Annotated in this window: 35 protein-coding genes and 2 tRNA genes; 15 read left to right on the plus strand and 22 right to left on the minus strand. The window is 35.7% G+C overall.

All coding sequences use genetic code 11. The features are described 5' to 3' along the window. Window positions 1-110 precede the first annotated feature (110 nt). Together atpD and ABIQ27_RS13510 are read left to right on the plus strand one after the other, a co-directional pair. Window positions 111-1,622, plus strand: a complete 1,512-nt coding sequence (gene atpD, locus ABIQ27_RS13505) for a F0F1 ATP synthase subunit beta (RefSeq protein WP_348034444.1) — start codon at window positions 111-113, stop codon at window positions 1,620-1,622. Between the two features lie 75 nt (window positions 1,623-1,697). Next, window positions 1,698-1,979: a F0F1 ATP synthase subunit epsilon gene (locus tag ABIQ27_RS13510; protein ID WP_348034445.1), complete on the plus strand. Its 282-nt coding sequence runs from the start codon at window positions 1,698-1,700 to the stop codon at window positions 1,977-1,979. Window positions 1,980-2,038: 59 nt separating this feature from the next. Here the strand turns inward: ABIQ27_RS13510 and ABIQ27_RS13515 are convergent, their stop codons facing one another. Genes ABIQ27_RS13515 through ABIQ27_RS13525 form a run of 3 tightly spaced genes read right to left on the minus strand, consistent with a single transcriptional unit; the run spans window position 2,039 to window position 2,934 of the window. Next, window positions 2,039-2,209 (minus strand): hypothetical protein, encoded by a 171-nt coding sequence (locus ABIQ27_RS13515; protein WP_348034446.1) that lies wholly within the window; start codon window positions 2,207-2,209, stop codon window positions 2,039-2,041. Between the two features lie 6 nt (window positions 2,210-2,215). Then, entirely contained in the window at window positions 2,216-2,428 is a 213-nt protein-coding gene (locus ABIQ27_RS13520) for a helix-turn-helix transcriptional regulator (protein WP_348034447.1), read from the minus strand. Window positions 2,429-2,430: 2 nt separating this feature from the next. Further along, the gene (locus tag ABIQ27_RS13525) at window positions 2,431-2,934 is read right to left on the minus strand and encodes a DUF2975 domain-containing protein (protein WP_348034448.1); all 504 of its coding nucleotides are present in this window, start codon (window positions 2,932-2,934) and stop codon (window positions 2,431-2,433) included. A gap of 222 nt (window positions 2,935-3,156) precedes the next feature. Between ABIQ27_RS13525 and ABIQ27_RS13530 the strand changes: the two genes are divergently transcribed. The 5 genes from ABIQ27_RS13530 to ABIQ27_RS13550 all read left to right on the plus strand — a co-directional run bounded on the left by ABIQ27_RS13530 (window position 3,157) and on the right by ABIQ27_RS13550 (window position 8,042). Then, window positions 3,157-4,329, plus strand: a complete 1,173-nt coding sequence (locus tag ABIQ27_RS13530) for a pyridoxal phosphate-dependent aminotransferase family protein (RefSeq protein ID WP_348034449.1) — start codon at window positions 3,157-3,159, stop codon at window positions 4,327-4,329. Window positions 4,330-4,477: 148 nt separating this feature from the next. Then, entirely contained in the window at window positions 4,478-4,882 is a 405-nt protein-coding gene (locus ABIQ27_RS13535) for a DUF2007 domain-containing protein (protein WP_348034450.1), read from the plus strand. Continuing rightward, on the plus strand, window positions 4,882-5,499 hold the full coding sequence (gene bioD / locus ABIQ27_RS13540; RefSeq protein WP_348034451.1) for a dethiobiotin synthase: 618 nt from the start codon (window positions 4,882-4,884) through the stop codon (window positions 5,497-5,499). The genes ABIQ27_RS13535 and bioD overlap by 1 nt, the downstream gene beginning before the upstream one ends. An 87-nt stretch (window positions 5,500-5,586) precedes the next feature. Further along, window positions 5,587-6,858: an adenosylmethionine--8-amino-7-oxononanoate transaminase gene (gene bioA / locus ABIQ27_RS13545; protein WP_348034452.1), complete on the plus strand. Its 1,272-nt coding sequence runs from the start codon at window positions 5,587-5,589 to the stop codon at window positions 6,856-6,858. 32 nt (window positions 6,859-6,890) lie between these two features. Then, window positions 6,891-8,042, plus strand: a complete 1,152-nt coding sequence (locus ABIQ27_RS13550) for a beta-ketoacyl synthase N-terminal-like domain-containing protein (RefSeq protein ID WP_348034453.1) — start codon at window positions 6,891-6,893, stop codon at window positions 8,040-8,042. Between the two features lie 83 nt (window positions 8,043-8,125). Here ABIQ27_RS13550 and ABIQ27_RS13555 read toward each other — a convergent pair whose 3' ends face one another. Together ABIQ27_RS13555 and ABIQ27_RS13560 are read right to left on the minus strand one after the other, a co-directional pair. Next, window positions 8,126-8,440: a GIY-YIG nuclease family protein gene (locus ABIQ27_RS13555; RefSeq protein WP_348034454.1), complete on the minus strand. Its 315-nt coding sequence runs from the start codon at window positions 8,438-8,440 to the stop codon at window positions 8,126-8,128. A gap of 149 nt (window positions 8,441-8,589) precedes the next feature. Beyond that, window positions 8,590-9,057: a regulatory protein RecX gene (locus ABIQ27_RS13560; RefSeq protein WP_348034455.1), complete on the minus strand. Its 468-nt coding sequence runs from the start codon at window positions 9,055-9,057 to the stop codon at window positions 8,590-8,592. A gap of 338 nt (window positions 9,058-9,395) precedes the next feature. On the opposite strand from ABIQ27_RS13560, the gene ABIQ27_RS13565 reads away from it, so the two are divergent. Then, window positions 9,396-12,551: a lamin tail domain-containing protein gene (locus ABIQ27_RS13565; protein WP_348034456.1), complete on the plus strand. Its 3,156-nt coding sequence runs from the start codon at window positions 9,396-9,398 to the stop codon at window positions 12,549-12,551. 281 nt (window positions 12,552-12,832) lie between these two features. Then, window positions 12,833-19,063, plus strand: coding sequence for a T9SS sorting signal type C domain-containing protein (locus ABIQ27_RS13570; protein ID WP_348034457.1), 6,231 nt, complete (start codon window positions 12,833-12,835; stop codon window positions 19,061-19,063). A gap of 77 nt (window positions 19,064-19,140) precedes the next feature. Here the strand turns inward: ABIQ27_RS13570 and bioB are convergent, their stop codons facing one another. The 3 genes from bioB to ABIQ27_RS13585 form a co-directional block, all read right to left on the minus strand. Beyond that, complete coding sequence (gene bioB, locus ABIQ27_RS13575) at window positions 19,141-20,226, minus strand: biotin synthase BioB (protein WP_348034458.1); 1,086 nt, start codon at window positions 20,224-20,226, stop codon at window positions 19,141-19,143. An 82-nt stretch (window positions 20,227-20,308) separates the two neighbouring features. Beyond that, window positions 20,309-20,746: a hypothetical protein gene (locus tag ABIQ27_RS13580; RefSeq protein WP_348034459.1), complete on the minus strand. Its 438-nt coding sequence runs from the start codon at window positions 20,744-20,746 to the stop codon at window positions 20,309-20,311. 120 nt (window positions 20,747-20,866) lie between these two features. Beyond that, window positions 20,867-21,799, minus strand: a complete 933-nt coding sequence (locus ABIQ27_RS13585; protein ID WP_348034460.1) for a bifunctional riboflavin kinase/FAD synthetase — start codon at window positions 21,797-21,799, stop codon at window positions 20,867-20,869. Window positions 21,800-21,985: 186 nt separating this feature from the next. Here ABIQ27_RS13585 and ABIQ27_RS13590 point away from each other — a divergent pair, with 186 nt between their 5' ends. Next, complete coding sequence (locus ABIQ27_RS13590; RefSeq protein WP_348034461.1) at window positions 21,986-24,310, plus strand: reprolysin-like metallopeptidase; 2,325 nt, start codon at window positions 21,986-21,988, stop codon at window positions 24,308-24,310. A gap of 224 nt (window positions 24,311-24,534) precedes the next feature. After that, window positions 24,535-25,821: a zinc-dependent metalloprotease gene (locus ABIQ27_RS13595; RefSeq protein ID WP_348034462.1), complete on the plus strand. Its 1,287-nt coding sequence runs from the start codon at window positions 24,535-24,537 to the stop codon at window positions 25,819-25,821. Between the two features lie 47 nt (window positions 25,822-25,868). Here ABIQ27_RS13595 and pth read toward each other — a convergent pair whose 3' ends face one another. The 3 genes from pth to ABIQ27_RS13610 all read right to left on the minus strand — a co-directional run bounded on the left by pth (window position 25,869) and on the right by ABIQ27_RS13610 (window position 28,308). Beyond that, a complete protein-coding gene (gene pth, locus ABIQ27_RS13600; protein WP_348034463.1) occupies window positions 25,869-26,435 on the minus strand; it encodes an aminoacyl-tRNA hydrolase in 567 nt (188 codons plus the stop codon). A 138-nt stretch (window positions 26,436-26,573) separates the two neighbouring features. Further along, window positions 26,574-27,179: a 50S ribosomal protein L25/general stress protein Ctc gene (locus ABIQ27_RS13605; protein ID WP_348034464.1), complete on the minus strand. Its 606-nt coding sequence runs from the start codon at window positions 27,177-27,179 to the stop codon at window positions 26,574-26,576. 187 nt (window positions 27,180-27,366) lie between these two features. Further along, the gene (locus ABIQ27_RS13610) at window positions 27,367-28,308 is read right to left on the minus strand and encodes a ribose-phosphate pyrophosphokinase (protein WP_348034465.1); all 942 of its coding nucleotides are present in this window, start codon (window positions 28,306-28,308) and stop codon (window positions 27,367-27,369) included. A gap of 363 nt (window positions 28,309-28,671) precedes the next feature. On the opposite strand from ABIQ27_RS13610, the gene ABIQ27_RS13615 reads away from it, so the two are divergent. After that, window positions 28,672-28,751: transfer RNA gene (locus ABIQ27_RS13615), tRNA-Leu, on the plus strand. Between the two features lie 53 nt (window positions 28,752-28,804). Here the strand turns inward: ABIQ27_RS13615 and mgtE are convergent. From mgtE to serS, 6 genes are all read right to left on the minus strand, one after another. Beyond that, a complete protein-coding gene (mgtE, locus tag ABIQ27_RS13620) occupies window positions 28,805-30,154 on the minus strand; it encodes a magnesium transporter (RefSeq protein ID WP_348034466.1) in 1,350 nt (449 codons plus the stop codon). Next, window positions 30,144-30,923, minus strand: a complete 780-nt coding sequence (rsmA, locus tag ABIQ27_RS13625) for a 16S rRNA (adenine(1518)-N(6)/adenine(1519)-N(6))-dimethyltransferase RsmA (RefSeq protein WP_348034467.1) — start codon at window positions 30,921-30,923, stop codon at window positions 30,144-30,146. Before rsmA ends, mgtE begins: the two co-directional genes overlap by 11 nt. Window positions 30,924-31,021: 98 nt before the next feature. Continuing rightward, on the minus strand, window positions 31,022-31,321 hold the full coding sequence (locus ABIQ27_RS13630) for a GIY-YIG nuclease family protein (protein ID WP_348034468.1): 300 nt from the start codon (window positions 31,319-31,321) through the stop codon (window positions 31,022-31,024). Between the two features lie 51 nt (window positions 31,322-31,372). Continuing rightward, entirely contained in the window at window positions 31,373-31,684 is a 312-nt protein-coding gene (locus ABIQ27_RS13635) for a DUF4286 family protein (protein WP_348034469.1), read from the minus strand. Window positions 31,685-31,754: 70 nt separating this feature from the next. Beyond that, window positions 31,755-33,533, minus strand: a complete 1,779-nt coding sequence (locus tag ABIQ27_RS13640) for a tetratricopeptide repeat protein (protein WP_348034470.1) — start codon at window positions 33,531-33,533, stop codon at window positions 31,755-31,757. Window positions 33,534-33,614: 81 nt separating this feature from the next. Continuing rightward, window positions 33,615-34,886, minus strand: a complete 1,272-nt coding sequence (serS, locus tag ABIQ27_RS13645; RefSeq protein ID WP_348034471.1) for a serine--tRNA ligase — start codon at window positions 34,884-34,886, stop codon at window positions 33,615-33,617. A gap of 178 nt (window positions 34,887-35,064) precedes the next feature. Here serS and ABIQ27_RS13650 point away from each other — a divergent pair, with 178 nt between their 5' ends. The 3 genes from ABIQ27_RS13650 (at window position 35,065) to ABIQ27_RS13660 (ending at window position 38,718) form a co-directional block, all read left to right on the plus strand. After that, window positions 35,065-36,984 (plus strand): M1 family aminopeptidase, encoded by a 1,920-nt coding sequence (locus tag ABIQ27_RS13650; protein WP_348034472.1) that lies wholly within the window; start codon window positions 35,065-35,067, stop codon window positions 36,982-36,984. Window positions 36,985-37,062: 78 nt separating this feature from the next. After that, window positions 37,063-38,409, plus strand: coding sequence for an RIP metalloprotease RseP (rseP, locus tag ABIQ27_RS13655; protein WP_348034473.1), 1,347 nt, complete (start codon window positions 37,063-37,065; stop codon window positions 38,407-38,409). Between the two features lie 235 nt (window positions 38,410-38,644). Further along, a tRNA-Asn gene (locus ABIQ27_RS13660) sits at window positions 38,645-38,718 on the plus strand. A gap of 148 nt (window positions 38,719-38,866) precedes the next feature. Here ABIQ27_RS13660 and ABIQ27_RS13665 read toward each other — a convergent pair. The 5 genes from ABIQ27_RS13665 to ABIQ27_RS13685 are packed head-to-tail and all read right to left on the minus strand — an operon-like array spanning window position 38,867 to window position 45,210. Next, a complete protein-coding gene (locus ABIQ27_RS13665; protein ID WP_348034474.1) occupies window positions 38,867-39,991 on the minus strand; it encodes a DNA methyltransferase in 1,125 nt (374 codons plus the stop codon). Further along, the gene (locus ABIQ27_RS13670; protein ID WP_348034475.1) at window positions 39,991-41,355 is read right to left on the minus strand and encodes a DNA double-strand break repair nuclease NurA; all 1,365 of its coding nucleotides are present in this window, start codon (window positions 41,353-41,355) and stop codon (window positions 39,991-39,993) included. Before ABIQ27_RS13670 ends, ABIQ27_RS13665 begins: the two co-directional genes overlap by 1 nt. Before the next feature lie 11 nt (window positions 41,356-41,366). Next, a complete protein-coding gene (locus ABIQ27_RS13675) occupies window positions 41,367-43,610 on the minus strand; it encodes a DUF87 domain-containing protein (protein ID WP_348034476.1) in 2,244 nt (747 codons plus the stop codon). Between the two features lie 8 nt (window positions 43,611-43,618). Continuing rightward, the gene (locus ABIQ27_RS13680; protein ID WP_348034477.1) at window positions 43,619-44,242 is read right to left on the minus strand and encodes a hypothetical protein; all 624 of its coding nucleotides are present in this window, start codon (window positions 44,240-44,242) and stop codon (window positions 43,619-43,621) included. Beyond that, window positions 44,239-45,210, minus strand: a complete 972-nt coding sequence (locus tag ABIQ27_RS13685) for a hypothetical protein (protein ID WP_348034478.1) — start codon at window positions 45,208-45,210, stop codon at window positions 44,239-44,241. Before ABIQ27_RS13685 ends, ABIQ27_RS13680 begins: the two co-directional genes overlap by 4 nt. Between the last annotated feature and the right edge of the window lie 324 nt (window positions 45,211-45,534).

Raw genomic sequence — 45,534 nt, forward strand, 5'->3', positions numbered from 1 at the left:
TTTTTTTATAAAATAATTATTGATTATTCGATTTATAAAAATTATCTTTGCGCTCTGAAAAAAGAATGTTTTATTCAAACCTAAATAGCTATTTAATAAATACATAAACAATGTCAAAAGCAATAGGAAAAGTTTCCCAAATCATTGGACCAGTAGTAGACGTAGTATTTGATACTAAAGATGTTGAACTGCCAAAAATCTATGACTCACTAGAAATCATTAACAAAAATGGTTCAATATTAGTACTTGAAGTGCAATCACATATTGGTGAAAACACAGTTCGTACAATCTCTATGGACTCAACAGATGGTTTGAGTAGAGGAACTGCTGTAAACGCTACAGGTGCTCCAATACAAATGCCAATCGGTGCCGATATCTACGGACGTCTGTTCAACGTAATTGGTGATGCCATTGATGGTTTAGGAAATTTACCAAAAGACGGAGCAAACGGAGTTTCTATTCACCGTCAGGCACCAAAATTTGAAGATCTGTCAACTTCTACAGAAGTTTTATTCACCGGAATTAAAGTAATCGATTTGATTGAGCCTTACTCAAAAGGTGGTAAAATTGGATTGTTCGGTGGAGCTGGAGTTGGTAAAACAGTATTGATTCAGGAATTGATTAACAATATCGCTAAAGGTCACGGTGGACTTTCTGTATTCGCAGGAGTTGGTGAAAGAACACGTGAAGGAAACGATTTGCTTCGTGAGATGTTGGAATCAGGAATTATAAAATATGGTGATGATTTCATGCACTCTATGGAAAATGGAGGATGGGATTTGTCTAAAGTTGATAAACCAGGAATGAGAGAGTCTAAAGCTACTTTCGTTTTCGGACAAATGAATGAGCCACCTGGAGCTAGAGCACGTGTGGCACTGTCAGGATTGTCTATCGCTGAGTATTTCCGTGATGGAGCTGGTTCAGATCAAGGTAAAGACGTACTTTTCTTCGTTGACAATATCTTCCGTTTTACACAAGCAGGTTCAGAGGTTTCGGCGCTTTTAGGTCGTATGCCATCTGCGGTAGGTTACCAACCAACATTGGCAACAGAAATGGGTGCGATGCAGGAAAGAATTACATCTACAAACAAAGGTTCTATTACATCTGTACAAGCAGTTTACGTTCCTGCGGATGATTTAACTGACCCGGCACCGGCAACAACGTTTGCTCACTTAGATGCAACAACCGTATTGTCTCGTAAAATTGCTGAGCTTGGTATTTATCCTGCGGTGGATCCATTGGATTCAACTTCAAGAATTCTTACTGCTCAAATCTTAGGTGATGATCACTATAACTGTGCTCAAAGAGTAAAAGAGATACTTCAAAAATACAAACAACTTCAGGATATCATCGCAATCCTTGGATTGGAAGAGTTATCAGAAGATGATAAATTATCAGTATCAAGAGCACGTAGAGTACAACGTTTCCTATCTCAACCTTTCCACGTTGCTGAGCAATTTACAGGTATTCCTGGAGTATTGGTTGATATCAAAGAAACAATCAAAGGATTCAACATGATTATTGATGGTGAATTAGACCACTTGCCAGAAGCTGCTTTCAACCTTAAAGGTACAATCGAAGAAGCAATCGAAGCAGGACAAAAAATGTTAGCAGAAGCTTAATTCTATTATAAATTTTGAATTTTGAATTATAAATTAATTTAAAATTTAAAATTTAGAATTTAAAATAATAAAAAAATGATTTTAGAAATAGTATCACCAGAAGCTACATTATTCAAAGGAGAAGTTACTTCGGTTTCTTTACCAGGTGTGACAGGTTCGTTCCAAATTTTGAATAACCACGCACCAATAGTTTCTATTTTAAAGCACGGCGTCGTAAAAATCGAAGCAGCAAGTTTTAAATTTGATAAAGAAGTAGCAGGAAAGTTTACCAAAGTAAACGATCAAAACTACCTTCTGGAAATCAATTCAGGAACTATTGAAATGAAAGACAATAAAGTAATTGTATTAGCCGACTAATACGATTCGATATAAAAGAGAAAAGCCCAATCTAGTTGAAAAACGAGATTGGGCTTTTTTTATTTCATTTTTCGGAGTGATTGAATAACAATCGAACCTAATACAAAAGCTTCTATAGCTAAACCAGCTATTAATAAGTATTGAGATAATTCGTTTTTGTTAATTTTTAGTAAGGCACCAATAATTACCAATACCATTCCCAGTACTAAAAGAATTAGATTTTTTTTCATGAGTTTTTATTTTACATCGTTTACAAATTCTAAAATATCTCCCGGTTGGCATTCCAATATTTCACATATAGCTTCCAATGTAGAGAAGCGCACAGCCTTAGCTTTTCCAGTTTTTAAAATGGAAAGGTTAGCTGTGGTGATGCCAATTTTCTCCGCCAGTTCATTAGAACGCATCTTGCGTTTGGCCAACATTACATCGAGATTTAATATGATAGGCATAATCAAATTGTTAGTTCGTTTTCTTCTTTCATCTTTCTGCCAATAGTAAAAACCTCTGATAGCACTTTGAAAAATAAACCTAAAGCAAGTAAATAAAGGAATGGACCATATCCAAATTCAATACCGACTTTATCATAAGAAAGTTTTCCGGTAAAGTCAGCAAACAATTGAACTATAGAAGCCAGAATTATTAATCGACCAATCTTATCCAATAAAAAGCAGATTTCTGTTTCAAAAATCATACGTTTCTTAAATTGAGTTAAAAGCTTTCTGAAAAAATAGAGCGAATATAAAAGTAAACTAAAATTTAAGACATTTATAACTAAAGCTATTTTACCAAAGCCGTTTGTTAAATCAATTGTACCTGTAGCAAAAGTTAGCGGAATATCGATGATTTCTTTATTAATTATAATCATAATCGAAAGTATGATTATTAACGGTAAAAAGATTAAAGACATAATCCAAATAAAATCAACAATCGTTTTAAGCAAGTTTAGTTTTTTCATGATAATGGTTTTAATAGTTGCTACAAATATATAAAAATTATCGATAAACAATAATTAATGTGTAAAAAACAATAATATTTTTTCAGCTGATAAAAAAATGAATTCAAAAAATAGGATTGGTTTTTTTGTTTAGGAGCTATTTCCGGCTGTTCGCTATATCTTTTTCTTCCAAAAAAGAAAAAGGATACCGCTGCCATCCGGGCTATTTACTATCTTTGAAATATGAAGCGTTTTCCTTTATCCTTATTCCACAAATTAAAAGAAAGAGAAGCATCAAATAGCTTGCGTAGCTTTAAATACTTTCATTCACCGCAAATAGATTTTTCATCAAATGACTATTTGGGTTATGCGGGCAGCCTTGCTATTTTTGAAGAAACCCATCAATCGTTATGTGCTAAAGGAGAAAGGAAAAATGGAGCAACAGGTTCCAGACTTTTAACTGGGAATTCAACATTATATGATCAAACAGAATCATTTCTTTCCAAATTCCATAAAGCAGAAGCGACACTAATTTTCAATTCCGGTTATGATGCCAATGTTGGTTTTTTCAGCGCTGTGCCGCAACGAAATGATGTGATTTTGTATGACGAATTATGCCACGCTTCGATTCGAGACGGAATACAAATGAGCAATGCCAAAGCCTATAAATTTGGACACAACAGCTATGATGAATTAGAAAAATTAATTCTAAGACAGCAACCGATAACCGATAACCGACAACCGACAACAATTTATATCGTAACAGAATCCGTCTTCTCCATGGATGGCGATTGCCCTAACATGGAAGAGCTCACAAATCTTTCTGAAAAATATGGTGCTTATTTAGTTGTTGATGAAGCGCATGCTCTTGGAGTTTTTGGCGACCAAGGCGAAGGATTGATTCAAAGTCTGGGTTTGGAAGACAAAGTGTTTGCCCGCATTATGACCTTCGGAAAAGGATTGGGGTGTCATGGCGCAGCCGTTTTAGGAAGTCAGGAATTGAAAAGTTATTTAATCAACTTTGCCCGAAGTTTTATTTATACCACTGGACTTTCGCCTCATAGTGTGGCTACTATTTTGCAATCGTATAAACATCTGACGAAAGAAAAAGAATCATTACAAAAACTGAAAGCAAACATCATATTTTTCAATCAGGAAAAAATGAGATTGGGTTTAAAACCAATGTTTGTCTATAGCAAATCAGCGATTCAATGCGCTATCATTCCGGGAAATGAAACCGTAAAAAAGATTGCAACCCAACTCCAGCAAAAAGGCTTTGATGTCAGGCCAATATTGTCACCAACCGTTCCCGAAGGACAAGAGCGTTTGCGATTCTGTTTGCATAGTTATAATTCGGAGAAAGAAATCTCGGAAGTATTGCAGTTGTTGAGTACTTTTGTGTTCGAAATTAAATAAGAATAAAAAATTACACGGAGACACACAGAGAGAAAAAAGAGAAACACTAAGCAATAAATTAACTCTGTGAATCTCAAAAAGCTCTGAGAATCTCTGTGAATTCACTATCATCCGTGGTCAAATCATTATATGTCAAAGGCCTTTATTTATGGAAGAAGAAAAATTTACATTACTCCGCCGATTTCAATATTCAAGCGAAGCTATCATTTACCAGGGTAAATTAGAAAGTCAGGGCATTGATGTGTTTTTGAGAGACAACAATATTGTCGATTCCAATCCGTTGTACAGCAATGCTGTTGGCGGCGTGAAAATGTTTGTCAAAACAGAAGATTTTGATAAGGCAAATGAAATACTTGGAGATGTAAGCCTGTATTCTGTAGATGATGAAAACCAACCTTTAAAATGCCCGGAATGTGGCGCCGAACAAGTAGACATGGAGCAATCAATCGATGGTGTCAGATCGTTCTTCAGGGTTTTGTTTTTAGGTGCTTTTGCTCTTTTATTTTCAAAGTACAAACACAAATGTCAAAATTGTAAATTCGAATTCGAATAATGAAAATCTTTATCACAGGAATTGGTACTGATGTTGGCAAAACTATTGCCTCGTCTATTGTAGTCGAAGCTTTAGAAGCCGATTATTGGAAACCGATTCAGGCCGGAGATTTAGATTGTTCTGATACTCAGAAAGTCAAATCCCAAATCTCAAATCCCAAATCCCAATTTCACGAAAACAGTTATAAACTCAATACACCGGCAAGTCCACATTTGGCAGCACAACTCGACGGAATTATAATTGATTTAAAAAAAATCAAAGAACCAAAAACTGCGAATCATCTTGTGATTGAAGGCGCTGGCGGAATTCTTGTTCCGCTAAATGACACTGATTGTGTGGTTGATTTAATCCAGAAAGACTATAAAGTTATTGTGGTTTCCCGGCATTATTTGGGAAGCATTAATCATACTCTATTAACGATTGAAGCTTTGAAAAATAGAAAAATCAGCGTGGCCGGAATCATCTTTTCTGGGGATGAAAATAAAGCGACAGAAGACATTATTCTAAAGAAAACCAAAGCAAAATTTATTGGCAGAATTGATAACGAACCTTATTTTGATGCGAATGTTATTGGGTATTATGCTGATAAGTTTAGGGACAATCTTTTAAAACTTTAAGAATATAGAACATAGAACATAGAAAATAGAGCAAAGAGTTTAGTTAAGTCTATTCTCTATATTCTATTCTCTTTTATCTTTATAAAAATGAACCTTTCCGAAAGAGATAAATTATACAACTGGCATCCCTATACGCAACACAAAACGGCTGCTGATTTTCCAGCAATTGTCAAAGGCGAAGGCGCTTTGCTTTGGGATGAAAACGGCAAAGAATATGTCGATGCGATTGCTTCCTGGTGGGTGAATCCGTATGGTCATTCCAACAAAATTATAGCCGATGCAATTTATGAGCAACTGACCACTTTAGAGCATGTTTTGTTTGGCGGTTTCACTCATGACAAAGCAGTTTTATTGGCTGAAAAGCTAATGACTATTTTACCAAAAAATCAAAAGAAACTTTTCTATTCTGATAACGGTTCGACTGCTGTCGAAGTCGCCTTGAAATGTGCCCTGCAGTACAACTATAACAAAGGAATCAAAAAAACAAAAATCATTGCTTTTGAAGATGCCTTTCATGGCGATACTTTTGGAGCGATGGCTTCAAGTGGAATTTCGTTTTTTACTGAAGCATTCAAAGGTTCGCTTTTGGAAGTTGTTAGAATTCCGGTGCCGACAAAAGGCAATGAAGAGCAAAGTTTGCAGGCTTTGCATGATTTGGTTGCAACCAATGAATATGCGACATTTATTTTTGAGCCTTTGGTTCAGGGTGCAGCAGGAATGGTAATGTATCGCCCCGAAGTTTTGGATACCATGATTCTCATTTGTAACCAAAATAATGTGTTCACCATTGCCGATGAAGTGATGACAGGTTTTGGGAAAACCGGAAAAATCTTTGCGACGGATTATTTGATAAATAAACCCGATATGATGTGTTTGTCAAAAGCGTTAACTGGCGGAACAATTCCGATGGCGATAACGACTTTTACTCAAGAAGTTTTTGATGGTTTTTATGATGATGATACGAATAAAGCACTCTTTCACGGACATACATTTACTGCAAATCCAACAGGCTGCGCTGCCGCTTTGGCGAGTATCAATTTGCTGCAAACGGGAGCAATGCAAAACAATATTGCCAGAGTAAATAAAGCACATTTAGCTTTTGAAGCCAAAATAAAATCGCATTCCAAAGTAAAAACAACTAGAGTTCTTGGAGTAATCTTCGCATTGGAAATCAAGACTGAAAATCAGGAAAGTTACTATGGGTCAATGCGTAACAAACTCTATAATTTCTTTATTGAGAATGGCGTAATTCTACGGCCTGTTGGAAACATCGTTTACATTCTGCCGCCTTATATTATTACGGATTCCCAATTGGAAAAAGTCTACGCGACTGTCGAAAAAGCGCTCGAAATAGTGTAGTTTTGCACTACTAATTTCTTTAAAATATTCTTTTGAAAACTCCTATTGCCATAACTTCAATTGCTTCATTTTCTGCTTTAGGAAAAACGACTGACGATGTTTGGAATGAATATTTGAATCCAAAAACACTTATTGTCGAAAAGCAAATAGGTAATTCCAATTCTTTGGTTGTGCCGCTGTCAGCCAAACTTGCTGATCAAGTTCAGGCATTGCGCGACTCGGATATAAAATACAAATCGCTTGACAATTCGGTGCTTTATGCTATTTTGGCTTCAAGAGAAGCGGTGAAAAAAGCAGGTTGGGATGATTCGATTTTTGGCGTTAATATTGGTTCTTCCCGTGGTGCAACGCAGCTTTTTGAAAAGCATCATCAGGAATTTTTAGAAACCGGAAAGACACCAACTTTGGCATCGCCAACAACAACTTTGGGAAACATTTCAACTTGGGTTGCTCATGATTTAAAATCAAATGGCCCAGAATTGTCACATTCTATAACTTGTTCGACGGCACTTCACGCCTTGTTAAACGGAATCGCCTGGCTGCAGGCCGGAATGGCAGATAAGTTTCTGGTAGGAGGAAGCGAAGCACCATTAACACCGTTTACAATTGCCCAAATGCAGGCGTTGAAAATATATGCAAAAACAAATGACGAATATCCATGCCGCGCTTTGGATTTGGATAAAATCAAAAACTCAATGGTCCTGGGCGAAGGTGCTGCGATGGCGTGTTTGGAAATTGGCGTACAGGAAAATGCCTTAGGATATGTAACTGGATTTGGTTATGCTACTGACGATTTGCAACACAGTATTTCGATTACAGATGAAGCGGAATGTTTCCAGAAATCAATGAAAATGGCGTTGCAAAATGTATCATTAGATGAAGTCGATGTCGTTGTGATGCATGCACCGGGAACTATAAAAGGAGACAAATCAGAATATAAAGCGATCCAAAAAGTCTTCGGGAAAACCCTTCCGATGTTGACGACCAACAAATGGAAAGTGGGCCACACTTTTGGTGCTTCAGGAATGCTCAATATTGAGTTAGCGCTTTTGATGATGCAACACCAACAGTTCATAGGAGTTCCTTTTGTAATGGAAAAAAATCCGCGAAAAGCGATTCGAAATGTATTGATAAATGCAGTTGGATTTGGCGGGAATGCGGTGAGTATTTTGGTTTCTAAATAACATTTCGATACTTCGACAGGCTCAGTGAGACAATGTGCTGCTTCTTATTGTGTTTTCTAGAATTACAATTAAATAGTAAAATGTCAGTCTGAGCCTGTCGAAGCCTCGTGTTGCGTATAGTTTTTTGAATATAAAACCAATTTGTCCCAATCCTCATTAATCAAAGCTTCTTTCTTTTTTCTGGTCCATCCTTTTATTTTTTTTTCGGTGCTAATTGCATCCAAAACATCATTGAAAGTTTCAAACCAAACTAATTCTAAAGGGCGTTTGTCAAAAGTGTAACAATCTTTATTCCTACCTGAACTGTGTTCTGCAAATCGTCTTTCCAGATTGTTTGTAAAACCTGTATAATATGAGTTGTCACTACATTTTAAGATGTATACAAAATAAGATTTCATATTGATTTATTAGAAACACTAAATTAATTAAAAAAGTTTCAAGATGGCACTTCAACAGGCTCAGTGAAACAATGTGCTTCTTATTGTGTTTTCTGGAATTACAATTAAATAGTAAAATGTCAGTCTGAGCCTGTCTAAGACAGTTCCTTTTAAGAAGACAATTCCTTTAACTTGGCATAAATTAGATTGCTTTCCCAGCCTTTTCTCAATAGGTAATCGCAAAACTTCTTTTTCTTTTTTTGAACATTGCTTTCTTTAATGGTTTCCCAATGCCTTTCGGCTAATTTGTCAAAAGCATCCTGGTATTCATCTTCGATGATTTCGGTTAAGGCACATTTGATATTTGGCGCCGAAATTTGCCGTTGTTTGAGTTCGTTTACAATGCGGTTTTTACCCCATAATTTGATGCGGTGTTTTCCTCTGGCAAAACTTCGGGCAAAACGTTCTTCGTTTAGGAAATTATTCTGGATTAAATGAACAACAATCGCATCAATTTCATCAGTTTTCATGCCTAAATCATAGGTTTTCTGCACCACTTCCTGATGGCAACGCTCTTGATAGGAACAATAATATTCCAGCTTGAGTTGAGCTTCTTTTAATGTTATTGCTTCCTTCATTTTGAGTTAAAATTCCAATCTGGCAAAGTTAGTTAATTGCCATGAATACTTTGACACAGCGTTAAGTTTAGGATTAAACGTACGGAAATAAGTTCAGTAAAAACCCAATTAACCTGATAAACGTAAATAAAAACATCGCTTTAAATACATTTAACTATAAATGTTCATAAACATGGCTTTTTATTAATAATTTCTTAAGCTAAACTGCTTGTATTTGAGTAATTTAGATGTAGTTTTGTTGCCCCTATTTCTACTGATTAAACGCTAACCTTTTTTTGTGCAACAAAATTAGATTCTATTGCTATGAGAATTAATGAGATAACATAATTCATTTTATAATGAAACAAAAAATATTTTTTATTGCGCTTTTGATTTGTTTTTTTTGCTCTACCAAGACAAATGCTCAATTATTACAGTGGAATACTTTTGGGAATACAGGATTTGAAACTTCAGAACCTAGTATTTATAATAATCCCAATATAACAACCTCTAATTTAACAACGGGTTCTATAACCGCAGCTGGTAATGCCAACAGATTAGGAGGCACCAATTGGTTTGACACCGGAGACACTAATCCTACAACCCTTGCAGAATCCATAGCAGGGAATGACTACATTCAATTTACTGTCACACCTATATCAGGATCTACATTTACACCAACATCTTTTGTTTTTAATTGGGATTCATCAGCCACAGGACCAAAAAATGTGGCTCTTCGCTCTTCATACGATGGGTATGCTGCTAATCTTGGGGTTGTTGCTCCTGTTTCAGCTATTACAACATCTAATTTTATTGTGATAACCGGGCTTACCAATCTTGCTTCGGCAGTTACTTTTAGACTTTATGGATATGGAGCAACCGCCACCACAGGTTCGGGAGGCATTGACATTGGTTCCAATGTAGTGAATGCTACTTTGGGCGGAACAGCTTCTAATGCTTGTACGCCACCAACAATTTCTTCTCTATCACCAGCTGCAGGAATTGTTGGCAGTCAGGTTACAATTACTGCAAGTTCAGGTAGTCTTGTCGGAGCTACAGCTGTTTTTAATGGCGTAACGGCAACCACTGTTTCAAGTTCAGCTACTCAATTGGTCGTTACAGTTCCTCTGGGAGCTAATACAGGAAATTTAGTCATTACTGATGCACAACCTTGTGCGGCTACTACAACTTTTACTGTTCTGCCTACTGTTGCAGCTTGCGGAGTTCTTACTGATTTAATTATAAGTGAAGTTACGGATACTAACTATGGCGGACTTAGCTATATAGAAATTTATAATGGGACAGGTACTACAGTTGATCTTTCTGCTTATAATTTACAATTTTATTCTAATGGAGCTGGCGCACCTTATGCTACAACTGGAGTTGGCGGAGTTGCTGCTTTTTCAGGTATGCTTGCAGATGGTCAAACTTATACTGTAAGTACAGCACCAAGTGCAGCTGTTTGTAATGGCACTACAGGTTCAGGTTCTTTGGCTAATTTGCAAACAACTGCAAATGGAGTTAATTTTGGAATCAATGTGGATGACCAAATAATTCTTTATAAAGGAGCTACAAAGATTGACAGTTGGGGAGATAACACAGGTAACTGGTCTGCTTCCTTAGGAATAGCAACAGAAGGAGCTGATTTTAGAAGAAATCCGTTAGCAGCAACTTTACCAAGCACCACTTACAATAATTCTGATTGGATAGTTACAGACTGGGCAGGAACAGGTTCCGGAGCTTGTCCAACAAATGATTATTCAAATATTGGAACTTATAATTATACTCCGGCTTCTGCAGATACCTGGAATGGGACTTCATGGTCGGATGGAGTACCGCCAACATTGGCAAAATTAGCTATCATTGATGGTGCTTACAGCACGTCTTCAAACGGAAGTTTTGAAGCATGCAGCCTAACCGTTAATGCCGGAAAAACGCTCAACATTGATGCTAATCAATACGTAGCTATTCAATATAATTTAAAGGTAAAACCAACAGGGAATATCATTGTTAATGATAATGGTTCATTGATACAAATTGACGATTCCGGTACTACTTCAGGGAGCATTGATGTAAAAAGAGTGGCATCAATTAAGAAAATGGATTATGTATACTGGTCATCACCAGTTTCAGGATTTGGAGTACAAAGTGTATCACCAGGTTCTCCTACTTCCTTAATATGGAAATGGAATACTACTTTAGTCAATTCTAATGGAGGAGAAGGTAACTGGCAAAATACCAGTGAAACAATGCAGGAATGTAAAGGCTATATTGTAAGAGGGCCTGATAGTTATAGTAATTCTACAGCGGCTGATTATATAGCTACTTTTACTGGAACTCCGTTTAACGGCGTATGCCAGCCTTCCATAATCAGAGGCGATGATACTAATGCGGGTTCAACCGGACCAAATGGCGTTTTGAGAACTATAAAAGATGACAATTGGAACTTATTTGGAAATCCATATCCTTCTTCTATTAGTGCCATCAAGTTTTTGACGCTTAATACCAATATTGATGGTAATATCCGATTATGGACTCACGGTACTTTGCCAAGCGCAGCTGTTTTAGATCCTTTTTATGGAAACTTCGTTTACAACTATGATCCTAGTGATTACATTACGTATAACATTACAGGCTCAAGTAGCGGACCTAGTGCCTTCAATGGATATATTGCTTCCGGACAGGGATTTTTTGTAATTATGAATGATGGAGCCGCTGACGCTTCTCAAAAAGTAACTTTCAATAATTCATTAAGAGAAACTGTCGGAACTCCAAATACTTATTACGACAATACCTATTTTTATAAAAATGGAAATGCAGAAAGCTCATCTCCGAATCAAAAAGGCAGAATTTGGCTTGACATTATTGATAGTACAGGCAAAAGCAGTCGTGCTTTGGTCGGTTATTTATCCGGTGCAACTTTGGCAAAAGATAGATTATACGATGCTTTTTTCAGAGTTGGAAACACGATGAGTATTTTTTCAATGATAGATGATGAAGCGATGAGCATTCAGGGCAGACCTGTTCCGTTCAGACATGATGATGTGGTTCCAATAGGGGTTAAAATCAGCACCGCCGGAAACCATACTATTGCTTTGGGAACTATCGATGGTATATTTGAAAATGCTAACAAAGACATTTACATAGAAGATACGATGACGGGAATTGTGCATGACTTAAAAGAAGCACCTTACAATTTCACTTCGGCTGCCGGAAAATTCACCGACCGATTCAAGCTTCGTTATCAAAACAAAAACGGAAATAGTAACCATAGCATCACTAATCCTGAAAATGTTATAGTGTACTCAAATCAAAATACAATTACTGCATATTCATTTTCTGAAAAAATAACCAATGTCAAAATATTTGATATGTTAGGAAGAGCAATGGATGAAGTTGCAGGCGCAAATAATCAGGAAGTCAGCATCAATTTAGCCAACCTGAATCATCAACCGATAATTGTGAAAATTACTTTAGGGAATAATGAGATAGTGACTAAGAAAATTATTTTCTAAAAATCTAGCTTTGCTCCAGAGGTGAAATTTTTTTCATTTTGACATTAAATTTGTTTTAAGATTTTGTTCATAAATTATGTTAGTTTTAATAAAAAATTCAAAACTATATCGTTGTAGTTAAGTAATGCGCAATTAATTAGTAAAATATATTGTAAAATCACAACATATTAACAACTTAAAACCGTTGTTATTTAGTAATTTAGCCTTAAGTTTGTAGCCGATTTTCTGCGTGTTTTACCTTTAGCAGAGCATGCTATACATTGAAAAAGATATTTAAGTATATGAAAAATAGAATATTACTAGTTACGCTTCTACTGTTTTTTTGTGCCATTGGCTTTTCTCAAAATCCGGTTAACGGTGGTTTTGAGAATGGTTCTATCAATGCCGGAACCGATTGGGCTGCACCTTTAGTTTCAGGAACGTCAACAGTAACAACCACCAACGCAAGAACAGGTACTTACTCATTAGCTGTAACTACTTCTAGTAATGCAATTGCTCAAGATAATGTAAATGCCAGTGTTATAAGCGTTCCGGATACCTGGTATGGTCATATTATAGGATGGGTAAAGGGTTCGGATGCGAATACCAGAGCACAAATGCGAGGAACTTTAAACGCTGTTGCTATTCCAAGTACTTTAACCGGAGTTGGCGCTTTAAATAATATTTTAATGCGTATAACAGCTTCGTCAGCAATAAATGGTACAGGTAGCGCAAAGAACTTTATTTGTAGAGGTGTTACAATGAGAAGCAATGTCAATGGTACTGCAACCACAGCATACTGGGACGATATAATTATGTATACTTCTCCTTTAGCTGCAGTAGATTTAACCAAGCCAAGTACTGCTGCTTCATTTGTAACAGGAGCAACCTTGGCAAGCTCGGCTACTTTTACCTGGACCAATGGGTCAGACTTAGAGACAGGAATACAAAATACAATTATTTTAAGAACAACAGTTGCTTCACCAACTACTCCTGTAATGAATGACCAAGGGGTATATTCAACGGCGGGAGGCGCCTCAGGGCCTAATATAGTTTCAACCGATTGGACTGTTGTTTCTACTTCAGTAGCTGCAGGAGTTGCTACTTATACTGATACTACTGTAGCAGCAGGAACCACTTATAAATACGCTGTTATTCACAGAGATTTAGCTTATAATTACTCGGCTGCTTTGGTTAGTGGTTCAGTAGTTTGTCCACCATCAGCAATCACATCTACTACTACAGGAGGTTTATGGTCTGTTGGCGCAACTTGGGTTGGAGGTGTTGTACCTGCTTCAAATACAGATGCAATTATTGCAACAGGAGCTGTTGTTACTTTGGATGGTGCTCCTAATAACACAAGAGATGCAGGAACATATACTACTGTAAACACCGGAGCTACTTTAGCAACAGGTGCTTTTGCTTATAATAATAATGGTACAACAACCGTTAATGGAACGTTCCAGTTAGATACCGGAGGTTCAGTCGCGGGTAACGATTTTGTTTATGGCGGAGCGAGCACTTTGAATTTGAATACTACTGTAACGGTTATAAATACAGATAAATATTGGCCAGCCAGCGGTCCGTTTAACGTAACAGTTTTATCGGGTGGTTTAACAATGAGTTCGGCTAATAGAACAGTTGCGGGGACTTTTCAAACGGCAGTTGGTGTAACATTAACTACCAGTACTTTAACTTTGAGTGGCACGTGTCAAATAAATGCCGGAGGATTTTTTGTTAATGTACCAACTTATACAAGTGCATCTACTTTAATCTATAATACCGCAGGACCCTATTCGGTAAGCAATGAATGGACAGGAAACAGCGCTCCACCAGCAGCAGGACTTGGAACGCCTCAAAACGTTATTGTACAAAATTCAACAACGTTAACCATGCCGGCAGCTACCAGAAGTATGGCAGGGAATTTAAGTATCAATAGTGGTAGTTTTATTTTAAACGGAGCTAATAATTTATATATAGCAGGCAACTGGACCCGAGTGTCAACTGCTGTATTTACACCAGCAACCGGGAAAGTTTTCTTTAGTTCAAGCACTGCCAATACCTTACATACGATTACAGTTTCGGGTGGAGGAACAGAAACATTTTATTTGTTAGAAGTTCAGTTTACAGGCACTTTAAAAATGGCTACGGGAACTAATGTCACAGTTACAGGTTCTGGTGGATTGACTTTCAACTCTACAAATGCTACTTCTGTGTTCGATTTAAACGGACAAACTCTAACACTTTCTGGAGGTGGTACTTTAGGATGTGGTGCCAGTGGAATCAGAAACATCACCAGTACGTTAGCGAGTGGAATTTTACAAGTTATGACCAGTTCTCTGACTTTCTCCAGTGGAGGCGCAGGCTCATTGGTTACGGATGCAAATAGCATTGTAAAACTTAAGCAGGCGGCTGTTATCCCGGGAAGTGGTTTATTAACCGTTAACGGTACGTTGCAAATGGATGCCAGTGGTTCGGTAGTGACTAATGCACCAATTTATGGAAACGCTTCAACTTTATCTTATATCTCCGGAGCACCATTTACAAGAGGACTTGAGCTTAGTGTAGCTTCAGGAACTATAGGTACTACTCCTGGTTTTCCTAATAATGTTTTGATTACCAATTCAACTACATTAAATTATTATAATGCTTCCACAGGAGCAAGAGCTATAAACGGGAAACTGGATATTGATGCTGGTTCTTCTTTGATTTTCGGAGCTACAAGTACAGTCGGAGCTTTAACAGTTCCTGGAAATGTTACTAATGCCGGAACGATAACATTAGGAGCGGCTTTAGGCGATGATTTAAAGACCGGAGGAAATTATAGCAATACAGGAGCAGGAGTTTTTAATGGTAACAGCAGAGCGATATGGTTTATTAAAGGAGCAACTCAGACTGTTAACTCTGTAACCGCTTTAACTATTCCTTTTGTGGTAACATCTGCATCGACTTCAGTTCAGTTATTGTGTGATGTCGTAATATCTTCTTCAGCTTCAGGTACAAATGTTATAACTTTTGGTGCTGGCAGCGAGATTGATATCAATGGAAAAAATTTAACTATAGGAGCAACGGGTAATCCGGGTGTTATTTCCGGAACAGGAACTTTTAAAGGAAGTACAACTTCTAATTTAACTATACTTGGAACAGCAAGTGTGGGAACAATAAGTTTTACTACCGGTTCACAAAACCTCGGGACTTTTACAATGAACCGTCAGGCAGCAGCCATTGGGTGTGTGTTGGGTTCGGCTGTAACCGTAAATACAAATTTAGCCTTAGCTAATGGTTTGATAGATTTAAGTACAAACAATTTAACTATAGCAGCTGGTGCAACTACGAGTGGTGCATCTGTTAATAGTTATGTTTTAGCTTATACCACAACCGGAGGACAATTAATCAAAGCATTTACTGCGGCAGGTTCGTTTACCTATCCAATTGGTGATAATACATCAGGTCTGGACTATTCACCAGCGACCTTAACTTTTGTTGGAGGAACTTATGCAGGAACAGTAGGTGTTAGAGTGGTTGATGCAGTTCATGGAAGTATTTCGGGGTTTGATAATTTGAGTAGGTATTGGCAGGTTTTAGTTTCGGGAGTTGCTCCGGCCAGTTATACTTTTGCAGGAACTTATCTTGCTGCCGATATAAACAATACAGAAGCTAATTGTTTGCCACAATGTTATAATGGCTCAAGTTGGACAGATATTGGAGCGACCGCCATAGGTTCTAATACCTGTACAGTTACCGGAACAGCTTTTCCTTATGCTAGCAATGAATTCTCGGCTCAAACAGGCTCGCTTTATTACAGAAGTAAAACATCAGGAGACTGGAGCGTTGCCGGAACATGGGAATCGTCAACGGATAATGCTACTTGGGTTAATGCTGCTGCGGCACCCACGGTTTCAGCAAATACCATTACAATTTTAACCGGGCATACAGTTACTATCACTTCAGCGGTAACTATGGATCAGGTATATGTAACAGGAAACCTTACCGCCAGCGGCAGTTCATATGGAGTAACAATAAATAATGGTACCGGTACAGACCTTACTATCAATAGCGGAGGAGTTGTAACCATGATAATAACGGGAAGTACAGCCTTACACGGTTGGATTGTTTCTGGGGCAGCTGCCATTGCTGTTTTAAGCGGAGGGACTTATGTTCATAATACAGCCAGAGCAGTTAGTGCTTTTTTAGACCAAACAACTTTTGATACTAATTCAACAATAATATACCGTGGTTCAAGTTCGCTTACACCGGCAGTTTCATTAACTAACCGTGTATTTGGACACTTACGTTTTGAATCTACTTCAGGGGCTTTGCTCATTACTGTTCCTAGTTTTACAACAACTTGCACCAGCAATGATTTTTATATTGGCTCAAATGTAACTTTAAAAACAAGTTCAGGTACAACCGGAATATTTGCCGTTTCAGGTAATTTTACCAATAATGGAACAATGGATAATTCAGCAGGTTATTTTAATTTTAATTTTTCAGGAGCTACGAAGACTATTTCGGGAACAGCTGTGCCTTCTTTTGACACTGTTAACATTACAAGTACAGGTTCCTATACTTTAAGCACTTCTATAACCTTTGCTTATACTACGGGCGTACTTACTATTGCTTCAGGTGGAACCCTGGATAACGGCGGAGCAAATCAAGTTACCGGATCGGCTTCAGCGTCGGTAGTTGTAAACGGAAAATTCATAACTAGAGACGCACAAGGATTTACAGGTACAAATGCAGCAATACCTACACTTACAACAACATTAGGCACATCAAGTACTGTTGAATATGGAGGAGCAAGCCAAACAGTAACGGCATTTAGCCCTTATTATTATAATGTAACTGTGTCGGGAACCGGTACAAAATCATTATTAACTACACCGATTATTATGTACGGTGACCTGAATGTAAATGCGAGTCTTTTATTCTTAAATTTAGATGAAGTAGTTGAAGTAAAAAAAGCAGTTAATGTCGCAACTGGCGCCTTTTTTGAACTTAGTAATAATGCACAATTAATACAGGATGATGATATTGTAAATGGTGCCAATATTTATAATGGAAGTAATACGGGTAATATTATATACAATAGAACAGCGGCATCCATTAAAGGTTATGATTATGTATATTGGGCAACTCCTGTTGCTGGGCCAACGATAGACGCTATTTATTCAAGTCCGTCACCAGGATTTAAATATTTCTGGAATCCTACTGTTAGTAATATTAATACTGCTGCCACAGGAACTTCTGGAAACTGGCAGACAGCATCCGGTGCAATGACACCTGGAAAGGGTTATATCGTTAGAGGGTCAAGTTCTTATGGAATGGCTGCAACGAGTATTCCTGTTGTTTTTACAGGTATTCCTAACAATGGACAGATTACAACTCCTATTTCAAGAGGTGGTAATACAACAGCAAGTCAAACAGGAATAAATTCAGCTACAGTTACTAACCTTGATGATAATTGGAATCTGGTTGCAAACCCTTATCCATCAGCGATTGATGCATTGAGTTTTTTAACTGATAATAATAATTTAACGGTAAACGGTTTTGTGTGGTTATGGAGACATAACTCTACTCCTACAAACGTAACTAATGTATTTTACGGTTCCTCGACTTCTAATTATGATAATAACGATTATATAGCCTACAATTCACTAGGTTCTACTCCTGCCGGATTTAATGGTAAAATTGCAGCTGGACAAAGTTTCTTTATCAGTATGGTTGACGGAGCGGCTGCGACTCAAACGGTTATTTTCAAAAATACAATGCGTAAAGACAAAACAACAAGTGCCATTAATAATAATTCTCAGTTTTATAAAAATTCATCGCATGCTGATAGTGAGCTAGGAAATGAGAAACACAGAATTTGGCTTGATTTACTTGACGTAAACAACCAATCTGTTACGACATTAATTGGTTACGCAACTGAAGCAACAGTAGGTTTAGACAGGATGTTTGATGCTGCTAAAAATACAGCTAATGAGAAAAGCATCTATAGTTTAGTTGACAATACTACTTTAATTATTCAAGGACGCCCAGTGCCTTTTGATGCAAATGACCAAGTGGCTGTTGGAATTAATACGCCAACTGCCGGTGACTACAAAATTGCTATCGGAGCTGTTGATGGATTGTTTTCAGAGACGACACAAAATATTTATCTGGAAGATAAGTTATTAAATGTAATTCATGACCTAAGACAAGAACCATATACTTTTAATTCAGTTGCCGGAATATTTAATGACCGATTCGTACTTCGCTATACTGATGCTACTCTAAGCAACCCAGATTTGGGAACCTTAGAAAGCAGTGTTGTTTTAGCCGCCAATCATGGTGAAATGACGATTAAATCGTCGATAGAAAATATTAGTGAGGTAACCGTTTATGATGTATTAGGAAGACAATTGTTTTTTGCAAAAGCAATAGACAGCAATAACTTTGTCACATCAAATATTTCTATGAGCCAACAAACATTAATTGTAAAAATTAAATTGGAAAATGGTGTAATGATTTCAAGAAAAATCATTCTATAGTAAATACATTATATAAAAAAGCGTCCCGATTTTAAATTAAATCGGGACGCTTTTTTTATTGGATTAAAATTTAAAATTTACTTTCCTTTTGTTGAAGATTGCAAATTTCTTTCAATTGTGTGACCTGGTCGGGACCATTTTGGTTTTTCTCCTAATGCCTGGTATTGAGAATCTGCAGCTTCTACTGTAGTTGGTTGTGAAACTTTTACAAATGGCTTTTGTGGTTTTAAACCCAATAAAGCAAACATTTTCATATCATCTTCTACATCAGGATTTGGAGTAGTTAATAATTTATCACCTGCAAAAATTGAATTAGCACCAGCAAAGAAGCACATGGCCTGACCTTCGCGGGACATTTCCATTCTACCTGCAGAAAGACGAACCTGAGTTTCAGGCATTATAATTCGGGTAGTAGCTACCATTCGGATCATTTCCCAAATTTCTACTGGTTTCTCATTTTCCATCGGAGTTCCTTCAACAGCCACAAGAGCATTTATTGGTACCGATTCAGGTTGTGGGTTCAAAGTAGAAAGTGCCACTAACATTCCAGCTCTATCTTCAACGCTTTCTCCCATTCCGATAATTCCACCGCTACAAACGGTAACGTTGGTTTTACGGACATTTTCGATAGTTTCTAAGCGGTCTTCAAAACCTCTGGTAGAAATCACTTCTTTATAATAATCTTCAGATGTGTCTAAATTGTGATTATAAGCATATAAACCTGCTTCAGCAAGACGCTGCGCCTGATTTTCGGTAATCATTCCTAAAGTGCAGCATACTTCCATATCAAGCTTATTGATGGTGCGTACCATTTCTAAAACTTGGTCAAATTCTTCCCCATCTTTTACATTACGCCATGCAGCACCCATACAAACCCGGGAAGAGCCATTTGATTTAGCACGTAAAGCTTGGGCTTTCACCTGACTTACCGTCATTAAATCATTACCTTCAATATCAGTATGATAACGGGCGGCTTGTGGACAATAACCACAATCTTCCGGGCAACCACCTGTTTTTATAGATAATAAAGTAGAAACCTGAACAACGTTAGGATCGTGTTGTTCCCTATGGATTGTTGCTGCTTCGTAAAGCAAATCCATCATAGGTTTGTTGTAAATAGCAATGATTTCTTCCTTAGTCCAATTGTGTTTTGTGATGCTCATAGGTGCAATTTTATCGTGCACCAAAAGTAGTTAAATTGTATGTAAGTTACAATTTTGTGACACATTTATAGAAGTAAGTATTTTACTCAGGCGCCATTTTACTTCTCCAATATTGTACAGAGACAAAAACAACAATTAATGCAGAAGCAATACCTTCAAACAGAATACCGATACAATATTGATTGGCTGTTGGTTTTCCTCCAAATAATAAATCTTCTGAAAGATTACTAACATACGTATCGCCACCTCTTAGATGAATATAGGATACCAGGGCAATTATAGCAAAGAAAACACCTAGAAAAGCTGTTGCTCCGGCTGAAAATAAGTTATAGGCATAATCTCTTTTTCCGTGCTCTACATTATAGCTTAGTGTTCGCGTAACACCATACCATACAAAAAGCACGTTCAACATTCTTAACCATAAAATACCCGATAAATTAAGGAAATCGATAAGTAAAAAATAGGCTGAGATTCCAGCAAATATTATAAGTGCATTGATAATTTCTTTAGGCAGTTTCATATCGATAGCTTTTTAAATGAATAATGAAGTACACTATCAAATTTAAGAAAATATCTTGTAAAAGTCAATTATTTAACAAAAAAGGAAGAAAAACAATGCTCAATATAAAATACAGCAGGGTTATCGCAACTGACTAATATAGTTTTCTGCCATAACTTTATCCTTGTTCAACTGGTTTTTTAGCGCGTCAACAGATTCAAATTTTTGTTCTGAGCGCATTCTGTGTAAAAGTGAGACCGTGATTTTTTGGCCATATAAGTCTTGTTTGAAATCAAAGAAATTGATTTCGATGGTTTGAGAGGTTCCATCTACGGTAGGCCGTGTTCCAATATTCATCATGCCAAAAACAGTTTTCTCGTTTATGATGCTTTTGGCAACGTATACTCCATTTAATGGGATAAGTTTATAATCTTCTTCTATTTTAATATTTGCCGTTGGATAACCAATTGTTCTTCCTAACTGCTTGCCTTTGGAAACTACTCCGCTTAGCGAATAATTGTATCCCAAATAAGTAGTAGCCAATTCAATATCTCCTTCTAAAAGCGCATTTCTTATTTTGGTAGAGCTTATTGAAACTTCATTGATTTCTTCTGCCGAAATTTGTTCTACTTCAAAGCCATAGGTTTCACCAAAACTGATTAAATCATCAATGTTTGCGGTTCTGTTTCTGCCGAAACGGTGGTCGTAGCCGATAATTATTTTTTTGATTTTGAAAACACCAACTAAAACTTCTTTAACAAATTCTTCAGCAGTAAGCCTGGAAAACTCTTTATCAAACGGATGAACAACAAGGTTGTCAATTCCTAAACCATTTAATAGTTCAGTTTTTTCATTTAACGTATTCAGTTGTTTCATCTCGGTATCTGCCTGAAGCACCATTCTCGGATGCGGAAAAAAAGTAAGAACCAGGCTTTCGCAATTCAAATCGTGAGCGCTTTTGGTAATTTGTTCCAGGATTTTTCTATGCCCAAGATGTACGCCATCAAAAGTGCCAATAGTTACGATTGTTGGCTTAGCAGAACTGAATGACTTTATGGAATTGAATATTTTCAAGGAGACTTAAAATGTATTACGCAAAAATATGTTTTAGAAATTTAATATAATAATTTTCATCAATAAAACATGAATAATTTGGAATGTGTTAAATTTTTAGGAAGATAATTCAAAAAAGAGATTTGTTATTTGCAGATATTTGAAAGATAACTATCTTTACTAACTATTTAATTAACAAACTAAATTATGAAAAAATTTTTACTATTGATTGTGCTGTCCTTTTCTTTTGGACAATTAGTTGCACAAAATACTTCTCTATGGCATGCAAAAGAAGCCTCAGGAATTTCAGAACTAAAAAGAATCAGAACTAATAATATTTGTGAAGGGGAATTGTATTTTGGCCTTGATTTAAATGGCTTTAAACAAAGTTTAGTTACAGCCAATGATAAATTCTCGAATATGCCAGGTGTAGCCATTAGCATTCCAAATCTGGATGGGGAATTAGAAACCTTTTTAGTTTGGGAAAATTCTAATTTTGATCCACAATTACAGGCAAGATTCCCAGAAATACGTTCCTATGTTGGAAAAGGCTTAACTGATAAATCTGCAACTTTAAATTTAAGCATCTCTCCACAAGGCATACAAACTTTGGTTTTCAGAGCCGATACAGGAACAGAATTTATAGAGGCTTACGATAATCAGGCTACTACGTATGTTTTATTTAATTCAAATAAAAGAGTTAGTGGCCGCTTACCTTTTACATGTAGTACAAATGATGTGGCTTTAACCAATGAGGTTTCAGATAAAGTAGGCAACACAACACTTGCTGACAATGCTAAATACAAAACATTCAGATTAGCACTATCCTGTACTGCTGAATATGCTAATTATTTTGGAGCAACCAGTAATGCTAATGTTGGTTTGGTATTGGCAGCTATGAATGCTACATTGACCCGTGTCAATGGAGTAATGGAGAAAGATTTAGCGGTGCATCTTAATTTGATAGCCACAACTGATCAGGTAATTTACTATAATTCCGCTTCAGATCCATACTCTAATGCTACTATTGGGACAGACCCAGACAACGCTGGTAATTCGCTTGGCTGGAATTCACAAGTGCAAAGTACACTTACATCAGTACTTGGAGATGGAGCTTATGATATAGGTCATCTTTTTGGAGCTAGTGGCGGTGGCGGAAATGCAGGTTGTATCGGATGTGTTTGTGTTGATGGTTCAAAAGGCAGTGGATATACTTCTCCTTCCAATAATGTTCCTCAGGGGGACAATTTTGATATTGATTTTGTTGTTCATGAATTGGGGCACCAGTTAGGAGCTTTCCACACATTTACATATAACTATGAAGCGTCTGGCGTACAAGTAGAGCCGGGAAGTGGAAGTAGTATCATGGCTTACGCTGGTGTGGCTACAATTACCGCCACAAATACTTTAGCCTATAACGTACAAGCCCATTCGGATGCATTATTTTGTTACAAAAGCATTAATCAAATACAAGCTAATCTAGCTTTGAGTGGTGCCAGCTGCGCCGTAACAACTGTTTTGACAGGTATAAATGCTACGCCAACAGCAGTTGGAGGAGGAAGCTTTACAATCCCGATTAGTACTCCGTTTAAATTAACCGGAATTGGTACTGATGCCGACGGAGATGTGTTAACTTATAGTTGGGAACAAAATAACGCAGGCACAGCTGCAACAACTCAAGCTAATAGCAGAGTTTTCGGGACAAAAACAACTGGTCCTAATTTTAGGATTTTCCCAGCATCTTCTTCACCATCAAGGTATTTCCCGCAAATGAGTAAAATATTGGTTGGAACTATTGTAATAGCTACCGGTTCAGATGCCAATTGGGAATCTTGCTCAAGTGTTGCCCGAACATTGAATTTTACTGTTACCGTTAGAGATAACCATCCAGGTATGGGACAAACCAAAGCCGCCGCCGCCGCCGTTACTGTTGTTAGTACCGCTGGTCCATTTGCAGTTACATCTCAAACAGCAACTGGTATTTCTTATGCCGGAGGTTCAACCCAGACAGTTACATGGAATGTTTTGAATAGTGATACTTTAACAGGAGGAGCGATGGTTGATATTTTATTATCGACTAATGTAAACGGTAATAACACCACTTTTGATACAGTTTTAGCCTCTGGAATTCCAAATAACGGTTCTGCAACAGTTACAATTCCTAATCTGCCAATAGCATCTTCTACCTGCAGATTTATGGTTAGAGCTTCTGCTAATGTTTTCTTTGCATTAAACAGTAGAAATTTTACCATTCTGTCAAGTTTGGGAACAGAAGAATTTGGATTACAAAACCTAGTATTATATCCTAACCCAAACAAAGGAAGCTTCAATGTTAAGTTTGATTCTAATTCAGGAAACGATATAAACATTTCTGTTTTTGATATTAGAGGCAGAGCAATCTATTCTAAAAATTTCGCGAATTCAGGAGTATTTGATCAAAACTTAAATATGGAAGATATCCAATCTGGTGTTTATTTATTGACTGTTACTGATGGAAAAATGAAACAAACCAAAAAAATCATGGTTGAATAATCCACGAGCCATAAAATAATTGTAAAGAGGTGCTAATCAGCACCTCTTTTTTTATGTCCGTAACACCAGATTTTTTTAATTGTAGTGTTATGCTTAATAAAAAGGCAAATAATTATAGTAAACCGTTAAAGAATAAATATTCACATCTATTTTTTATTAAAATTTATTTAATGTAAAACATTTGTTTACTTTTGATGTCTTTAAAATTAAATATCACTAGAAAAATGAAATTAAAATTACTATTTGCTTTACTTGTCGTTCAAGTAAGTTTTGCACAACACAGAACTTGTGGTATGCAGGAGAAAATGGCGCAGATAATGAGTAACCCAACTCAAAGACAAGCTTATCTTGACCAACAGCATAAGTTTCAGGTTGAATTAGAAAAAATAGCTTCTAATAAAGATGGTAATAGTGTTAACTCAGTAATCAGAATTCCTGTAGCCGTTCATTATCCTTCAGCTGGAGCAGCTACTGCTACAATTAAATCATGTTTGAGAAGCCTGGCTCAAAAGCAGGTTGACATCTTAAATGCAGATTATAATGGAACAAATACCGACATCTCTAATTGGGCAGCCGTAAGTGAGAATTATCCTGGTACGAACACTGGAAGTTTAGACGTTCAGTTTGTCCTGGCTACACAAAATCATCCTTCCGGAACGACTTTAGTTAATGGAGATGTTGCTGTAACATTTGGAACAGAATTTTTAACCGGAGCTGATGAAGATACAACCTGGTCAGGATATTGTAATTTAGTTGTCAGAAATATTGGTGGTGGCACTTTAGGGTATTCTCCTTTAGGAGGTTCTCCTTCTGCTGGTATGACAGTAGTAATTGATAACAATGCATTTGGAGCTATCATGACCGGAAGTCCGGTAAGCTGTACTGGTTATGTTCCTGCCGCACCATATAACAAAGGAAGAACGCTAACACATGAACTTGGGCATTTCTTCAATTTAGATCATACTTTCGCAGATTGTGATGGTGGTAATTGTGCTACGTCTGGAGATAGAGTTTGCGATACTCCTTCTTGTGATGAGCCAAGATATGATTGTAATGCTGCTGATAGCCCACCAGATCCTAGTGTATCAGGAAATCCAGCTGTAACAACATGTGGTTATCTTCAGTTAACAATGAATTATATGGATTATGTTGAAGATTCTTGTATGTATATGTTTACTGCTGGTCAGGCTGCAAGAATGCATGCATGGTATAATGTAATTGCAAGCCAGCTGACGACTACAGCTTTAGGAAATGAAGAGTTTTTACAAAATCAATTCACGCTTTTCCCAAATCCAAGCAAAGGTAGTTTTACGATTCAATTCAAAGATATGATGAATAGTTATTCTGTTGAGGTATTTGATGTTACCGGACAAACTATTTATGAAAGCAATTATGACCAATCAGCTAATTTAGTTCAGGTTATCGATTTGAACCACCCAACCAGAGGTGTTTATTTCGTAAACATCAAAAGCGATAAAGGTATTGTAACGAAGAAACTAATCATTGAATAAACATTGATTCAATTATATAAAAAAACCCTCTCAATCGAGAGGGTTTTTTATTTTCCATTAAAGCTGTTCATCGTTTCGTTTAATCCTGCTAAAGCAAAAGATTCTACTATTTGCTTCCCGATTTCAAATCTTTCCGGAAGCTTTTCTTTTTCACTATCACTCCATTCGCCAAGAACATAATCCACTTGTTGCCCTTTTTTAAACTCATCGCTTATTCCAAAACGAAAACGCGGATATTCAGACGTGTTTAAAATAAGCTGAATGTTTTTCAAACCATTGTGTCCGCCATCTGTTCCTTTTGCTTTTATTCTAATGGTGCCAAAAGCCAAATTCAAATCGTCTGTAATTACCAGAACATTTTCTTTGGCAATGTTTTCTTTCTGCATCCAATATTGAACAGCTTTTCCGCTCAGATTCATATAAGTATTAGGCTTAAGCATAATCAGTTTTCTGCCTTTAATATTGAATTCAGTAACTGCTCCAAGTTTGGCCGTTTCAAAAGAAACACCTTGCTTTAAAGCTATATAATCTACTATTTTGAAACCAATATTATGGCGTGTATTTACATATTCGGAACCAATGTTTCCAAGCCCGACAATGAGATATTTTTTCATTTCTTCTGAGTTTTCAGAGATTGTATTTTTGCTAAATAGATTTTTAAACCAATTCATTCAGCAAAAGTAAACTAATTTGATTGCATAAAAAAAGCACCAGTAAAACTGATGCTTTTTTGTATTGGAAAAATAAATGAATTATTTTTTCTTTTTTGCTGCTCCTTTTTCTGCTTTTGCTGCTTCCTGCGCTGCTTTCATAGCCGCACGAGAAATCTTAACTTGAGCTACAACAGTGTTGTCCGGGTGCATTAATTTGAAGTTCTTAGCTTCTAATTTAGTAACATATAATTTGTTACCCATTTGCAATTCAGCAATGTTTGCTTCAACAAAATCAGGTAGATTTTTTGGTAAAGCTTTCACTTTTAATCTACGTTGATTCAAGTTCAAAACACCTCCTAAAAGTACACCTGGAGAAGTTCCGGTTACTTTTACAGGTACTTCCATAATGATTTCTTTGTTGTCATCCAATTGGAAAAAATCAATGTGGTTGATTCTGTCTGAAACTGGGTGAAACTGAATGTCCTGCAATACTGCATTAGTTGTTTTTCCATCCAAATCTATCACAACCGTGTGTGCGTTTGGAGTGTAAACCAAGCTTTTGAATGCTTTTTCTTCTGCTGCAAAATGAATTGGTTGACTTCCTCCGTAAATAACGCAAGGAACCATTCCAGCATTACGTACCGCTTTGGTTGCTACCTTGCCCACGCTTTCTCTTTGTGATCCTTTAATTGTAATCGATTTCATTGTAAATATATATAATTAATAAAAAATTCTCTCTTAAGCATTCAGCTTTTAAGCAATTAGCTCTTAGCTTTTTGGGCGTTGCCTGACGGCCGCGCTTTCCATTATAGTCCTCACTTCGTTCCGGGCTGCCATTGCAATCGCTAACGCAAACCTTTTTTGCTGACGGCTGATTGCTTGAAGCTAACCACTACATCAAAAACTTCCCGCTGATGGAATTGTTGTGTTGAACCATGTTCATTACTTCTGCAAAAAGAGGCGCACAACTCACCACTCTTATTTTTTTAGATTCTCTTTTTAACGGAATTGAATCGGTAACAATTAATTCCAACAATTGAGATTTCTCAATTTTCTCATAAGCATCACCCGAAAGTATTGCATGTGTACAAATAGCTCTCACGCTTAATGCTCCTTTTTCCATCATCAAATCTGCCGCTTTGGCCAATGTTCCTCCGGTGTCAATCATGTCGTCAACCAGAATTACATTTCTTCCTTTCACTTCACCAATCAATTCCATGGTGTCAATTACGTTGGCAGCTTTTCTTTGCTTGTAACAAATTACCACATCCGATTCTAAAAACTTAGAATACGCATAAGCTCTTTTTGAACCACCCATATCCGGAGATGCGATTGTTAAATTGTCTAACTGCAGACTTTTAACATAGGGCAAAAAGATAGTCGATGCAAACAAATGATCCACTGGCATTTCAAAGAAACCCTGAATCTGATCGGCATGTAAATCCATCGTCATGATTCTGGTTGCTCCGGCAGTTTCCAATAGTTTTGCTATTAGTTTTGCTCCAATCGGAACTCTTGGTTTGTCTTTTCTGTCTTGTCTTGCATAACCAAAATACGGAATCACGGGAGTAATGTGTCGGGCTGATGCTCTTTTCGCAGCATCAATCATTAACAAAAGTTCCATTAAATTGTCGGCGCTCGGAAATGTTGAGCAGACAATAAAAACACGCAATCCTCTTATTGATTCTTCAAAAGAAGGTTGAAATTCACCATCACTAAATTTTGAGAACGTAACTTTACCTAACTGAACTCCATAGTTTTCGGCTATTTGTTCAGCGAGATAGACGCTTTGCGAACACGCAAAAATCTTTGCTTCAGGTTCTAAATGCGACATTATAATTTGTTGTTTTTACTCGATCTGCTCCTTTCGGAAGTGTCTCGAATGTAGTTAGTTAGTTGTGTTTCGTTTTACCGAGGTGCAAATTTAGAAATTAAATCCAACTCTGAAAGGATATTTTAGAGTATTTTTTTAGAAAATGATGTTTTATTTTTTACATTTGCACCGTGTTTAAAAATAAGCAGTCTTTTTGACCCTTATTTTTCGCGATAAACCAACTGTTGTTGGTTTTGTCTCTCAAGCCTTAAGATGGTCATTTGATTTTAAAAACAACTGAATCATTCAAAGGAATAGCCCGGATGGCACTTTCTTTAATTAATTTTTTCTAAAAATTAAACTGAGAACCATTCAAGGTAAAACGCCCGGATGGCGGAATTGGTAGACGCGCTGGTCTCAAACACCTGTGGGCAACCGTGCGGGTTCAAGTCCCGCTCCGGGTACAAAAGCTTCTCTGAAAAGAGGAGCTTTTTTTATTTTATTTAAATAAATTTGATTAAAACCCAAGAATCAATCGCGCAATTCCGAAATAAATCATAATCCCGAAAACATCGTTTGTTGTAGTGATAAACGGACCAGTTGCAATTGCAGGGTCAATTTTGTTTTTATGAAGAAATAATGGTACCAGCGTTCCAAGTAAGGCTGCAAAAAGAATAACAACAATAATGGAAATGGAAATCGCCAAGCCAACTAAATATTGTTGGTACATTAAAGAATGATATAAAAATAAAAATGCAGAAATAATTGTCCCCGAAATCATCGCAACTGTAATCTCTCTGGTCAAATAGTTTTTGCTGAATTCTTTAAGTGAACCGTTTGCCAAACCCTGCACGACAATTGCCGATGCCTGAACACCAATATTTCCGGCAGTAGCCGAAAGTAATGGCACAAAAATTATCAAAGTAGAATATTGTTGCACTGATGTTTCATTGCTTTTCAACACCAAAGAAGCGACTAACTCAATCGCCATTCCGATTAAAAGCCATGGCAAACGGGCTTTTATCATTTCGAAAACGCTGTCTCCGGCTTCAACGTCCTGTGTGATACCCGCTGCCATTTGGTAATCTTTATCGGCTTCGTCCTTGATAACATCAAGAATATCATCAACGGTAACACGACCGACTAATCTTCCCATTTCATCTACAACAGGAATCGCTTCCAGGTCATATTTTTGCATTACTCTGGCCACTTCAGTATTTGGAGTATCGACTTTTACGTAATCAACTTTTTTGATATAAACATCGCTGATTGGCGTTTTGGTGGAAGTCGTCAATAAATCTTTTAGCGATAATCTTCCTTTTAAACGATTTTCATCATCAACTACATAAATGGAATGAACGCGAGTAACATTTTCTGCCTGAATCCGCATCTCTTTGACGCAGGTTAAAACGGTCCAGTTTTCATTGACTTTCACCATCTCTTTTCCCATCAAACCACCAGCGGAGGTTTCGCTGTAGCGTAATAAGTCAACAATGTCTTTGGCGTGTTCAACGTCTTCCAGCTCGGAGATTACTTCTTCTTTCTTGCTTTGCGAAAGTTCAGAAATAATATCGGCAGCATCATCAGTATCTAATTCATCTAATTCTTCTGCAATTTCTTTGGCAGAAAGGCCTTTAAGAATTTTTTCACGAACATCATCTTCTAATTCCATTAGAATTTCAGCCGTGATCTCGCTATCCAGAATCTTAAAGATATAAATAGCCTTATCAATGTCTATTTCATCAAAAATCTCAGCAATATCAGCATGGTGCATATCATTCAGCAAAACAAACAACTCTTCATCATTGTTGTTCTGAATAAGTAGCTCGATTTGCTCTAAGAGTTCTTTGCTGATGTTAAACTGCATTGGCTTCTATTTTTTGAGTAAGTTCTATGAACTGGTCAACGGTTAATTGCTCTGGGCGCAGGTCAAAGATAGTATCTTCTTTTAAATTATCCGAAAGTTGAAATGACTTTAAACTATTTCTTAATGTTTTGCGTCGTTGTTGGAAACCTGTTTTTACAACCGAAAAGAACAATTTTTCATTACACGGCAACGTAAAATTCTCTTTTCTGCGCAAGCGTAAAACCCCCGAATTTACTTTTGGCGGTGGATTAAAAACATCCGGAGAAACCGTAAATAAATATTCGGCATCATAAAAAGCTTGAACCAAAACGGATAGAATTCCATAAGCTTTCGTTCCTTTTTTTTCACAGATGCGTTCGGCTACTTCTTTTTGAAACATTCCTGAAAATTCAGGAACCTGGTGGCGTAATTCCAAACATTTGAACACAATTTGAGACGAAATGTTATAAGGAAAATTGCCAATTATTGCAAAAGGCTTGCCTTCAAAAACTTCGTTGATATTATATTTCAGAACATCTTTTGAAATGATTTTGCCGTGCAGTTTTGGATAATGTTCGTTTAAATAGGCAACCGAATCAGTATCGATTTCAATAACATAAGTTTCGGTTGGTTTTTCCAAAAGATATTTTGTCAAAACGCCCATTCCTGGACCAATTTCCAAGGTAATGTCATAACCTTCAAAATTGAGTGTGTCGGCTATTCTTTCAGCAATCGATTCGTCTGTTAAAAAGTGCTGCCCGAGATGTTTTTTGGCTCTTACGTCGTTCATTTTATCTTCCTTTGTCATTCCCGCGCAGGCGGGAATCTATATTATTTTATTTTGGTTTCCCGCCTTCGCGGGAAAGACAATAGTGGTTCTGGAATCCATTAATACCAACCTTCTGAAAGGTCTTTCCAATCTTTGTTTTCTTCTTCAATCAAATTTATTTTCCATTGACGATTCCATTTTTTGAGCTGTTTTTCTCTTTGAAGCGCATTGTCTATATATTGGAAAGTTTCATAATAAACCAACAAATTAACATTGTACTTGGCTGTAAAACAATCTGGATTTAATTTGATTTTATGTTCTTCTATTCTTCTTTCGTGGCTATTTGTAACTCCAATATACAAGGTTCCGTTTTTCTTGCTGGCTAATATATAAATGAAATATTGACGGAACTGTTGCATTTATATTTTTTAAAATGGATTTCCGCCTGCGCGGAAATGACAAAAGGGAGTTTAATGCTCACTTATCAATTCCAGTTCCGTTCTAAAAGCCAACATTTTGTCGCCAAATAATTGCTGTCCTTCTTCGCGTAATCCCGGAGCATCTTCGTCATAATAGCGTTGCAAGGTTTCTTTGCTGTCAGTAGTAAACTGAACAGAGTAAGTTGTTCCGCCCATTTCTTCGTCTATCAAAACTTTGACTAATCTGGCTGAAGAAAACTTTCCGGTTGCCAGCATATCATTAATATGTTTTTCCTGCATCCATTGCATCCATTGGTCGTGAACACTTTCGTGAATGTTTATAGTTACGTTGTAAAGTATCATATTGATTTAGGAATTAGGATTTGGGATTAAGGATTTAATTTTTCTGCTGACTGCTATTGCAAACTGAACACTATAAATTAGTGTCGCCGCGCAGTTTTCGATATTTGTTCCTCGAATCTACGTAGTAAATACTGTCTTCATGTTTCGTGAGCATTTCTTCATAAAGTAGTTTTGCCTTCTCTACATCTTTCAGTTGGTTGTTATAGATTTCGGCAGAAAAATAAAGCGCTTCATCAATATAAATACAGTCTTTGTGTTTTGTAATTATGGCATCGTAGTTGGCTAAAGCATTGGCAAAATCGCCCATTTTTTCATAGATTTTCCCGATACGCAAAAGTGTTACCGGTTCAATATCTTCGCCTTTATGTTCTTTTAAAATCAGTTGGAATGCTGCCAAAGCTTCCTTCTTTTTATTCTGATATAAAAGAAAATCGGCACGTGCAAATTTCTTCAAAGCGACCTGCAAAGAATCTTCCACAGTGTTGTCGCTTATTAGTAAAAATAAATCCAAAGCGTCATTCGCAATCAACTGTGATGAAGCCGACTTCAGGACTTTCAATTGATGCGACGCCCATTCAAAATCGGTTTTGAAGTAACTGGTTTTAGCGGTTTTCAGACTGGCCTCCTGACCAACCACATCGCCACTCATATCTTCATCAATTTGAGAATAATAAATCAAAGCCTGATTGAATTTTTCTTCAAACAAATAGATGTCGGCCAATTCCATTTTTAATTCAGCCAATTGATATTTGTTAATCGGCATTTCCATCGCACTTTTCAAAATCGCTTTGGCTTTTTCAGCATTGTTTAAGTGGAAAGCATTAAAATCGGCCTGCAATTTTAAAAGTGAAAGCGTGTATGGGCTTACGCCAAATTCTTTAATCAACGCGTCTAATTCTGCCGTTATTGCCGGATAATCTTTCTCAGTGGCGTGGTCAATTCTCATTTCTATCAAATAGGAATGCGACTGAATAAGCAATTCTAAATCCTTGGTATTTTCGAGTACAAAATTCAAAATTTCGTTAGCTGAATCCTGGTCATTATCTTCAATCGCCATTTGCCCTAAACTCACAATATTGGCAAAGGAATCAGGATTTCGTTTGTAAATTGCTTTTTGCTGAATAAAGGCTTTGCCATATTCTTTTTGCTGAATAAAAAGCCAGCTTAGAAAATCATTCCAAAAGACATCCTGCGTTTTTTGTGCTCTGAGTAATAGCGCTTTTTTCAACGAATCGTTAAAACTGGCATCTACTTCTTCTGTCATAAATCGGGAAAGCTGATTTTGAATCAAAGGAAGATTTTGCGGATTTTGAAATGCTTCCTGCAGGTACATATCAATCATCAAATCGGTATTGCCCTGCATTCCATAAAGTGTTGCCATTTGAAAATTGACGGGCAATTTAGGGTCTTTTTCCAGCGCTGTTTTGTAAGCCAGAAGCGCATAATCTATTAATGTCTTTCTTTCGAAAACATAGGCTATTCCAAAAACTTCGGAAGCATTTTTTTTGATTTTATCAATCGCCTGATTATAGTATTTATTAGCTTTCTCCTGGTCTTTTTGCAGTTGGTAATTAAATCCCAGTTCAACCAAAAGATTGCTTTGCTTGTATTTGTCAATTCGGTTTTCTAATGCTTTTTCCGCTTTGTCAAATTGCTGTAATTGCTGGTAACATTCGATTACCCTTTGGAAATAATTAAAATTCCCCTGATCCGTTTTTGACAAGTCTTCATAAAGCACCAAAGCTTTTTCAAATTCACCTCGGTCAAAATAATTATTCGCCAATTGGTCGCTCTGAGCATTTGCCCAAAACGAAACGAATAATACCACTATAACGAGAATTTTTTTCATGAATTTTTAGTAAAATGAACAATGCACTAAAGTAACACATTTTGTGTTGGCTTAGTACATTGTTTACGAAAGATTAACTTTTTAGTTTATGATGTCAAAACCAGTGTATTTACGCAATACTTCCGGTATTACAATACCTTCCGGAGTTTGATAATTTTCTAAAATTCCGGCTAAAACCCTTGGCAATGCTAATGAACTTCCGTTCAAAGTATGTGCTAACTGAGTTTTGCCTTCTTTTCCTTTAAAACGCAGTTTCAGACGGTTTGCCTGGAACGTTTCGAAATTTGAAACCGAACTAATTTCCAGCCATTTATCCTGTGCCGTAGAAAACACTTCAAAATCATAAGTCAGAGCCGAAGCAAAGCCCATATCTCCTCCGCAAAGACGCAGAATTCGGTAGGGTAATTTCAATTCCTGCAATATTGTTTTTACGTGTTCCACCATTCCGTCTAAAGCTTCATAAGATTTATCAGGATGCTCGATGCGAACTATTTCTACTTTGTCAAATTGATGCAAACGGTTCAAACCGCGAACATGCGCACCATAAGAACCTGCTTCACGACGGAAGCAAGGCGTATAACCTGTACAAAGAATCGGCAATTCACTTTCCTGCAAAATCACATCGCGGAAAATATTCGTTACCGGAACTTCCGCAGTTGGAATTAAATATAAATCGTCGGTAGCGTCGTGGTACATTTGTCCTTCTTTATCGGGTAATTGACCAGTTCCGTAAGCAGAAGCTTCGTTTACCAAATGCGGCACCTGGAATTCCTGATAACCCGCTTCGGTATTTTTATCTAAGAAATAAGAAATCAGTGCGCGTTGTAATTTGGCTCCTTTTCCTTTATAAACCGGAAAACCTGCGCCAGTGATTTTTACGCCCAATTCAAAATCGATGATGTCGTATTTTTTTACCAATTCCCAGTGTGGCTGTGCACCTTCATGCAAAACCGGAATGTCGCCTTCTTCAAAAATATTTAGGTTTTCTTCAGGAGTTTTTCCAACAGGAACAATGTCTGCAGGAAGATTAGGCAACTGGTACATTTTTTCTAAAAGTTCGTTGGCAAGAGTATCTGATTTTTCAGAAAGTTCTTTGCTTGTTTCTTTTAGCTGAACTGTTTTTAGTTTTAAGATTTCAGCTTTCGCTTTTTCGCCATTTTTCATCAAATCGCCAATGGCAGCTGAAAGTTTGTTGGCTTCCGCCAAAGTATTGTCTAAAGCTACCTGAGTGCTTCTTCTGTTTTCGTCTAATTGGATTACTTCTTCCACGAGTGTCTTCACATCCATGTTTCTTTTGGCCAAAGCCGTAATCACTTTTTCTTTATTATCCCTGATGTAACTTATCTGTAACATGACTTTTCTTTATAAGGACGCAAATTTAATGAAATGTTTGACATAACCTTTCGCTTACACGAAAACTTAGGTTTTTCTAATCAAATAAAAATCAACCGAATAGAAGCATAAATTATAATTTTTTTGGCAGAAGACTAATTCAATAATTATTATATTCGCAAAAATTTTTGCTATTACCATGAAAAAAATCTACTTATTATTACTTTGTTTTACAATTTCTTTTGTTTTTGCACAAAAAAATTTGAACAAAAACAATTCAATTGCGGAAGCTGAAATGAAATCGGCTTCGCAACTTATGAATATTGAAGTCAATCCCAACACTGCCAATTACAACATTACTTATCACAGATTGGAATTTACGGTTAACCCAACGGTAAAATTTATTACAGGAAAAGTTTTTACCACTTATACGGCATTGACAAATATGACTACCATCACATTTGATTTTGCTAATGAATTAGTAGCAAGTTCGGTCAAAATGGGAGCTGCTAATTTGACTTTTGTTGAAAACACCAATAATGAATTGATTATTACTTTACCTGCAACACAATTAGCCGGAACTTCGGCCACAGTTGAAATTAATTATTCGGGTGTTCCGCCGGCAAACGGTTTTGATTCTTTTGTTAAATCGACACATAACGGCAGTCCAATTATCTGGACACTTTCAGAGCCATTTGGTGCCAGGGATTGGTGGCCTTGTAAACAGGATTTGAATGATAAAATAGATACTATTGATGTTTACATTACGGCGCCATCACAATATATTGCCGTTTCTAACGGAGTTGAAACTACGGCGCCGATAATTTCGGGAGCTAATAAAACGACACATTTCCATCATGGTTATCCGATTCCCGCTTATTTAATTTGTATGGCGGTTGCAAACTATAGTGTTTATAATCAAACTGGCGGAACGGCGCCTAACGAATACCCAATCATCAATTATATTTATCCTGAAGATTTAGCTGATGTTCAGTCGCAATTGGATGAAACTCCTGGGATTTTAAATTTGTATGAAAACCTGTTTGAAGTCTATCCATTTCACAATGAAAAATATGGTCATGCACAATTTGGCTGGGGCGGAGGAATGGAGCACACGACGGTTTCGTTTATGGTCGGATTTAGCAGACAGTTGATTGCTCACGAAATGGGACACCAATGGTTTGGCGATAAAATAACCTGCGGTTCATGGAAAGACATTTGGCTGAATGAAGGATTTGCTACCTATTTGGCAACTTTGGTAATTGAAAATTTTGATGGTGTAGATGCTTTTGTAAACGAAAAACAAAGCATGATTGATAATATTACATCAAGTCCAGCCGGGAATGTTTATTTGACAGATGCGCAGGCTACCAGCGTAAACAGAATTTTCAGCAGCCGATTGACTTATGATAAAGGCGCTATGGTTTTGGAAATGCTGCGTTTTAAACTGGGTGATGCTTTGTTTTTTCAGGGAGTTAGGAATTATTTAGCAGATCCAAATCTTGCTTATAAATATGCTCTGACTACAGATTTACAATCACACTTAGAAGCAGTTTCTGGTCAGGATTTAACCGAATTTTTTAACGATTGGATTTATGACCAAGGATATCCAACCTATACGATTACAGCACAAAACTGGGGTGCAGGGCAAGCCAAATTTGTGATTAATCAAACACAATCGGATGCTTCGGTTTCTTATTTTGAAATGCCGGTTCCGGTTAGAATTCATGGCGCTGGTGGACAACAAGCAGATTTGTCATTGAACAATACTTTTGACGGAGAAGAAATTATTGCGAATGTTCCTTTCCCAATTGCAAGTGTTGAATTCGATCCCGAACGACATATCATTTCGGCTAATTCTATCGTTACATTAGGAAATCAGAATTTTGATTTAGACAACGCGGTTTCGATTTATCCTAATCCAGGTTCGGATGTTATTCATATTCAAATGCCAACTACTTCAACATTAGAAAAAGTGATTGTTTATAACAATTTGGGTCAAAAAGTTATGGAAAATTCAACCTTAGATTTTTCTGTAAGCAGTTTGTCAACGGGTGTTCATTATGTGGATATTCAGACAGCAGAAGGCATTTATCATAAAAAATTCATAAAAAAATAACCTTAAGCAAATTATTATGTGTAAGAGTAGGGTGGAAACCTTACTTTTGTGCGTTTAAAAGAAATCGATACATAAGAAATGGAAATTGCAATCAAATTATCTCAGTTTTTACTGAGTTTATCAATACTAATTATACTTCACGAACTAGGGCATTTTATTCCTGCCAAATTATTTAAAACAAGAGTAGAAAAGTTCTATTTGTTTTTTGACATCAAATATTCTTTACTAAAAAAGAAAATCGGCGAAACCGAATACGGTATTGGTTGGTTACCACTTGGAGGCTATGTAAAAATATCAGGAATGATAGACGAAAGCATGGACAAAGAGCAAATGGCATTGCCACCGCAACCGTGGGAATTCCGTTCTAAGCCAACCTGGCAACGATTAATCATCATGCTTGGTGGTGTTACCGTGAATTTCATTTTGGCTTTCATAATTTATATCGGAATGACATTCTTTTATGGAGAGCAATATATTGCTAACACAGAAGTGAAAGATGGTATCTGGATTGCCAATCCGGTAGTGGAGAAAGCAGGATTAAAAACCGGAGATAAATTAGTTTCTATAGATGGTGAAAAAGTGGAACGTTTTTATGAATCAAACGAAAAGGCGCTTTTCTCTAAAGAGATAGTGGTGCTTCGTGATGGTAAGGAAGTAAAAGTAAATTTCCCGGTGAACTTTATCAACCAATTGATGGATGGCAAAAAAGCGTCGTTATTAGATTTGCGACTTCCTTTTATTGTTGCTGAAATTCAAGTGGATTCTCAAAACAAAACGGTATTGAAGAAAAAGGATATTATAACCAGTTTTAATGGTAAGCCAGTACAATATGCTGATGAAGTCATAGCGGCATTAGATACTTTGAAAGGCAAAACAATTCCTGTACTTATAAAAAGAGACGATAAAGAAATTGCTGCGAATATAAAAATTAATGATAGTGCCAAGCTTGGAATTAAATATGCGGCTAAAATTCCTTATGAGGATTTAGAAAAGTTGGGATTGTACAAAGTAAGCAAAGAAGAATTTGGTTTCTTTGAATCTATACCTGTTGGGATAAATAAAGGTTTTGACCAATTGGCGAGTTATGGTAAACAGCTAAAAGCTATTTTCACTCCAAAGACTGGTGCTTATAAGGGAGTAGGTGGTTTTGCTGCCATCTTTAATATATTTCCACAAACATGGAGCTGGGAAGCGTTTTGGGGAATTACGGCTTTGTTATCAATTATGCTCGGTGTAATGAATTTATTGCCAATTCCGGCATTGGATGGTGGCCATGTAATGTTTTTATTATATGAAATGATTAGTGGCAAAAAGCCTAGCGATAAGTTCTTAGAAAACGCCCAAATGGTTGGCTTTGTACTACTTATTGCGTTGTTGTTATTTGCCAATGGGAACGATATTTATAAGGCAATTTTTCATAAATAATATTTTTTGAAATTTTCTTTATTTTTTATTTGTAAAAAATAAAAAACGTATTATATTTGCAACCGCTTTAAAAAGGTAACACACCTTCCTTCTTAGCTCTTCCGATAGCTATCGGAAGGTTAGAGCATCTGACTGTTAATCAGAGCTCCGATAGCTATCGGAGTTGGTTCGAGAAGAATAAAGCTACGTTCTCATAGATTATTGAAAAAAAATAGGTTACTAAAGATATACAGTTTCCTTCTTAGCTCAGTTGGTTAGAGCATCTGACTGTTAATCAGAGGGTCCTTGGTTCGAGCCCAAGAGAGGGAGCTTAAAAGCCCGATACGAAAGTGTCGGGCTTTTTTTATCTAAACTCTAATGAAAAATAGATCATCTGATATGTGTAAACAAATGTTGTAGACGAAAGCGGAAAAAAAGTCAGGAGAATTTATTTGAAAATATAATTAAAGAACGGAACTCATTTTTTCAAAATAATATCAATCTCGCCTGGTTTCATTGACTTGTCACCATATAGTTTTGTCTGTGTTTTAGTATCTTCAGTAAGAGGTTTTTCAATAACCGATATTTTGTGTTTTGGAAAATGTTTTTTTAGAATTTCAAGTGTAGAATTAAAGGTAAATTCTCGTTTGTCAGTTCGAACATAAATAACGCTCTTTTCTTTCATAATTTTAGAACAATGCATAAAAACATTGTCAAGTAAATTATAATACTCTTCTTTGTTTACAAATCTTCCTTTATACTTATCTTTTAAAGACTTGTGGTTTTCATTGCCTCCTAAAAGCCAAAGCCTTAACCATTGGTCAGCATGGTAATCTGTTATTGACCAATATGGGGGAGAAGTAAAAAGTAATGAAAATTTTATATTATTGTTTAAAGCTCTTTGTGATATATTAATTAACTCGGAAGAACTATCACCAAAAACTACGGCGCTTTCAGTAACTTTAGGTTTCCCTTTTTGATACCTCCATTCAATTTTTTTAAGAATAAAATCACATGGATTTATTTCTGGTGGAGAAGTCATATTGTTCTTTTTCCACCATTTGACTGAATAATTCATTCCCATTGATTTTGTCATCCTCATTTGATTAGAAAGCCCTTCGCCAAGTTTTGCATGAAGATAAATTAACAAAATTGACATCAATGTTGCATCGACATTATTATTTTTCCAATTAAGATTAGCCCTAGCAGATAATAAAAATTTGAGTACTTCGTCACAATAACAAATACGATAGAACTCAGGCATACGCTTGATAGCTCTATTATAATAATTTTTTCTTCTATAAATTTCTAATAAACGATCTGTTACTTCGTTTTTGTCAGCTGGTTGAAGTTTTACAGTGCCATAAAGCCAACCAACAGGATTAATTTCAATACCTAAACTATTTCTTCCTAAAACTCCACCGGCGTATATACTACTACATCTACCAGCAAAGGGATCAATAATATAATCTCCTTTTTTTGAATACTTTTCTACAACATCAAAAGCAAATTCTAAAGGGAACATTGCATAGTAAGGACCAAATCTAGCCCAACGAGATTCAGCAGTTTCAAAACCCTTTAATATTTTCTCTTTTGTTATCATTATTTAGATTGTTCTCTAATTTCTCTTGCTATATCTTCAAAAATTCTTTTTCCTAAGTTTAGCGGGATTGCTGCTTCAGCATGAGCAGAAACTAAAGGTGAAACAGAATTAGGATATCTACTCGATACTAATTTATCTAGTAAATTCATCACATCAGCAAGTCTTGTAAACTGGTCTAGATTTGACGTCTCTAAATTACTTTGATAATCGTTAAAACAAGCTAAAACAGGTACGGTTTTTTGACCAGATGAAGTTTTATAGAATAACTTTCTGCCAAAGTAAGTGTCGAGTCCATATTGTTTTTTACTATCTGAAAAGATTATGTTCTTTTTTATATATTCATCATTTAATAAGAATGCCGATTGTTTAGGAAATTTATCTGTAAATCCATCTTTAGTAGTATCAATTTCAATAAAGTGGTTGAAAAAAGTTCCTGATTTTTCTATGCCAATTATTAATAAGTCTTGACCATTTATTTCTTTTTGCAATTCGTTAATTCTAGTCAATTCATGACTAATAACTTTTGTTAACCATGATGAAGTACTAAAAACCGCTAAAGGGCCGTCCATAATAAATGCTACTCTGCGAAGAGTTGACAACCAACCTTTCCGCTCAAAAGCTCTTAGAATATGAATAAGCCAAAGTTTCTCAAGAGTTGACATTATTTGCCCAAACATTTCACCGTTACTACCACCAGAATTCATAAGTTCATGTAAACGAAGAGCATCAGTAGAAAATAATGATTCACCTGAATATGGGCAATTATATTCTCCATAATCATAGGTCATTTCTTCATCAACATCTTCAATAGGGCTTTTTGGAAGGTTTTTTTCGTTGAAATTTTCTCTTTTACTTCTAAAAAGATGTTCATATGTGTCAAGTAAAGATTCCCCATCAGTAAAAATGATATTACTTTTCAACTCTTCAAATAAAGCTCGTCTTAAGGAAGATTTAGCATTTTTTTCATTATCTAAAATCACATTGCATCCTGAAAAAACACTTTCTATTGTCGAAGCTTTTTCAGTTTCACGAAATTTTTTAGGTTCTATAAATTCCTTCTTTTGTAATTCACCTATTAATTTCAAATCTATCAAAACAGATGCTATAGTTACATAACCAAATTCTGCACCTGGGAAACCATTCTCTGCTTTAGCAGCTAAATTGCTACCATCAATGGCTAAAATTAAATCAGGCTGTAAATTACTTTCTGTCAAGTCAGATTTCTGAATTATCAAATTATCAAAATCTTCAGAATCTTCCTCTTGTTTTCTAATTTTAAATCGGTTTTGAAGTGATTTTACCTTTTCACTATCAAGAAGCCGTCTAAGAGGTTCATAACTTGCAAATTCTCCTTCAAAACTCATAGGATGTTTTTTTATACTTCAAACCTGTCAACTTGAACAGGAATTACAAATAGGTTACTTAAAGTTTTAACTCTTAAAAATCCTTTGTCTTGCGCCCTCCTTATTGAAGGCTCAAAATCCGCAAAGTCATAATATTTACAGAGTTCTTTTGTTTCGTCAGTATTATTTAAGTGACTAATAAACCAATTAGCTGTGTTTTTAAGAATATTCTTTTGAATACTGCTTACTTCTTGAGTTGCATAAACCATCCCTATTCTATATTTTGAACCTTCTTTGGCTGTCCTTACCCATATATCTGACAAATCTAAATCATTTCCGGCAGGTAGAATATTATGGGCTTCTTCTAAATATACTAAAATTTCAGGAATGTTATCATCACCATTTCTAAACGCTTTTTGATTTTCTCTAAAAATATTCCACATTATACGATTAGCAGAAGACTTATTTAATTCAGGTTCTCCACTTGACTGATCAATAATTACCAATTTCCCTTCTTTTAAGTCACTATATATATCTTGAGCATAGTCAGAACCTATAGTGATTGTATGCTGAATGTTGACTCCCCCAACAAGATTTATTGCTTTTGAATAGTTAAACATTTCGAGTAAACTTTCTAAATCTGCTTCTGCCCAACCTTCACCCGTCGCATCGTCAGTTTCATTGTCTCTATGGCTATTAATATATCCTTGGTTAAAAGTATTATATTCAGCGGTTGATAAAAAATGAAACAAACCTTCAAAGGTTTGCGCTAATGCATCCCAACTTACGTTATTTTGTCCCAAAGTTTGTCCTGCGGCATTAATTAATCCTACTTTGCGAGTAAATCTAGCTGGACTATAACTAGTCATTGCATTTCTCAAATCAGCATTAAAAACACCTGTAATATTTACAGTTCTATTTGGTGGTGCAAATCCTGCTTTATTTAATAAAGCTCTATAAACAAGTACCCTTCTATTAAATCTTGTTAGCTGACCTTGATATTCAGAATTATTTTCGTATTCACTCTCAATTGGTGATTTAAAGGCAATCTGCTTAAAATTTTTAAAATACTGTGCAGATTGTTCTGCTATTTTAAAATCAATTATTTCTTTTCCAATTTGTAAATTTTCATCTTCATAGAAGTTTATTTTCATTAATCTGCGGAATGGATCAGAAGGATGTGAAAGGATACCATATGTGACTACTTCGTTTTCAACAGCAAATTTAATTTCATTCCAGATTTTCTTCTTTTTATCACTATCTTTCTCTGCCTTAAATGATACTTTAAGAGTATCAGCCTTTAATTTAAGCGAATTGTCTTTTCTCCAAATATTTTTCAAAGCGTTTGGATTTCCAGTTCCATCTTTATCTTGAATATTTTCATTAGCATATTCCCCATTAGGGTCAAATATAATTTGTCCTATTCTTAAGGGTTTATCATTTTTATTTTCACTAGTTCTTAATTCAAATACCGATTTTGCTATTATTTTAGTTGTATTAGATTTTCCGGTTCTTGTCATTCCAAATAATGCCGATTTTTGAGAAAGTAAATCAGCAGGGTAAATATAAACAGGGACGTCATCTATTTTTTGATACTTACGATTGGTTGATGCATATCTTACATGACCAAGTTTTACTTTTTCCGTATTTCCATATTTTTCGATATGTTCTTGTAAATTAGAAGGATCAGTATAATTGACTATATGTTCTAATGCTTTTTCATTTGGTTTATAGACTTTTAATCCTCTATTAGGATAATAGTTAGATATATCGCTACCAAATTTTAAATTTAAAGGTGCTTCTGGATTTTGCTCATTTTCTTCCAAAAAGAAAGTCCCAATTATTCGACATTGTACACCTGCAAAACCTAAAAGGTTTTTTGTTCTCGCATCCATTGATCCAACATCATCCCAATGTTTTTCTGTTTCACCACTTATTCTTTGAGCGGTTTCAACTCTAATTCTTTCAGCTTCCCTGTCTTGAGGTAACGCAGCAGAGTCCATTACTCTTAAGAGGATAAAAGATGAATCCTCATTTTTAAAATTTATATCATTGGAGTTTGGATCTACTCTAGAAGCAATCAAAAAACTTAAACTCGGAATCCCTCCTACTTTTTCGCGGTAAAAATCATGAATGATAACCCTTGTGGTTTCATAGTTTATCGAATACAAATCTCCAACATATTCAGATGTTTGAATTAATTTTTGAAACCATTGTTTAGTCTCTACTTTTTTATCATCACCTTTTCTTGCATTTACAATATCCTCGATTCCCATAACTAAAATTATTTTAAATTATTAAATTCATATAAAGTGAAATCAGTCAAATATATAACTGATTTAGTAATGAAATATAAAAACTGAAACATAAAAAAAACAAATAGAAAACGGTATAAAATAATTATGCTAACTTTAAATGTCAACCAACAATCAATTGTTTCAAAGTTAAATTCTACTGTCGATAAATGGAAATTCAATAGTGAAGAGAAAAAAGAACTTGCAATAACAAAAAAGATGCAAAGTATTGCAACTATTATCGAATATGATAAAGTAAATGAAAAATTCTTGAGGTAATTAAATGTTCTATTATTAAGGATGTTAATTTCTTCTCTTTCTTTTAATTCTGATATAGTTTCATTCTCTTTTGTATTTATTGTTTCAAGTTTGGTTAATTTGTCTGGTATTTTTAACAAAACACTATACATTAATCCTGAAAATAACGATAAAAGCATTGCGAGTATTTTTGAGTCCTCAATAAATTTATCATCCTTATAATATACTAGTAAAACACTCAATGTAATAATAACCAAATACACTATAATCAATTCCAGATAATTTAGTTTACCATCTTCCTTGATATAAATACTTTTTGTAGCATTTAAATAAATGCTCCATATTTTTTTTATCATAATCTTTCTATTCTACTATATTGATCAGCCACTAATTCTCTTAATAATTCATCACAAAATCTTTTTAAATTTAAAAAATTCGGAGTTCCATTAACATCTAAAGGAACTTTCCCATCTAAATAAATCCTTGGCATAACATCTTGCACATCCAATTCAAAAGTAGATTTTTTGTTTGTATTTAAATTTTCTAAGACAACTTTCTTTTTTCTGGAGCCATCTAAAGCAACATTATTAAATTGTAAACCAGATAAAATTCTATTCATAAACCCAATTTTTTCACTTGGAATAATATTCTCACCAGCTGGTTTAATTGTAATTTCAATATTATAATTTGCACATAAATTGGCAAACTCTCGGTTTTCCGTCATAGAATTTGATAAAACACTCGTGTTATAACTTAACCCTACAACTCTACTATTATTCTTAAACTCATCCCTTATACTGTTTGGAAGTATTGGATTGCAAACAGCTTTATTGTAGCATCTAGTGACTTTGAATAAATCAGTTATATGCTGAATAAACTCTTTACGTATACTTTCACCACCATAGATTTGAAAAAATAGAAATCCAAAATTACTATCTAAAGGAAAATGAAGATGAAAGAAATATTTATCATTTATAACATCACCGCTTAAGTCTTGTTCGTCATCTCTATTTAATAAAGGAGATTTTGTTTTTCCATTACCTTTTGGACCTCCTTTTAGTACTCCCCAAATTGTATTATTTGGTACATCAATTCCAAATTCTTCAACATTAGTACTTAATGTGAAAGCTTTACTTCTTATTTCTGTATATGCTAAATCAATGTGGTTGATAAATAATTGGGCAAATTCTCCGAAGAGATTTTCTTCAATATTAATACCGTCAATATTGGAAATTAAATCATCAAAACAATTATTTCCATAGTCAGCAACAGGTTTTAATACTATGGTAAAAACTTCTAACTTAACAGTTTCTGGGTTGTTCATTTATTGTGGTTTAATTTAATAATTAGTAATATACCTTAATCTCAATTATCTAAGAACAAGGCACGCCAAAGCATTCCAATAAGACTTTTGTGGTATTTGTTTATTTGAAGAAAGCTAAGTTATATAAATAATTTTAACATATTGAAAAATGTACACAAAAAGTGTACTTCCGTTGTATAATTATTGTTTATGAAATTAAAGAACAGAAAATTTTTTTTTAACACTCCTGTTTCAAATCAATTCCAAATTTAAAAGTTGCAACAAAAATTGTGGCAAAGTTTTTGAGTTGCAAAAAGTTGCAACAGGAATGTTAAATTTTTTTGC

It is taken from the genome of Flavobacterium sp. (assembly GCF_039916025.1).
GTDB lineage: Bacteria > Bacteroidota > Bacteroidia > Flavobacteriales > Flavobacteriaceae > Flavobacterium.

What these genes read in the sequence shown, in the direction of transcription:
- atpD (WP_348034444.1), top strand. Translation starts at nt 111, where the DNA reads ATGTCAAAAGCAATAGGAAAAGTTTCCCAAATCATTGGACCAGTAGTA.
- ABIQ27_RS13510 (WP_348034445.1), top strand. Translation starts at nt 1,698, where the DNA reads ATGATTTTAGAAATAGTATCACCAGAAGCTACATTATTCAAAGGAGAA.
- ABIQ27_RS13515 (WP_348034446.1), bottom strand. Translation starts at nt 2,209, where the DNA reads ATGAAAAAAAATCTAATTCTTTTAGTACTGGGAATGGTATTGGTAATT.
- ABIQ27_RS13520 (WP_348034447.1), bottom strand. Translation starts at nt 2,428, where the DNA reads ATGCCTATCATATTAAATCTCGATGTAATGTTGGCCAAACGCAAGATG.
- ABIQ27_RS13525 (WP_348034448.1), bottom strand. Translation starts at nt 2,934, where the DNA reads ATGAAAAAACTAAACTTGCTTAAAACGATTGTTGATTTTATTTGGATT.
- ABIQ27_RS13530 (WP_348034449.1), top strand. Translation starts at nt 3,157, where the DNA reads ATGAAGCGTTTTCCTTTATCCTTATTCCACAAATTAAAAGAAAGAGAA.
- ABIQ27_RS13535 (WP_348034450.1), top strand. Translation starts at nt 4,478, where the DNA reads ATGGAAGAAGAAAAATTTACATTACTCCGCCGATTTCAATATTCAAGC.
- bioD (WP_348034451.1), top strand. Translation starts at nt 4,882, where the DNA reads ATGAAAATCTTTATCACAGGAATTGGTACTGATGTTGGCAAAACTATT.
- bioA (WP_348034452.1), top strand. Translation starts at nt 5,587, where the DNA reads ATGAACCTTTCCGAAAGAGATAAATTATACAACTGGCATCCCTATACG.
- ABIQ27_RS13555 (WP_348034454.1), bottom strand. Translation starts at nt 8,440, where the DNA reads ATGAAATCTTATTTTGTATACATCTTAAAATGTAGTGACAACTCATAT.
- ABIQ27_RS13560 (WP_348034455.1), bottom strand. Translation starts at nt 9,057, where the DNA reads ATGAAGGAAGCAATAACATTAAAAGAAGCTCAACTCAAGCTGGAATAT.
- ABIQ27_RS13565 (WP_348034456.1), top strand. Translation starts at nt 9,396, where the DNA reads ATGAAACAAAAAATATTTTTTATTGCGCTTTTGATTTGTTTTTTTTGC.
- ABIQ27_RS13570 (WP_348034457.1), top strand. Translation starts at nt 12,833, where the DNA reads ATGAAAAATAGAATATTACTAGTTACGCTTCTACTGTTTTTTTGTGCC.
- bioB (WP_348034458.1), bottom strand. Translation starts at nt 20,226, where the DNA reads ATGAGCATCACAAAACACAATTGGACTAAGGAAGAAATCATTGCTATT.
- ABIQ27_RS13580 (WP_348034459.1), bottom strand. Translation starts at nt 20,746, where the DNA reads ATGAAACTGCCTAAAGAAATTATCAATGCACTTATAATATTTGCTGGA.
- ABIQ27_RS13590 (WP_348034461.1), top strand. Translation starts at nt 21,986, where the DNA reads ATGAAAAAATTTTTACTATTGATTGTGCTGTCCTTTTCTTTTGGACAA.
- ABIQ27_RS13595 (WP_348034462.1), top strand. Translation starts at nt 24,535, where the DNA reads ATGAAATTAAAATTACTATTTGCTTTACTTGTCGTTCAAGTAAGTTTT.
- pth (WP_348034463.1), bottom strand. Translation starts at nt 26,435, where the DNA reads ATGAAAAAATATCTCATTGTCGGGCTTGGAAACATTGGTTCCGAATAT.
- ABIQ27_RS13605 (WP_348034464.1), bottom strand. Translation starts at nt 27,179, where the DNA reads ATGAAATCGATTACAATTAAAGGATCACAAAGAGAAAGCGTGGGCAAG.
- ABIQ27_RS13610 (WP_348034465.1), bottom strand. Translation starts at nt 28,308, where the DNA reads ATGTCGCATTTAGAACCTGAAGCAAAGATTTTTGCGTGTTCGCAAAGC.
- mgtE (WP_348034466.1), bottom strand. Translation starts at nt 30,154, where the DNA reads ATGCAGTTTAACATCAGCAAAGAACTCTTAGAGCAAATCGAGCTACTT.
- rsmA (WP_348034467.1), bottom strand. Translation starts at nt 30,923, where the DNA reads ATGAACGACGTAAGAGCCAAAAAACATCTCGGGCAGCACTTTTTAACA.
- ABIQ27_RS13630 (WP_348034468.1), bottom strand. Translation starts at nt 31,321, where the DNA reads ATGCAACAGTTCCGTCAATATTTCATTTATATATTAGCCAGCAAGAAA.
- ABIQ27_RS13635 (WP_348034469.1), bottom strand. Translation starts at nt 31,684, where the DNA reads ATGATACTTTACAACGTAACTATAAACATTCACGAAAGTGTTCACGAC.
- ABIQ27_RS13640 (WP_348034470.1), bottom strand. Translation starts at nt 33,533, where the DNA reads ATGAAAAAAATTCTCGTTATAGTGGTATTATTCGTTTCGTTTTGGGCA.
- serS (WP_348034471.1), bottom strand. Translation starts at nt 34,886, where the DNA reads ATGTTACAGATAAGTTACATCAGGGATAATAAAGAAAAAGTGATTACG.
- ABIQ27_RS13650 (WP_348034472.1), top strand. Translation starts at nt 35,065, where the DNA reads ATGAAAAAAATCTACTTATTATTACTTTGTTTTACAATTTCTTTTGTT.
- rseP (WP_348034473.1), top strand. Translation starts at nt 37,063, where the DNA reads ATGGAAATTGCAATCAAATTATCTCAGTTTTTACTGAGTTTATCAATA.
- ABIQ27_RS13665 (WP_348034474.1), bottom strand. Translation starts at nt 39,991, where the DNA reads ATGATAACAAAAGAGAAAATATTAAAGGGTTTTGAAACTGCTGAATCT.
- ABIQ27_RS13670 (WP_348034475.1), bottom strand. Translation starts at nt 41,355, where the DNA reads ATGAGTTTTGAAGGAGAATTTGCAAGTTATGAACCTCTTAGACGGCTT.
- ABIQ27_RS13675 (WP_348034476.1), bottom strand. Translation starts at nt 43,610, where the DNA reads ATGGGAATCGAGGATATTGTAAATGCAAGAAAAGGTGATGATAAAAAA.
- ABIQ27_RS13680 (WP_348034477.1), bottom strand. Translation starts at nt 44,242, where the DNA reads ATGATAAAAAAAATATGGAGCATTTATTTAAATGCTACAAAAAGTATT.
- ABIQ27_RS13685 (WP_348034478.1), bottom strand. Translation starts at nt 45,210, where the DNA reads ATGAACAACCCAGAAACTGTTAAGTTAGAAGTTTTTACCATAGTATTA.